This window comes from Phaeovulum sp. W22_SRMD_FR3 (assembly GCF_052113705.1).
In the GTDB taxonomy this organism is placed as follows: Bacteria; Pseudomonadota; Alphaproteobacteria; order Rhodobacterales; family Rhodobacteraceae; genus JBGQOG01.
Window position 1 is genome coordinate 1 of sequence record NZ_JBGQOG010000015.1, and the last position, 56,072, is coordinate 56,072.

Annotated in this window: 54 protein-coding genes; 27 read left to right on the forward strand and 27 right to left on the reverse strand. The window is 64.4% G+C overall.

Translation table 11 applies throughout. The features are described from left to right. Positions 1-73: 73 nt before the first annotated feature. The 6 genes from ACEN2S_RS16600 to ACEN2S_RS16625 form a co-directional block, all read right to left on the reverse strand. Positions 74-205 (reverse strand): hypothetical protein, encoded by a 132-nt coding sequence (locus ACEN2S_RS16600; protein WP_441867929.1) that lies wholly within the window; start codon positions 203-205, stop codon positions 74-76. A 1,486-nt stretch (positions 206-1,691) separates the two neighbouring features. Continuing rightward, positions 1,692-2,417, reverse strand: coding sequence for a hypothetical protein (locus ACEN2S_RS16605; protein ID WP_441867931.1), 726 nt, complete (start codon positions 2,415-2,417; stop codon positions 1,692-1,694). Positions 2,418-2,419: 2 nt separating this feature from the next. After that, positions 2,420-2,992: a hypothetical protein gene (locus tag ACEN2S_RS16610; protein WP_441867933.1), complete on the reverse strand. Its 573-nt coding sequence runs from the start codon at positions 2,990-2,992 to the stop codon at positions 2,420-2,422. Positions 2,993-3,162: 170 nt separating this feature from the next. After that, positions 3,163-3,816 carry a hypothetical protein gene (locus ACEN2S_RS16615; protein WP_441867935.1) on the reverse strand — a complete coding sequence of 218 codons (654 nt, stop codon included), beginning with the start codon at positions 3,814-3,816 and terminating at the stop codon, positions 3,163-3,165. Beyond that, positions 3,813-4,235, reverse strand: coding sequence for a hypothetical protein (locus tag ACEN2S_RS16620; protein WP_441867937.1), 423 nt, complete (start codon positions 4,233-4,235; stop codon positions 3,813-3,815). Before ACEN2S_RS16620 ends, ACEN2S_RS16615 begins: the two co-directional genes overlap by 4 nt. Before the next feature lie 263 nt (positions 4,236-4,498). Beyond that, positions 4,499-4,957 (reverse strand): hypothetical protein, encoded by a 459-nt coding sequence (locus tag ACEN2S_RS16625; RefSeq protein ID WP_441867939.1) that lies wholly within the window; start codon positions 4,955-4,957, stop codon positions 4,499-4,501. Between the two features lie 320 nt (positions 4,958-5,277). Here ACEN2S_RS16625 and ACEN2S_RS16630 point away from each other — a divergent pair, with 320 nt between their 5' ends. The 8 genes from ACEN2S_RS16630 (at position 5,278) to ACEN2S_RS16665 (ending at position 9,882) form a co-directional block, all read left to right on the forward strand. Continuing rightward, positions 5,278-5,991: a S24 family peptidase gene (locus tag ACEN2S_RS16630; RefSeq protein ID WP_441867941.1), complete on the forward strand. Its 714-nt coding sequence runs from the start codon at positions 5,278-5,280 to the stop codon at positions 5,989-5,991. 310 nt (positions 5,992-6,301) lie between these two features. Next, positions 6,302-6,556, forward strand: a complete 255-nt coding sequence (locus ACEN2S_RS16635) for a hypothetical protein (RefSeq protein WP_441867943.1) — start codon at positions 6,302-6,304, stop codon at positions 6,554-6,556. Further along, complete coding sequence (locus tag ACEN2S_RS16640) at positions 6,556-6,744, forward strand: hypothetical protein (protein WP_441867945.1); 189 nt, start codon at positions 6,556-6,558, stop codon at positions 6,742-6,744. The genes ACEN2S_RS16635 and ACEN2S_RS16640 overlap by 1 nt, the downstream gene beginning before the upstream one ends. A gap of 171 nt (positions 6,745-6,915) precedes the next feature. Beyond that, entirely contained in the window at positions 6,916-7,191 is a 276-nt protein-coding gene (locus ACEN2S_RS16645; RefSeq protein ID WP_441868140.1) for a DUF2312 domain-containing protein, read from the forward strand. Further along, a complete protein-coding gene (locus ACEN2S_RS16650) occupies positions 7,191-7,607 on the forward strand; it encodes a hypothetical protein (protein WP_441867947.1) in 417 nt (138 codons plus the stop codon). Before ACEN2S_RS16645 ends, ACEN2S_RS16650 begins: the two co-directional genes overlap by 1 nt. A 101-nt stretch (positions 7,608-7,708) precedes the next feature. After that, positions 7,709-8,932, forward strand: a complete 1,224-nt coding sequence (locus tag ACEN2S_RS16655; RefSeq protein ID WP_441867949.1) for a hypothetical protein — start codon at positions 7,709-7,711, stop codon at positions 8,930-8,932. Position 8,933: 1 nt separating this feature from the next. Further along, complete coding sequence (locus ACEN2S_RS16660; protein ID WP_441867951.1) at positions 8,934-9,614, forward strand: hypothetical protein; 681 nt, start codon at positions 8,934-8,936, stop codon at positions 9,612-9,614. Then, positions 9,607-9,882: a pyocin activator PrtN family protein gene (locus ACEN2S_RS16665; protein ID WP_441867953.1), complete on the forward strand. Its 276-nt coding sequence runs from the start codon at positions 9,607-9,609 to the stop codon at positions 9,880-9,882. Before ACEN2S_RS16660 ends, ACEN2S_RS16665 begins: the two co-directional genes overlap by 8 nt. A 623-nt stretch (positions 9,883-10,505) precedes the next feature. Here ACEN2S_RS16665 and ACEN2S_RS16670 read toward each other — a convergent pair. The 3 genes from ACEN2S_RS16670 to ACEN2S_RS16680 form a co-directional block, all read right to left on the reverse strand. After that, positions 10,506-12,779, reverse strand: a complete 2,274-nt coding sequence (locus ACEN2S_RS16670) for a methyl-accepting chemotaxis protein (protein ID WP_441867954.1) — start codon at positions 12,777-12,779, stop codon at positions 10,506-10,508. 22 nt (positions 12,780-12,801) lie between these two features. Continuing rightward, positions 12,802-13,308, reverse strand: a complete 507-nt coding sequence (locus ACEN2S_RS16675; protein WP_441867955.1) for a hypothetical protein — start codon at positions 13,306-13,308, stop codon at positions 12,802-12,804. 257 nt (positions 13,309-13,565) lie between these two features. After that, positions 13,566-14,279 (reverse strand): TetR/AcrR family transcriptional regulator C-terminal domain-containing protein, encoded by a 714-nt coding sequence (locus ACEN2S_RS16680; protein WP_441867957.1) that lies wholly within the window; start codon positions 14,277-14,279, stop codon positions 13,566-13,568. A gap of 135 nt (positions 14,280-14,414) precedes the next feature. Here ACEN2S_RS16680 and ACEN2S_RS16685 point away from each other — a divergent pair, with 135 nt between their 5' ends. Together ACEN2S_RS16685 and ACEN2S_RS16690 are read left to right on the forward strand one after the other, a co-directional pair. Further along, entirely contained in the window at positions 14,415-15,581 is a 1,167-nt protein-coding gene (locus ACEN2S_RS16685; RefSeq protein WP_441867959.1) for an HlyD family secretion protein, read from the forward strand. A gap of 5 nt (positions 15,582-15,586) precedes the next feature. Continuing rightward, positions 15,587-17,155 (forward strand): DHA2 family efflux MFS transporter permease subunit, encoded by a 1,569-nt coding sequence (locus ACEN2S_RS16690; RefSeq protein ID WP_441867961.1) that lies wholly within the window; start codon positions 15,587-15,589, stop codon positions 17,153-17,155. Here ACEN2S_RS16690 and ACEN2S_RS16695 read toward each other — a convergent pair. Further along, positions 17,152-17,709 carry an NUDIX hydrolase gene (locus ACEN2S_RS16695; RefSeq protein ID WP_441867963.1) on the reverse strand — a complete coding sequence of 186 codons (558 nt, stop codon included), beginning with the start codon at positions 17,707-17,709 and terminating at the stop codon, positions 17,152-17,154. The two genes, ACEN2S_RS16690 and ACEN2S_RS16695, sit on opposite strands and share 4 nt — an antisense overlap. After that, on the reverse strand, positions 17,710-18,117 hold the full coding sequence (locus ACEN2S_RS16700) for a DUF6314 family protein (protein WP_441867965.1): 408 nt from the start codon (positions 18,115-18,117) through the stop codon (positions 17,710-17,712). It abuts the gene before it with no gap. Positions 18,118-18,220: 103 nt separating this feature from the next. Here ACEN2S_RS16700 and purB point away from each other — a divergent pair, with 103 nt between their 5' ends. From purB to ACEN2S_RS16730, 6 genes are all read left to right on the forward strand, one after another. Then, positions 18,221-19,525: an adenylosuccinate lyase gene (purB, locus tag ACEN2S_RS16705; RefSeq protein WP_441867967.1), complete on the forward strand. Its 1,305-nt coding sequence runs from the start codon at positions 18,221-18,223 to the stop codon at positions 19,523-19,525. A gap of 202 nt (positions 19,526-19,727) precedes the next feature. Further along, positions 19,728-20,795, forward strand: a complete 1,068-nt coding sequence (locus tag ACEN2S_RS16710) for a flagellar motor switch protein FliG (RefSeq protein ID WP_441867969.1) — start codon at positions 19,728-19,730, stop codon at positions 20,793-20,795. Between the two features lie 219 nt (positions 20,796-21,014). Further along, a complete protein-coding gene (gene gap / locus ACEN2S_RS16715) occupies positions 21,015-22,019 on the forward strand; it encodes a type I glyceraldehyde-3-phosphate dehydrogenase (protein ID WP_441867971.1) in 1,005 nt (334 codons plus the stop codon). 8 nt (positions 22,020-22,027) lie between these two features. Then, on the forward strand, positions 22,028-22,171 hold the full coding sequence (locus ACEN2S_RS16720; RefSeq protein WP_441867973.1) for a hypothetical protein: 144 nt from the start codon (positions 22,028-22,030) through the stop codon (positions 22,169-22,171). 96 nt (positions 22,172-22,267) lie between these two features. Next, positions 22,268-23,269, forward strand: coding sequence for a type I glyceraldehyde-3-phosphate dehydrogenase (gene gap / locus ACEN2S_RS16725; protein WP_441867975.1), 1,002 nt, complete (start codon positions 22,268-22,270; stop codon positions 23,267-23,269). 201 nt (positions 23,270-23,470) lie between these two features. After that, on the forward strand, positions 23,471-23,632 hold the full coding sequence (locus tag ACEN2S_RS16730; RefSeq protein WP_441867977.1) for a hypothetical protein: 162 nt from the start codon (positions 23,471-23,473) through the stop codon (positions 23,630-23,632). A gap of 47 nt (positions 23,633-23,679) precedes the next feature. Here the strand turns inward: ACEN2S_RS16730 and ACEN2S_RS16735 are convergent, their stop codons facing one another. The 4 genes from ACEN2S_RS16735 to ACEN2S_RS16750 form a co-directional block, all read right to left on the reverse strand. Further along, positions 23,680-23,922, reverse strand: coding sequence for an Imm27 family immunity protein (locus ACEN2S_RS16735; RefSeq protein WP_441867979.1), 243 nt, complete (start codon positions 23,920-23,922; stop codon positions 23,680-23,682). Beyond that, positions 23,919-24,413: a pantetheine-phosphate adenylyltransferase gene (coaD, locus tag ACEN2S_RS16740; RefSeq protein WP_441867981.1), complete on the reverse strand. Its 495-nt coding sequence runs from the start codon at positions 24,411-24,413 to the stop codon at positions 23,919-23,921. Before coaD ends, ACEN2S_RS16735 begins: the two co-directional genes overlap by 4 nt. Before the next feature lie 261 nt (positions 24,414-24,674). Next, positions 24,675-25,109, reverse strand: coding sequence for a CBS domain-containing protein (locus ACEN2S_RS16745; protein WP_441867983.1), 435 nt, complete (start codon positions 25,107-25,109; stop codon positions 24,675-24,677). A gap of 35 nt (positions 25,110-25,144) precedes the next feature. Next, entirely contained in the window at positions 25,145-26,119 is a 975-nt protein-coding gene (locus tag ACEN2S_RS16750; protein WP_441867985.1) for a LysR family transcriptional regulator, read from the reverse strand. A gap of 66 nt (positions 26,120-26,185) precedes the next feature. Here ACEN2S_RS16750 and ACEN2S_RS16755 point away from each other — a divergent pair, with 66 nt between their 5' ends. The 5 genes from ACEN2S_RS16755 (at position 26,186) to ACEN2S_RS16775 (ending at position 30,671) form a co-directional block, all read left to right on the forward strand. Beyond that, complete coding sequence (locus ACEN2S_RS16755; protein WP_441867987.1) at positions 26,186-27,685, forward strand: CoA-acylating methylmalonate-semialdehyde dehydrogenase; 1,500 nt, start codon at positions 26,186-26,188, stop codon at positions 27,683-27,685. A 102-nt stretch (positions 27,686-27,787) separates the two neighbouring features. Beyond that, on the forward strand, positions 27,788-28,822 hold the full coding sequence (locus tag ACEN2S_RS16760) for an enoyl-CoA hydratase/isomerase family protein (RefSeq protein ID WP_441867989.1): 1,035 nt from the start codon (positions 27,788-27,790) through the stop codon (positions 28,820-28,822). 220 nt (positions 28,823-29,042) lie between these two features. Continuing rightward, positions 29,043-29,246: a YgaP family membrane protein gene (locus ACEN2S_RS16765; protein WP_441867991.1), complete on the forward strand. Its 204-nt coding sequence runs from the start codon at positions 29,043-29,045 to the stop codon at positions 29,244-29,246. Between the two features lie 143 nt (positions 29,247-29,389). Beyond that, on the forward strand, positions 29,390-29,818 hold the full coding sequence (locus ACEN2S_RS16770) for an RcnB family protein (protein ID WP_441867993.1): 429 nt from the start codon (positions 29,390-29,392) through the stop codon (positions 29,816-29,818). Between the two features lie 121 nt (positions 29,819-29,939). Further along, positions 29,940-30,671 carry a hypothetical protein gene (locus ACEN2S_RS16775; RefSeq protein ID WP_441867995.1) on the forward strand — a complete coding sequence of 244 codons (732 nt, stop codon included), beginning with the start codon at positions 29,940-29,942 and terminating at the stop codon, positions 30,669-30,671. Positions 30,672-30,820: 149 nt separating this feature from the next. Here ACEN2S_RS16775 and uvrA read toward each other — a convergent pair whose 3' ends face one another. Together uvrA and ACEN2S_RS16785 are read right to left on the reverse strand one after the other, a co-directional pair. After that, a complete protein-coding gene (gene uvrA / locus ACEN2S_RS16780) occupies positions 30,821-33,682 on the reverse strand; it encodes an excinuclease ABC subunit UvrA (RefSeq protein WP_441867997.1) in 2,862 nt (953 codons plus the stop codon). 102 nt (positions 33,683-33,784) lie between these two features. Next, positions 33,785-34,978, reverse strand: coding sequence for an MFS transporter (locus tag ACEN2S_RS16785; RefSeq protein ID WP_441867999.1), 1,194 nt, complete (start codon positions 34,976-34,978; stop codon positions 33,785-33,787). Between the two features lie 268 nt (positions 34,979-35,246). On the opposite strand from ACEN2S_RS16785, the gene ACEN2S_RS16790 reads away from it, so the two are divergent. After that, entirely contained in the window at positions 35,247-35,612 is a 366-nt protein-coding gene (locus ACEN2S_RS16790; RefSeq protein WP_441868001.1) for a rhodanese-like domain-containing protein, read from the forward strand. Between the two features lie 81 nt (positions 35,613-35,693). On the opposite strand, the gene lpdA is transcribed toward ACEN2S_RS16790, so the two are convergent. The 5 genes from lpdA to ACEN2S_RS16815 all read right to left on the reverse strand — a co-directional run bounded on the left by lpdA (position 35,694) and on the right by ACEN2S_RS16815 (position 43,730). Next, positions 35,694-37,088 (reverse strand): dihydrolipoyl dehydrogenase, encoded by a 1,395-nt coding sequence (lpdA, locus tag ACEN2S_RS16795; protein WP_441868003.1) that lies wholly within the window; start codon positions 37,086-37,088, stop codon positions 35,694-35,696. A gap of 32 nt (positions 37,089-37,120) precedes the next feature. Next, a complete protein-coding gene (locus ACEN2S_RS16800; RefSeq protein WP_441868005.1) occupies positions 37,121-37,711 on the reverse strand; it encodes a DUF924 family protein in 591 nt (196 codons plus the stop codon). A 63-nt stretch (positions 37,712-37,774) separates the two neighbouring features. Next, the gene (locus ACEN2S_RS16805) at positions 37,775-39,022 is read right to left on the reverse strand and encodes an MFS transporter (protein WP_441868007.1); all 1,248 of its coding nucleotides are present in this window, start codon (positions 39,020-39,022) and stop codon (positions 37,775-37,777) included. 108 nt (positions 39,023-39,130) lie between these two features. After that, a complete protein-coding gene (queA, locus tag ACEN2S_RS16810) occupies positions 39,131-40,180 on the reverse strand; it encodes a tRNA preQ1(34) S-adenosylmethionine ribosyltransferase-isomerase QueA (RefSeq protein WP_441868009.1) in 1,050 nt (349 codons plus the stop codon). Between the two features lie 49 nt (positions 40,181-40,229). Further along, positions 40,230-43,730 carry an AsmA-like C-terminal region-containing protein gene (locus ACEN2S_RS16815; RefSeq protein ID WP_441868011.1) on the reverse strand — a complete coding sequence of 1,167 codons (3,501 nt, stop codon included), beginning with the start codon at positions 43,728-43,730 and terminating at the stop codon, positions 40,230-40,232. Positions 43,731-43,964: 234 nt separating this feature from the next. Here ACEN2S_RS16815 and ACEN2S_RS16820 point away from each other — a divergent pair, with 234 nt between their 5' ends. The 4 genes from ACEN2S_RS16820 (at position 43,965) to ACEN2S_RS16835 (ending at position 47,421) form a co-directional block, all read left to right on the forward strand. After that, a complete protein-coding gene (locus tag ACEN2S_RS16820; RefSeq protein ID WP_441868013.1) occupies positions 43,965-44,447 on the forward strand; it encodes a peroxiredoxin in 483 nt (160 codons plus the stop codon). Between the two features lie 35 nt (positions 44,448-44,482). Next, a complete protein-coding gene (locus ACEN2S_RS16825; RefSeq protein ID WP_441868142.1) occupies positions 44,483-45,346 on the forward strand; it encodes a ferritin-like domain-containing protein in 864 nt (287 codons plus the stop codon). 268 nt (positions 45,347-45,614) lie between these two features. Then, positions 45,615-46,934, forward strand: a complete 1,320-nt coding sequence (locus tag ACEN2S_RS16830) for a DUF5930 domain-containing protein (protein WP_441868015.1) — start codon at positions 45,615-45,617, stop codon at positions 46,932-46,934. Beyond that, positions 46,924-47,421 carry a bactofilin family protein gene (locus ACEN2S_RS16835; RefSeq protein ID WP_441868017.1) on the forward strand — a complete coding sequence of 166 codons (498 nt, stop codon included), beginning with the start codon at positions 46,924-46,926 and terminating at the stop codon, positions 47,419-47,421. The genes ACEN2S_RS16830 and ACEN2S_RS16835 overlap by 11 nt, the downstream gene beginning before the upstream one ends. 92 nt (positions 47,422-47,513) lie before the next feature. Here the strand turns inward: ACEN2S_RS16835 and ACEN2S_RS16840 are convergent, their stop codons facing one another. Further along, complete coding sequence (locus ACEN2S_RS16840) at positions 47,514-48,290, reverse strand: DUF2189 domain-containing protein (protein ID WP_441868019.1); 777 nt, start codon at positions 48,288-48,290, stop codon at positions 47,514-47,516. A gap of 220 nt (positions 48,291-48,510) precedes the next feature. Between ACEN2S_RS16840 and ACEN2S_RS16845 the strand changes: the two genes are divergently transcribed. Beyond that, a complete protein-coding gene (locus tag ACEN2S_RS16845; protein ID WP_441868021.1) occupies positions 48,511-49,515 on the forward strand; it encodes a Hint domain-containing protein in 1,005 nt (334 codons plus the stop codon). A gap of 98 nt (positions 49,516-49,613) precedes the next feature. On the opposite strand, the gene prfB is transcribed toward ACEN2S_RS16845, so the two are convergent. From prfB to ACEN2S_RS16865, 4 genes are all read right to left on the reverse strand, one after another. Further along, positions 49,614-50,741 (reverse strand): peptide chain release factor 2, encoded by a 1,128-nt coding sequence (gene prfB, locus ACEN2S_RS16850; RefSeq protein ID WP_441868023.1) that lies wholly within the window; start codon positions 50,739-50,741, stop codon positions 49,614-49,616. A gap of 134 nt (positions 50,742-50,875) precedes the next feature. Beyond that, the gene (locus tag ACEN2S_RS16855; protein ID WP_441868025.1) at positions 50,876-53,431 is read right to left on the reverse strand and encodes a penicillin-binding protein 1A; all 2,556 of its coding nucleotides are present in this window, start codon (positions 53,429-53,431) and stop codon (positions 50,876-50,878) included. 361 nt (positions 53,432-53,792) lie between these two features. Further along, the gene (locus ACEN2S_RS16860) at positions 53,793-55,049 is read right to left on the reverse strand and encodes an N-acetylmuramoyl-L-alanine amidase (protein ID WP_441868027.1); all 1,257 of its coding nucleotides are present in this window, start codon (positions 55,047-55,049) and stop codon (positions 53,793-53,795) included. Between the two features lie 220 nt (positions 55,050-55,269). Continuing rightward, complete coding sequence (locus ACEN2S_RS16865; RefSeq protein ID WP_441868029.1) at positions 55,270-55,941, reverse strand: Crp/Fnr family transcriptional regulator; 672 nt, start codon at positions 55,939-55,941, stop codon at positions 55,270-55,272. Between the last annotated feature and the right edge of the window lie 131 nt (positions 55,942-56,072).

Sequence of the window (56,072 nt, forward strand, 5' to 3'; positions counted from 1 at the left end):
CGGATGCTCCTCTCTCCACCTTTGCTCGCCACAATAGCGGCGGTTTGGCGGGAAGGCAGTTCATCCCATTAGCTCACTTGCGTGACTTTCCGGCCTCAGCCTTCAGCCAGCACGCCAACTTCTCGGCAAAGGGATCGAGTTTGCTCGGCCGCTCCGGCGTGGCGAAACGCGGCTCGATCGTGCCCGCGGCCAAATGTTTGGCCACAGTAATTTGCGACAGACCAGTCCGCCGCGCAATCTAGCGGATCGAAAAATTCTGACCCAAATACATCCGACGAATAATGTTCAAAAATCCCATGTGGATCACTCCGTTGCCCCCGCCGCTCATGGCTCAGGGGGAAGGTTAACATGGCTCACTTCTCAGTGGAAATTACGCGCCAACCCGGCTCAGTTCTGGGTGGAAATCAACACCGCAGTTCGGTGTCGCATCCCACAAGTGTAATACCGCTTGACTGGGACGCCTCCATTACCGAAGTCCAAGGCCAAGTTTCGGGCATGACTCTCACAAGTGGGCTTTTTTCTCCAATTCTCCGCGCGCGAAAACAAAGGAGCGGAGGACGGTTACTCTGCAAGCGCCCTCGATTTTCGGCCCCCCCCCGGGGGGTCAGCTGGATAGAAAGACCATTGACTATCTTTCGGCTGCGGCAACTTTTGCAGAGGTTTTGCTGATGATGCTGCATCCTACTCTGGAGCTAGAGCCTCAGGCAATCCCGGCACGGATCGAAGTGCCGCGTGCCCTTCTTCCCCGTAACGGGGCAAGTCGCTGCGCAATTCGCGAAGCTCCTCGTCAGCTCCCGTTGCACAACCCGCCGGAAATGCCAAAACTGTGACTCAGTGTCTCGCTCACGCTGGATAGAGCTTGGAGGCAACGTCATTTGGCCCTACGAACTGGCAATACTCCCCCCGTGCCAACCCAGAGAACCAATAGGAATAATATGAAATTCAACGCTTTCAGCAGCCAAGGTCTCATCGGTTTCGCGGGTGCCGGAGCCACTGCAGTTGTCTTGACGCCACTGTATTCCAGAGGCTTTGAACCGCTGGACCTAGCTTACTTAGTTGCTGCGATGCTTTTCGCAGCCCTCGCGACATTCTCATGGTGTGCGACTGCCTCAACTGCGGGGTTTGCCCGTATTCGAGCTTCGATTATGTTAGGCGCTGCGGCCTTCGCTACGCCAGCTATAGCCGTTTGGCGAGCGGTAAGCTCATTGGGCACGCCCGAAGGGGCAACAAAGTCACTGGCAGAGGGCGCGATCGCAACGCCATTTGGGTCACAGATCTCGTCTCCAGTTGCCTCAGCGCTCTTCTTAATTGGCTTGGTGTCGCTCGTGTTCGCGGCCGCTCAGTTTATCGTGTCATCACGGGATCTTGACGAGAACTATGACTGACCGGCCTCTGCACTTTCGTTCAGCTGCGATCAGAGCCCTTTTGGTTTATGCCCTGTGTAAAAACTTTTGGACCATCTAAATCCCGAGGTTTCGGCCTTGGTCACGGCAATGAGCTGTTGACGCCACCGGCCAACTGCAGCACGCCCTTTTGCCGCGCCCGCGTCGATCGGCTCTACGGCCATCATGCACAGTGCTTGCTCCTTGCTGCGCCAGACACGACCGACGGCATAGGGCGACCGGGACAAGCCAATCGCTGCACGGCTGACGAACGGCAGGAGCGGACCGGCCGCCCCTCCGCCCTGCCCCTCATCGCCGCCCTGCCCCGGCCATCCGGTCCAGCGCCGCGCCCAGTGCCGCCCGCAGTGCCTCGCGGTTCTTCCCGTCCGACACCCAGCCAAACCGCGTGAGCACCGCGCTCAGCGTCAGCTCCTCCAGGCAGACGGCATCCACCAGCGCCATATCGCTGATGATGCCCCGCGCGGCAGCGCCCCGGGCGGAGGGCCGGATCCGGCGGATCTGCATGGCGACGCCGGTTCCGACACGTGTGCGCAGGCGGCGGATGTCATCGCCTTCGGCCACAAAGGCATCCATGAACTCACCGCCCTTGCCCGAGCTGCCGGTGCGCTGCTCGAGGCGGGAGCAGCGGATGCCGCCCGCCGAATGCCGCTCGACCAGCAGGCGGTAGCGGCGCGCCACGGCGACTTGCGCGGAGGTGAACGGCGCGGGCAGGCCTTTGGCGGCCGCCTTGCGCGCCATATCGTCAAAGATATCCAGCGCGGCCACGGCGGTGCGGCCACGGTATCCGGCGGGCTCGGCCTGCCAGCCCTGTTTGCCGCCCGGCACCATCACCACCGGCTGGAACGCCCGGGCGGCGCCGCGCGCCGGGGCGACCGGGATCTCCGGGCCACAGCTTTCCGGCGGCGTTGCATCTGCGAGGATCTTCGCCAGCCGTACCTTCTCTGCCGCAAGGCGCGCTCTGCCCGCTTCCGTTGCCGTGGTGCGCACCGCTGCCGCTTGTTTCTTCTGTGCCATCATCATGCCGCCTGCCCTTCTTCATTGTTTTTTGCCGCCGATTGCAGCGCTTCGACCTCCGCGAGGTCCGCGTGCCACCGTGCCAGCCAGTGTTGTTCTTCCGGGTCTGCCCGCCCGACCCCGATCCGCTCGCGCACCCGCTCACGGCGGCGGCGGTTGGCCTCTGCCTCCTGGCGCAGCTGCGCGATGATGTATTTCCCCGGCGGCGGGCCGAGGCGCCGGGCGACCTGATAAAGCTCAACCGCCCAGCCCTCGTCCCGCGCCTGCCGCCCCATCGCCGACTGGATCAGACTGCGGGGATAATCGCTGAAGGCGGGCGGGGGGCATTGCAGCGCATAGGCCCAGGCGATGATCAGCGCCGCATCCGGCCAGATCCCCTTGCCCGCGTGCCGCAGCACCAGATCATGCAGCCCACGCAGGTTCTGCGCCGTCATATAGGCCAGGCGCTCAGTCAGCTTCACAAGTGCCGCCTCATGCGCCTCGGCGCCCAACCCGCGCTTGCGCCCAAGGCCCGCCAAAGGCGTGATCAACAGCGCCTTCACCCGCGCCCGGTCTTCTGCTTTTGCCTCACGCATCACCGCAGCCCTTTCTCAGCAGATCCCGAGTTATCCACAGGCACGGCCCGCCGGAGTGCCACGGCACGGAAGGTGTTTTTTGATTTCATTTCCTATCCTTTCCTTTAGGCCGGAACTGTTCCCGAACAGTGCTGGAACGTTCCGGAACAGTAATTACTGTTCCGGGAACACTAATTATTGAATGTTTCGAAGCGCTTGCGACCGGAGCCGAACCAGCCCTGTGCGCCCGCATGCGCCAAGGCCCGCTCATAAACCGCACGGGTGCGCCGGTTGCTGCGGCAGGTCTCCAGCAGCCAATCGTCCATGCGGGTGATCAGAACCTCTTCGCCGATCACATCGCGGCTGCAGCCCAACTCGGTCAGCGCCTCGCGCAACCGGCGCTGCCGCTGATAGACCGCCTTATCGGCATTGCTGGCCTCGCGCAGATCGCGCTTCTCAATCGCCGCCATCGCGACTTCCAGCACCACCGGATGCATCAGCCGGATCTCATCGCCGCAGCGGCAGCGCTGCCATTGGTGCAGCGGGCCGATGCTGCGGGCGCGCAGATCCTTCCAGCTCGCCAGATCAATCCGCAGGATTTTGGACAGTCGCAGGTCATCATCCGGCAAGGTGCCGATGGGCGTTTGCTTCTGCGCGTAATCGAACAGCGCCCGCGCCACGCCCTGCACCTCATAGCTGGCGAGCAGATGCAGGTCCGAGGCCAGGAACTGATCGTGCCGCCACATGGTGAAGTAATGAGCGGTCAGCCGGGCGCTCGGATCGATGGGATATTCCGGCAACTCGCTCGTCTCGATCAGATGCGGTCCGGCGCGCGCGGGGATCATGCCGCCACCTTCGCCGCTTTGGCCTTCGGCCCGACCGCCGCGCGGATCGCCTCAAGCCGTGCGGTCATCTTGTCCACCCGGCCCTGCACCTCGGCCAGACCGGCGAGCGCGGTGGTCAGCGCCTGCACCCCGGCCTCGGCTGCTTTCGCGCGGTCCCGCGCCAGCAGCCGCCAGTCGCGCATCTCGGCGAGCAGCGCCGACATCTCGTCATTGCTGCCATCCGGGCCAAACATCGCATCGCGGATCTCGGCCACCCAGCCCGGCATCACGCCACCGCCGAGCGCCTCGGCAATCGTGGCATCGGTATCCGTGCCGCGATAGCGTTCGGCCGCCACATCATAGGCCAGCTCCAGCATCTGCACGATCTCGCGTCGCTGCTCACGGCTAGGCGCGCGCAAAGGGGTCACCTGTTTTGTCATCGCGATTTCCTTTGGTTTGTCGGCGGGCTTTGCAGCTGGCGTTGCCAAACCGGCCCGCCGCTTTGCCTCACAGCTCGGGCAGCAAAGCCGCCCCCTGGTCTCAGCCCAGCCCCTCAGAGCCAGTTTGCGCAGCACCCCTGCCCGGTTCACCGCGCCGCGCGCGCCGCCCCGGCTGGTATTTTCGGCCGCCACCACCTCCTCGCGGCCGCAGCCGTCACAGCCCGCCCGCACCCGCGGCGCGCCGGGGCCGTCGATCTTGCGGATCATGTCAGCGCCTCGATCTCGGCGATCCGCGCGTCGATGCTCTCGACCAGCGCCGCGAAGGCATCCCGCCCTTCCGCCGCCTCGCGCCGGGCATCGGCCAGCGCCTCCAGACTGCGGCAATCCTCGGCCACCATCGCCGCCGAGAGCGCCTCGCCGCTTTCCTTCGAGGCGATCGAGGCCTGCACCAACACGCTCAGCGCCTTGCGGGCCTTGCGCGCCGGGCTGATCAGATAGCGCCCCATCAATTCGTCAAAGATGATCGGCGCCCCGGCGGCGATCTGCACCACCTGCACATCGGCCAAGGTCCATTCGGCATTGCCGTTCATCTTGCGGCTCACCGTGGCGGTGCTGGGCTCGGTGCCCATATAGCCGAGGTAGTTCACGCGAAACGCCTCACCGCCCATGCGCGAGATCATGCTGCGCATCAGGCTGTGGGCGATCTGAAGATCTGCATTCATGGCTTCGCCTTGGAAAAGGGTTTTCCTTTGCTGACCGCGCCAACACGCGCAGACAGAGGGTATGGAAGAGAACCAGCCATCACGCGGCATCCTCAGAGACCGGGGGCGGAGCCGGGTTCGCAGCCATATAGGCCCGGACCCGGTCCGCCACCGCCATGGTCGGGCTGGAGCGCCCCGCGCACCAGCCGTCCCAAGTTCCCCAATTGGCCTTGATCGCGTCACGCAGGATGGCCTGTGGCGACCGCCTCTTTGCGGAGGCATAAGCCTCGATGTCTCGGATGAATTGTTCCATAGCCCAAAAATGGGGATACTTCCCTAAAATGTCAAAGGGATTCTTCCCCATATCCGCCCAAGCTGAAATGGGGCAACTTCCCTATATGCAACAGCGTGACCTAGACGCCTTCGTGCGCGGACTTCAGATTGCAATGGACCAGGAAGGCTGGAGAGCTGCTCCGCTATCGGAAGCAGCTGGTCTTGGCACAACTGCGGTGCGCGACCTGTTCAGAAAGGCGTCTTCACCCAAAGTCTCAACCGCCTATGCACTTGCCTCGGTACTGGGAAGAACCGTCGACGATTTGATCGCTCTGGGCATGAATGATGGTGGCGAAAGCTACGCCGCCCGAGCCATAGCCGTTGCGGGCAAAGTCGGCGCCGGGGCATCTGTCGATCTGGTGGACGCGCATGAAAAGGGCGATGGCCTCTATCTGGTCGCCTGCCCACCTCAACTTTCGCCGCATGGCATGGTCGCAGTTGAGGTAGAGGGCGACAGCATGGCACCCACATATTCTCCCGGAACTGTGCTGTTTTACAGCAGGCAGGCTCTGGGCATTCCGACAGAAGCAATCGGACGGATTTGCGTATGTGAAGATGCCGACGGAAAAGCATGGGTGAAGGTTATCAAACTTGGCGTGACCGAGGGCACCTTCAGCCTGATTTCATTGAACCCCGAAGCTGGCAACCTGCATGGCGTTCAGTTGAAATGGGCCGCTCCAGTGAAGTTTTCCCTGCCCAAAGAGTTCATCAAGAAGCTTTAGGATACAAAGCTCGCACCGCGAATGGCAGCACCGAGCCGCGCGGCAAGAGCGAGTCAGACTCCATCTCGGTTACCCGAAAGCAATCACTCGCGTGATCGCGAATAGTTGGTTCCCTGCCCAAATCTTTCCAAAACGCCCCTGAAGACGCGGTGACGATGCTGATTCACGGCATCTATGGCGAGGTTTTGACGGGAAATCTCACTAAAGGGGAATCAAGAAAAGCACACAAATTGGGGAAACTTCCCTTTTTATTGTTGACGAAGGGAAGCTTCCCCATATTCTAGCTCCATCACAACCGATGGAGCTGCCCATGTCTGCCCCTCACAATGTCATCTCGCTGGACGCGGTCCGCGCGCATAACGACGCTCAAATCGAGCCCTTCACCCTCTACCGCGCGGCCAATGCCCGGAACTGGTATGGCTCGGCGCCGCAGCTGGCGGAGGAGACCGGCATCGCCGTCAGCCGCATCCGCAAGATCCTGCGCAGCCGTCGCTGGTATCTCAAACCCGACGCGCTGACCGAAGAGCGGGACGAGCCGCTGCCGCTCACGCTGGAGTTCCGCTGATGCCGGATCCCGACCGCTCCCCCCGCTTTCTGAACCTGCGCCATCCGCCCGAGCATCGCCCGAGCCGCTGGCCCAGCGTCCTCCTGCTGGCGCTGATCTGCCTCGGTGGGCTGGTCTTCGCCCGCGCCGCCCTCGCCACCGCTGTCTCGCTGCGGATCACGCTGGAGACCGGCGCGCCCCGCCATTGAACAACCGCGCGGGCCAACCGCGCCACCTGCCCCGGCGCCGTTGACGCTCCTCCCCGGCCGCCGGGGCCCTTTCTTCCCGAGGTTCAGATGCCCCAAGATGACACCCCCGCTTTGGCGGCCCAAATCGGCGCGGCCCACGACCGTCTGCGCCAGGAACAGGGCAAGCCGCCGATGAAGGACGATCCGGATTTCCGCAAACACAACCAGACCGCCTTCACCGTCACTGCGGACGAGCTGCGGCAGTTCATCGAGCAATATGAGCAGCTTGAAGCCGAGAAGAAGGACATCACCGATCAGAAGAAGGAGGTCATGGCCGAGGCCAGGGGCCGCGGCCACGACACCAAGGTGATCCGGAAGATCATCGCCGAGCGCAAGCGCGACAAGAACGATTTGGCCGAGGAACAGGCCATCATGGACCTCTACAAAGCCGCTTTGGGGATGGTGTGATGCGTGTAAACCGCCAGCTGACCTGCCAGCACTTCGATCACATCGATCATGCGCTCGGGCGTCCGGTTGACCCGATGGCAGACAGCCACCGGAACCACTTTGCAACCGAAGAGGGCGCGCTGGCCGCAGGTTTCCGGGCCTCGCCGCATTGGCACCATGATGGCGCGATGGGCGGGATGCTCTGCTTCTCGGTCACCACCGAAGGCCGGAAGGCCCTGCGGCAGCATCTGCGGGAGATCGGCGACAGGCACCGGCTCTATACCGTCAGCTGGGGTGGTTTTGACATGGCGCAGATCGCCACCAGCCGCAGCAAGGCGCGCTATGCGAAATACCGCGATGTTTCGGACAGCGCCCCCGATCTGACCTTCAAGGCATTCGCAGCTTCGGCCCGCGTTCGCCTCGCCCCGCGCGTATAGCCCGCAGTCGGCCTGACGCCGCATGCCGGGGACCGCACCTGCGCGCAGCCCCGGCCAACCCCTCCCCGACGCCATAGTGCAACCCCTGACAGGAACCCCCGATGACCCTCCACGCAAAGATCCCCCCGGCACCTCCGACGGCCACCGTGACCCCAAAGATCCTCGCCCGCGCCACCGTCGAGCTGGCCGCCTTCCGCCGCATGGTCCGGCTGGCGCATCAGATCACCCCGCGCGTCTCTGCGGTGCCGATCCTCAACTGCGCGCTGATGACCATTGCCGATGGCACGCTGAACCTGCGCGCCACCGATCTCGACACCCATCTGTCGCAAAGCATCGCGGCGGAAACCGTGGCCGGGATCAGCCTGCCGGTGCGCACGGCCACCCTCGCCGCCTTTGCCAGCGCCGCCAGCGGCCGGGTGACGGTTGAGCTGCAAAGCGATCCGGACGGCCTCGCGCCCGCCCTCCTCAGCCTGCGCGACGGCGATCTGACCCTGCGCCACCGCTGCATGATGTCCGCCGGGGATTTTCCCGCGATCCCCACCGGCACCGGTCCCGTTCTGGCCTGGGAGCAGACCCCGGACAGCCTGTACCGGCTGATCGCCCTTTCCCGGCACTGCATCAGCACCGAGGAGACCCGCTATTGTCTCAACGGCATCTTCCTGACCACAAAGCCCGGCGCCAGCACGCTCCGCGCCATCGCGACCGACGGCCACCGCCTCGCCTGTATCGACAGTGAGGTGCAGGCCGATTTTGCGGCGCTGCAAGCGGCTGACGGCACCCCGCACAGCCAGCAGTTGGGGGTGATCGTGCCCCGCCCGCTCGTCCAAATCCTGCATCAACTCACCCGCAAGGGCGGCAAAGACCGCGTGCAGGTCACGGCGCAGGGCCAGCTGCTGAGCATCGACCTGCCCGGCATCAGCATCATCGCCAAAACCATCGACGGCACCTACCCAGATTACACGCGGGTGATCCCCGAGGCCTCCTCGGCCATCACCGCGCATCTGACCAAGACCCAGCTGACCCGGCTGCACCGCGCTGCCGCCGCCCTCGAGGACCGCTATGAAGCGCGCCCCGCCCGGCTCGACATCGGCGCCCGCCGGATCAGCGTCGCAGGCGGTGACGGCAATTCCGTCAGCCTGCCGCTGCAGGTCACCGCCGCCGAGGGCACCGCGCAGGAGGCCTTCGGCTATGACCTGCGCTACCTCCTCGCGCAGGCCAGCGCGACACCGGCCTTCACCATCCGGGCCGAAAGCCGCGACCACCCCGCTCTTCTGCTCGGGGAAGATCCGCTGGCGATCTTTGTCCTGATGCCGATGCGGGTGTGACATGAAGCGCGCAAACAAACCGATGCGCATCCTGATCGGCTGCGAGACCTCGGGCGTGATGCGCCGGGCCTTTGCCGCGCGCGGACATGACGTGTGGTCCTGCGATCTGCTGGCGGCCGAGGATGGCAGCAACCGCCACATCCGGGGCGACGTGCGGGATCACCTGCACGACGGCTGGGACATGCTTGCGGTGATGCATCCACCCTGCACACGCCTCTGCAATTCGGGCGTCCGCTGGCTCCACGTCCCGCCGCCCGGCCGCACTGGCGCCGAAATGCAGGCCGAGCTGGAAGCGGGCGCCGCGCTCTTCTCAGACTGCTGGCGCGCACCGATCCCGCGCATCGCCATCGAGAACCCGGTGATGCACCGCCACGCCCGGGCCCTGCTGCCCGCCGATCTGCCAAAGCCGCAGATCGTGCAGCCCTGGTGGTTTGGCGAGCCCTTCTTCAAGGCGACCGGCTTCTATCTGCGCCGCCTCGCCCCGCTGACCGCCAGCAACCGCCTTACACCGCCCAAGAAGGCACAGGAGCCAGACCGGCACAAAGCATGGTCCGCGATCCACCGCGCCCCGCCCGGGCCGGATCGCTGGAAATTCAGATCCCGCAGCTTCACCGGCATCGCCGAAGCCTGCGCAAACCAATGGGGCGGATATGCCCAGGAACAGGAGGCCCGACATGGGTAAACAAGGCATCAACACAGTTTGGCTTCTTATGGCGCAGTATGATGGCCGGGCGATGATCCCGGTGGATCAGGTGTGTAAGGATTTTTTTGGAGCGCTCTCGCTGCCTGTATTCCTGCGCAAGGTCTCATCAGGCGAGATCCCGCTTCCACTGGCTCGGATGGAAGGCAGTCAGAAGTCTGCGAAGATGGTGCATATAAACGATCTGGCGATATACATCGACGCGAGGGCCAACGAAGCGCGGCGCGAGGCAGCAAGCTTGGCAAGGTAGCTTGCTAAGCTTTTGCTAAAAGCAGGGACTAGACGGTCAATATCCTGTATTTTATTGAAAAAAATACGATATCGTCCAATCCATCATCGGGGCCACCGAAAGGCGTGCAGCGGCCCGGGCCTTGTTTGACATGCTCATATCCAAGACTCACCCTTGATCCGGCCCTGCCCGGCATCCTTGTTGATCCGCACGATCGCGCCGACCGCCCCCCCCGGAGGGGCATCGGCAAAGAAGAACCCGCCCGCATTTCCGGGAAACCGGCGGCTGGCATCACCTAACCGTTCCACCCGGGAAAAGGAACCCCCGCAGGGGTGAAGCGGGCGGTGACGCGGGGGTGACGCGGGCAGTGACGCGAACGGTGTCCCCCAAGGGGCGCGCGGAGAATGCCCCGGCACCTGTGGCGCCGTCGCGCTGTGCCCGGGTGGATAGGCATGCGAGGGCGGCCACCTGGCGGGGCGGGCGGCACCGGCGGCACCGGCGCGGTGAAGAGCGCCCCATGCTCCCTGAAAAGCGGTGTTCTTGTAAAAAAGCGGCCGGTCGAAAACCTTGTGCAACGGAAACCGGCACGAAAGATGGCCCCGCCGTAGCGAGGCCCCCTGATCCGGTGCGAGAGCGGCCCTGCGTCAGGCCGCGGCGCGGGCGCTGGTCGGTGCGGGACGCGGCGCCGCCTCTTCCCAGCCCTGAAAGCGCCCGATGGTATTGGCCAGGCGTTGCGCCGAATGGGTCAGCGATTGGGTGGCCGCACTGGTTTGTTCAAACATGGCCGCGTTTTGCTGGGTCGATTGATCCAGCTGCCCGACGGCATGATTGATCTCGTCAATCCCGCTGGCCTGTTCGCCCGCCGAGACCGCAATCTCGGCAACCTGCACGGAGATGCTGCCGACGCTTTGGGCAATGGCGGTCAGCACGGCCCCGGCCTGATCGACCATCGCTACCCCCTCTTTCACCTGTTTGCCGCTTTCCGAAATCAGCGCATTGATCTCACGTGCGGCCTCGGACGAGCGTTGGGCCAGGGCGCGGACTTCCGAGGCGACCACTGCAAAGCCACGGCCGGAATCCCCCGCCCGCGCCGCCTCAACCCCGGCATTCAGCGCCAGAAGGTTAGTCTGGAAGGCGATGTCGTCGATCACGGTGATGATCTTGGAAATGGATTCCGACGATTTCTCGATCTTGACCATCGCATCCACCGCCCGGTGCACGATGTCCTGACTATCCACCGCCTTCGACTTGGCATCCTCCACCATGGTGCGCGCCAGATTGGCACCCGCAGCCGCCGATTTCACCGAGGATGTCAGCTCTTCCAGCGCCGAGGCCGTCTCTTCCAGCGCCGCCGCCGATTGCTCGGTCCGGCGCGAGAGGTCGTTGGCCGCGCTGGTGATCTCGCCCGCTTCGGTGCCAATCGCACCGCTGCTTTCATGGATGTCGCGCACCATGCGCTTCAAGGCGGCAACCGCGGAGTTGAAATCCATCCGCAGCCGTTTGTAGCTTTCGTCAAACAGCACCTCGATCGAGGCGTTCAGATCCCCCTCGGCGAGTTTGCGCAGACCATTGGCCAGCTCCTCCACCACCTGTGCCTGCGCCTGAGCCTGCGCTTCACGCTCCCGGTCATTGGCGGCGCGCAATTCGGCCATCCGGGCCTCTTCCGCGCGGCGGGTCTCAGCGTCCTTGCGGGCGGCGTCGAGTTCACGCTGACGCTCGCGCTCAAGCCGGGCGCGCCGTTCGGCTTTCGCCGCCTCGCGCGCGGCCTGATTGGCCGCCTCCAGCGCGATGCGCTCCAACCCGTTCTGCCGGAAGGTTTCCGAGGCCTTGGCGATGTCGCCGATTTCATCGACACGGGTGCTGTGCGGCACCACCACGTCGAAGCGCCCTGCCCCCATCTCACCGATGGTGCCCGCCAACTCGCGCAGCGGGGCGCCGATCCGGCGGGTGGTGCGCAGCGCCAGATAGCCCGCGCCCCCCATCCCCAGCGTGAACACCGCCGCGACGCCGATGATGATCTGCCAGCCCAGCGACACAACTTCCTTCAGGCGCTGCGTGGTGGTGAGCACGGCCGAGGATTTCATCTCCCGCGCGATGCTGGTGAAGGCCTGCATGCTGTCGTGCAATTTGCCCAAGGCCGCGGTCTCGGCGGCTTTGGCGGCCAGCTCCTGCTCTTCGACCAGCGTGGACAGCTGCGCCAGCGAGCGGTCGAGCTTGGTGACCCGGCGCGATTCCATCCGCACGAGCTGCGCCTCTGCATTATCCCCGGCGGGGGCCAGCTCCTCGGCGACATAGGTCACCAGCCCGGCCTCATTGGCCCCGAATTTATCGAGCGCTGCCGCCAGTTCCGCGTTCGGCGCGGTAAAACCGGGCCGCCAGACCGCAAAGCTGGTTTGCGCCGGATCCATCGGCACATGGCCGAATACACCAAACCGGGCCGCCTGAGCGACGATTTTCAGGTAATGCGCATTCTCCACCGTCACCATATTGATGAAATCGGTCAGCAGATATTCGCGCCCCTTGAAGTCAAAGTGATAGGCCGCGGCGGCACTATGCGCGACAAGGCCCGCCCGGACATCGGCCTCAAACACCGCGAAATCGGCGGTCAGCGCGCTGTTGTCGCCCCGCGCGATCATCTCGCTGAGCGTGTCCAGCAGGGACAGGATCTCGGCTTCCTTCGCGGTATCGCTTCTGGTGCCGATGAAATAGCTGACGATGAGCGTTTCCAGCTGGGCCGCGCGCAGGGAAATATCCGTCGAGGTCAACGCCATCGGCAAATCCCGCGCCACCGCCTCATCGGTTTTTCCGGCGATGGAACGGGCCCCCAGAATGCCCATGCCGCCGATCAGAGCGGCGATCACCAGAATGGCGCTGAACGCGGTCACCAACTGGGCAGAGATTGATTTATTCTTGAACATCAATGTTCTCCGGCCGGGCGCATCAGTTGAGGTGCTTGATATGTTCGACGACTTCGGACAATTCATCGACAACCTGATCCAGGTCATCCTCATTGCCGGTCGCCTTGTAATCGCGCAGCGCAATCACCGCTGTCGCAGGGTGCACCATCGTGTCCATATGGCTGAGTTCGGGGCTGAAATGGTCAAAGTCGTGAATGTTCAGCCCGACGCGCTGCAAGGCCGCCCCCTCGTGCCATTGCGCTTCAATCTGGGGCAGCGTGAGGTCGGACATATGCGGGGCCTCGTCGGCGACAAAGGTCAACAGCGGCGCTGATTCCGGATGCTCCTTGGCGTAATCGCGCGCGCCCTGCACCCCCAGTTGCACCAGCGTCTCCTGCTGGGCGATCAGCGCATCGACGTCAATCTTGCCGCTTTGAATGGCGATGATGGTGTCCACCACCACCGCTTTATATTGCTTCACATCAAGCGCAGCGCCGGGGCTGGCCATCAGGCATAGCGAAAGTACACAGAGCGGGCGCGCAATATGCATCGGATCCTCGTGACAGAAAATGCGGGTAAACTTCTGCCACGTGACTAGCGCCTAAATCCTAAAAATACCTTTCACGTCGCGGACCGGTCAGGCGGTGCGACGAACGGTCAGACACAAGGTAAAGTTGTTTTATTCCGGTATTTTACAAGCATGAGTAAATGCTGTCTTCCGCCCTTCGGAGCGTCCCGGATGCCCCTTGCGCACCCCCGGTCTCGCCCCTTCGCGCGGGCAGGTATCACTCCGGTCTCGCCCGGGTCTTATCCGGGGCGGCGGCCGTAATAGCTCATGAACATTTCGACGGCGGAACCGACCACATGCGCGCATTCTTCCGCGGTGGGGGCTTCGCTGCGGGCACCGAACAGGCGGCTTTTGAACAGGCCGGAGTTGCACAGATCAATGAATTGCGCCGCCGCGCGCCGCGTGTCGGCAATCACCAGCGTCCCGGCCGCCACTTCGCGCTCCAGATAGGCCTGCAGCGCCCCGATGCCGCGGTTCGCGCCGCCTTCGTAAAAATTCACGCCCATTTCCGGCATCCGCTCACAAATGCCCAGAACGATGCGATGGGCGCGGATCACCTTGTCGGAACACAGAATGCCCGCCAGACGCTGGCCGTAGCGCAAGAGCTTGTCCGCCACCGCTCCCTCGCCCTTCAGCAAATCGGCCGTGCCGCGCAGCAGGTCTTCGCGCTCTTGCTCAATCAGCGCGGCGAACAGGTCTTCCTTGCCCTGAAAATAGACATAGAGCGTGCCTTTCGACACCCCGGCTTCGCGGCTGATGTCGCTCATGCTGGCACCGTCAAACCCCAGAGTGGTAAAGACTTTTTCGGCGCCGGCCATGATCTGCTGGCGTTTGGTCGGATCCTCGCCGGCCGGACAGCGCCCGGCCGAGGCTTCGGCAGCACCCGCCGTCTTGCCCCGTCCCATGCCCGCCGCATCCGGGCAGGCCGCCATCGTCGCGTCCTTGATCGTCATATCTGCCATCCCTGCCATTTGGCCCCCGAAACAAATCGAACCACCCAGTTCGATTAATACTTGATTTGGACCCTGTACCGCTCTAAGTCAAGCACCGAACCAGCCGGTTCGATCACAATTTCAAGGGCACCTCCCATGACCCAGACACCGAAACAGACCACAGGCGGCACCGAACCGGCGACCACCACCGTGAAACCCTTTCCCGCCCGTCCCGAGGCGGAGCGCGAGGCCCCCGCGGCCGCGGCCCCGGCCACGCCGAAGAAATCGCGCAAGAAGCTGGTCTTTGGCGTGATCGGCCTCTTGGCGCTGAGCGCGGCGGGCTACTACGGCTATAATTACTGGACCACCGGCCGCTTCATGGTCGAGACGGATGACGCCTATCTGCAGGCCGACATCTCGCTCGTCTCCTCGCGCATTCAGGGCTATGTCAGCGCGGTGAATGTCGTTGAAAACCAAAGCGTCAAAGCCGGTGATGTGCTGCTGACGCTGGATGATGGCGACTATACGATCGCGCTGGCCACCGCGCAGAACAAGCTGGTGACGCTGCAAGAAACCCTGAAACGCATCGACGCGCAGGAACATGCGGCAGAGGCGACCGTGGCACAGGCCGTGGCCGCGAAACAGGCCGCCGATGCCACCTTGCGCAATGCCACCACCACGGTGGAGCGGACGCGCGAACTGGCGCAGACGCGCGTGGCCTCGCAGGCCTCGCTCGATGATGCCGAAGCAGCGCTGGACACGGCCAAGGCCAATCAGGCCTCTGCCGAGGCGCAGATTGCCATTGCCGAGGCCAATGTCGCCGTGATCCGCGCCGAGCGGGTCGAGACGGCGGGCAGCCAGCGTGAGATGGAACTGGCGGTGAAACAGGCGCAGCGCGACCTTGATCTGACCAAATTGCGCGCGCCCTTTGACGGGGTGATCACCAATACCGCGATGGAACTGGGCGATCTGGTCAGCGCGGGCACCCGTCTGGCCGCCGTTGTCCCCACGAATGACATCTATATCGAGGCCTATTTCAAAGAGACCCAGCTGAGCGAGATCGGCGTCGGGGCCAAGGCGCATGTCACCATCGACGCCATCGAGGACAAGAGTTTCGAAGGCGAGGTGACCTCGATTGCTCCGGCGACGGGGGGCACTTTCTCGCTGCTGCCCGCCGACAATGCGACCGGCAACTTCACCAAGGTCGTGCAGCGGGTGGCGGTGCGGATCGCCCTGCCCGCCGAAGCGATGGCCGATCATGATCTGCGCGCCGGTCTGAGTGCGGTGGTCGAGATCGACAGCCGCACCAAAGCGGCCGAGTAAGCACGATGGCCGCCCCCGCGATGCAGACCCCGGACGCGCCGATCCCGGCGCGCCGGATGTTCGCCTTTCTGGCGATGGTCTTTGGCATGTTCATGGCCATTCTCGACATTCAGATCGTTTCGGCCTCGCTGAGCGACATCCGGGCGGGCCTCTCGGCCACCCCGGACGAGGTGTCCTGGGTGCAGACCTCCTATCTGATCGCCGAAGTGATCATGATCCCGCTCTCCGGGTTCCTGAGCCGGGTGATGTCGACGCGCTATATCTTTTCGCTCTCGGCGGCGGGTTTCACGCTGGCTTCGCTCCTTTGCGCCACCGCCACCAACATCAACGAGATGATCCTGTACCGCGCCATTCAGGGCTTTGTCGGCGGCGGCATGATCCCGGCGGTGTTTGCGGCGGCCTATACGATCTTTCCGCCCTCGAAACGCGCCATCGTCTCGCCGATCATCGGTCTGGTGGCGACGCTGGCACCGACGGTGGGGCCGACGGTGGGCGGCTATCTCTCGCACACCATGTCCTGGCACTGGCTGTTTCTGGTCAACGTCATTCCGGGCATCTGTGTGGCCATCGCCACCTTCACGCTGATCGACTTTGACAAGCCGGACTGGAAACTGGCCAAGCGCTTTGACTGGTGGGGGCTGGCCGCGATGGCCACCTTCCTCGGCGCGCTGCAATATGTGCTGGAAGAGGGTCCGGGCAACGACTGGCTGCAGGATGAGGCCGTGCTGATCGCCACCATCGCGATGGCGGTGGGCATGGTGTTCTTCTTCTGGCGCGCCCTGACGCGGGACGAGCCGATTGTCGATCTGACGGCGTTTTCCAACGTCAACTTCGCCTTCGGCTCGGTGTTTTCCTTTGTGATGGGGATCGGGCTGTATGGCCTCACCTATCTCTACCCGCTCTATCTGGGGCAGATCCGCGGCTATGACAGTCTGATGATCGGCGAGGCGGTCTTTGTCTCGGGGCTGGCGATGTTCTTCACCGCGCCCCTTGCCGGGGTCCTGTCGCAAAAGATGGACCTGCGGATCATGCTGTTCTTCGGCTTTGTCGGCTTTTCGGCCAGCACCTGGATGTTGACCCGCCTCACCCCGGACTGGGACTTTTGGGAGCTGTTCTTCCCGCAGGTGCTGCGCGGCGTGTCGCTGATGTTCTGCATGGTGCCGGTGAACAATCTGGCGCTTGGCACGCTGTCGCCGGACAAGCTGAAGGGGGCGTCGGGGCTTTACAACCTGACGCGGAACCTTGGGGGCGCGGTCGGGCTGGCCGTGATCAACACCCTGCTGTCGGACCGCAATGACCTGCATTATGCGCGTCTGGCCGAGCGGCTGAACTGGGCCAATTCCGAGGCGATGCGTCAGTTTACCCTGATGAAGCAGAACCTTGCCGCGCATGGGATAGCCGATTCCACCACCGGCGCGTTGGCGCAATTGGCCGGGCGGATCAGCAAACAGGCAACGGTGCTGTCGTTCATCGATGTGTTCACCCTCTTGGGGATCTTGTTTGCCAGCCTTGCTTTCTTTGCCATCCTGATGCGCAAACCCGGCGGGGCGGCACCGGCGGGCGGCGGGCATTAACCCGCCGTCATCTGCCGCAGATACACCGGCAACCGATCGCGCAGCCGCAGAACTGATGCGGCCTCGCTATATGCCCCAAGCGATGCCAGCGGCACCCAGGCCAGCGCCTTTGATTCGGCGCTGGCCCTGAGCATGCCGCCGCCCGCGCGAAACAGATAGCGCAGGTCGTAATGCAGATGCGCAGGCTCGGCCCCGCGCGCCGGAATTTCGTGGACATCAATGTCAAAGATGGCATTACCCAAGGGGTCAATCCGGCTGAGACCGGATTCCTCATAGGCCTCGCGCCAGGCGGTGAAACGGGCGTCATGGATGCCGTCGCAATGCCCGCCCAGCTGCAGCCAGCGGTCCAGCTTGGCGTGATGCGTCATCGCCAGCGCCGTCCCATCCGGCGAGAGTACCACGGCCGAGCCGGTGATATGACCGCCGCGGGCCGGATCGCGGCCGAAAGGATCGGGGCTTTGGGCCAGAAAGCGCAACACCTGCGCCGCCGCCGCATGGTCACGCGCGTCCTGCGCATGGTAGATCCCCTGCCCCGCAATCTGGAGGGCGGACATTCACTCTTCCCGCTTATAATCTGAAATCAAAAGATAATCCTTTCGCGGCCCGGTCACCCGCCACTCTGCCCGCCACCGGGGCCAGCCGCTGAAATCATAACGCACGAGATAGGTGTCGGGGTCGCAGAAATGCCGGGCCTCGGCGGCCTGCGGATCAAAGTCGTGAAAGGCTTTGCCATCGGCATAATCCACCGCGATGCGCCCGCCCTCGGCCCGCCACAGATAGCGCCGCGTGGCCTGCATCGGGGACTGCCCGGCCAGGGTCAGCTGCCCCGCCTCTTCATAGGCCAGCCCCGCTGCCACCGGGGTGAAGCGGGCGCTGCCGGTAAAAACCGCCTCGGCCCCGTCGGCCTGCCGGATCACCCGGTCCAGCCGCCACAAGCCTTGAAAATCCGCCAGTTCCGGCACCTGCCCCGCCCCTTCACACCGCCAAAGTCCTGCGTCGCTTGCGGCAGGCCCCCCTTCAGTCTATTAGCCGCGGCAACCCTCCACAACCGAAAGGCAAAGGCCCATGATCCCGCGCTATTCCCGCCCCGAGATGGTCGCCATCTGGTCGCCCGAGACCAAATTCAAGATCTGGTACGAGATCGAAGCCCATGCCTGTGACGCGCAGGCCGATCTGGGCGTGATCCCGCGCGCCAGCGCCGAGGCGGTCTGGAAAGCCAAGGATGTGGAGTTTGATGTCGCCCGCATCGACGAAATCGAAGCCGTGACCAAACATGACGTCATCGCGTTCCTCACGCATCTGTCCGAACATATCGGCTCGACCGAAGCGCGGTTCGTGCATCAGGGCATGACCTCGTCGGACGTGCTCGACACCACCTTCAACGTGCAGCTGGTCCGCGCCTCCGACATCCTGATCGCCGGGGTGGAGCGGGTTCTGGCCGCGCTGAAGACCCGCGCGCTGGAGCACAAGGACACCGTCCGCATCGGCCGCAGCCATGGCATCCATGCCGAACCCACCACGATGGGCCTGACCTTCGCGCGCTTCTACGCAGAGATGGACCGCAACCTCGCCCGGCTGAAAGCCGCCCGCGCCGAGATTGCCACCGGCGCGATCTCCGGGGCCGTCGGCACCTTCGCCAATATCGATCCCTCGGTGGAAGAGCATGTCTGCGCCAAGCTGGGCCTGACGCCCGAGCCGATCAGCACGCAGGTGATCCCGCGCGACCGTCACGCGATGTTCTTTGCCACGCTCGGCGTCATCGCCTCCTCGATCGAAAACGTCGCCATCGAAATCCGCCACATGCAGCGCACCGAAGTGCTTGAGGCGGAAGAGTTCTTCAGCCCCGGCCAAAAGGGCTCCTCGGCGATGCCGCACAAGCGCAACCCGGTGCTGACCGAGAACCTGACCGGCCTTGCGCGTCTGGTGCGGATGTCGGTGGTGCCGGCGATGGAGAATGTGGCCCTCTGGCATGAGCGCGACATCTCGCATTCCTCGGTGGAGCGGGCGATTGGTCCCGACACCACGATCACCCTTGATTTCGCGCTGCACCGCTTGGCGGGCGTGGTCGAAAAGCTGGTGATCTACCCGGAAAACATGTTGAAAAACATGAACAAGTTCCGTGGCCTGGTGATGAGCCAGCGCGTGCTGCTGGCGCTGACGCAGGCGGGTGTGTCGCGCGAGGACAGCTACAAGCTGGTGCAGCGCAATGCGATGAAGGTCTGGGAACAGGGCGCGGATTTCAAAACCGAGCTGCTGGCCGACCCGGAGGTCACCGCGGCCCTGAGCCCCGCCGAAATCGAAGAGAAATTCGACCTTGGCTATCACACCAAACATGTCGACACGATCTTCGCCCGCGTCTTTGGCGCCTGATATCGTTTAAGATGAACAGATCGGGCCATGTCCTTGCGGCATGGCCCTTTTTCATGCCTGCCCCCAACCCGGCCCCCGACCCGGCCACCAGCCTGCCCCCCGGCCCGGCACGAGATTATTTGCCGCAACTGCACCGTCGCTAACAGCCCCTTAACCGCCCTGCGGCAGGATGGGGGCCAAGAGTGGGAAACAGGAGCCGCAGATGAACGCGATCACGCCGATTTCGAGCAATGGCATGATGGGGGGATTCTCGATGCCGTCTTTCGGCGGCACCCCGGCGCTCAGCCGGAAACAGAAAGCGGCGATCATCACCCATCTGATCCTGACCGAAGGCGCGCAAATCCCGCTCGCCAATATGTCGGACGACACCCAGACCGCGCTGACCGAAGAAATCGCCATGATGCGCAGCATCGACCGCGATACGATGATCTCGGTCGTCGAGGAATTCATTGAAAAACTCGAGCATGTCGGCCTGTCCTTCCCCGGCGGGCTGGATGGCGCGCTGTCGATCCTTGATGGCCATCTCTCGGCCACCGCCGCCAGCCGCCTGCGCCGCAAGGCCAGCGGCAACACCCGCGTCGACCCGTGGGAGCGGATCTCGGGCCTGCCGGTCGAGCAATTGCTGCCGGTTCTGGCCGAGGAAAGCACCGAGATTGGCGCGGTGATGCTGTCGAAACTCTCGGTGCCGAAAGCGGCTGATCTGTTGGGGAAACTGCCGGGCGACAAGGCCCGCCGCGTGGCCTATGCCGTGTCGCTGACCGGCAATGTGGCCCCCGACACCGTGCGCCGCATCGGCATGGCGCTTTTGGCGCAGCTCGACAGCGCACCGCCCAAGGCCTTTGACACCGGCCCGGTCGAGCGGGTGGGCGCCATCCTCAACTATGCCGCCGCCAACACCCGCGATTCGGTGCTGGAGGGTCTTGACGAACAGGATGCCGATTTCGCCGATCAGGTCCGCAAGGCGATCTTCACCTTCACCAATATCGCGACCCGCATCGACGCCCGCGACATCCCGAAAATCCTGCGCAATGTCGATCAGGCGAAGCTGGTCGTGGCGCTGGCCGGGGCAAAGGGGGCGGCCGAGAAATCGGTGGAGTTCATCCTGTCGAACATCTCGCAGCGGATGGCAGGCTCGATCCGCGACGAGATGAAGAACCTCGGCAAGGTCAAGGACAAGGACGCCGAAGAGGCGCAAAGCGCCGTGGTCACCGCGATCCGCGAGATGGAATCGGCGGGCGAAATCTTCCTGGTGGCGGGCGAAGTCGAGTAAAATCACGCGCCGCAGCCCGGCCCGCAGAGGCCATTTCGGGCGCCCGCACGGCAAAAGATTGTGCAGATGCAGCAAAACAAGCATTCCCGTTATCGCAAACATGGGATGTTTCCGCTAACACATTGATCTTGCGTGTTTTCTGCAATGAAGACCCATGCTATCTCCCTGCCAGCAAATTGAGCGGATGGCCCCCGCACTGGCATTGAGGAGAGCGCGAGAATGACCGTCACCATCGGGATCAATGGCTTCGGCCGTATCGGACGCTGCACGCTGGCCCATATCGCCGAGGCGGCCCGCAATGACGTTCAGGTGGTGCGGATCAACGCCACCGGCCCGATCGAGACCAATGCGCATCTGCTGAAATATGACAGCGTGCATGGCCGTTTCCCCGGCAAGATCCGGGTCGAGGGCAACACGATGGATCTGGGCCGTGGCCCGATCGAAGTGATGTCGACCTACAACCCGGAAGAGCTGGACTGGGAGGGTTGCGATGTCGTCCTCGAATGCACCGGCAAATTCAATGACCGCAACAAGGCGGCGGTCCACCTGACGCGCGGCGCGAAACGCGTGCTGATCTCGGCCCCTGCCACCGGCGTCGACAAAACCGTGGTTTACGGCGTGAACCACCGCGGCCTGACCGCCGAGCATCTGGTGGTCTCGAACGGCTCCTGCACCACCAACTGTCTGGCACCTTTGGCAAAAGTGCTGAATGACAGCATCGGGATCGAGTCGGGCATCATGACCACGATCCATTCCTATACCGGTGACCAGCCGACGCTCGACCGCCGCCACTCTGACCTCTACCGCGCCCGTGCCGCCGCCATGGCGATGATCCCGACCTCGACCGGCGCCGCCAAAGCGCTTGGCGAAGTGCTGCCGGAGCTGGCCGGTCGTCTGGATGGCACCGCGCTGCGGGTGCCCACCCCGAATGTCTCGGCGGTGGATCTGACCTTTGTCGCGGGCAAATCGGTGACCGTGGCCGAAGTGAACGAGATCGTGCGCGAAGCGGCACAGGGCTATATGGGCATGGTGATGTCCTACGACCCGGAACCGAAGGTTTCTATCGACTTCAACCACACGCCCTATTCGTCTATCTTCGCGCCTGACCAGACCAAAGTGGTTGGCGGCCGCACCGTCCGTGTGCTGGCATGGTATGACAATGAATGGGGCTTTTCCTGCCGCATGGCCGATGTGGCCGGCACGATGGGGCGGCTCCTCAACTAAGAGGCCGCATGACCGACCGCATCGCTTTCGTCCTCGCCGGGATCATCCTGGTGCTGATCTGTGCCGATGTCCTCATCTTCGGATGGGGACATTTGCTGTTTTTGGCAAAAAAATTCGCAGACCTCATAGAATGGGTGGCCTTCTGGCGCTGAAATGCGCAACCTTTCGGTTGACGTTTCTTGTGAATTTTACATGTTAGCGCTAAACGTGCCGCGATAACCCGCGACGCGGAGCCAGAGGAGGCAAGTATGACGGTCAAAGTGGCAATCAACGGCTTTGGACGGATCGGACGCAACGTGCTGCGCGCGATCATCGAATCGGGCCGCACCGATATCGAAGTGATCGCGATCAACGATCTGGGTCCGGTGGAAACCAACGCGCATCTGTTGCGCTTCGATTCGGTGCACGGCCGGTTCCCCGCCACCGTGACCACCACCGCCGACACGATCGACGTGGGCCGCGGCCCGATCCGGGTGACCGCGGTGCGCAATCCGGCGGAACTGCCTTGGGGCGACGTGGATATCGCGCTGGAATGCACCGGCATCTTCACTGACAAGGAAAAAGCCAAGATCCATCTGGAGAACGGCTCGAAACGCGTTCTGGTCTCGGCCCCCTCGGGCGGCGCTGACAAGACCATCGTCTTCGGCGTCAACCATGACACGCTGACCGCCGAGGATCTGGTGGTGTCGAACGCCTCCTGCACCACCAACTGCCTGTCGCCGGTGGCCTATGTGTTGAACGAGGCCATCGGCATCACCAAGGGCTTCATGACCACCATCCACAGCTACACCGGCGACCAGCCGACGCTGGACACGATGCACAAGGATCTCTACCGCGCCCGCGCCGCCGCGCTGTCGATGATCCCGACCTCGACCGGGGCTGCCAAGGCCGTCGGCCTCGTGCTGCCGGAACTCAAAGGCAAACTCGACGGCGTCGCCATCCGCGTGCCGACCCCGAACGTCTCGGTCGTCGATCTGGTGTTTGAAGCCGCCCGCGATACCACGGTGGAAGAGATCAACGCCGCCATCCGCGCCGCCGCCGATGGCAAGCTGAAGGGCATTCTGGGCTATACCGATCAGCCCAACGTCAGCTCGGACTTCAACCACGACCCGCATTCCTCGGTCTTCCACATGGATCAGACCAAGGTGATGGAGGGCCGCATGGTCCGCATTCTCAGCTGGTACGACAATGAATGGGGCTTCTCCAACCGCATGGCCGACACGGCTGTGGCGATGGGCAAGCTGATCTGATCTTGACGGCTTCGCCGTTGGAAAAGCCGCCTTTCGGGGCGGCTTTTTCATGACTCATGCCGCGCGCGTATGGCGGCATGACCTTCACGTCAACCATTGCAAAGGCTGCATGACGGACCCCGAAAACCAGGGGCTACTCGGGGAGGCGCGGCGGGACTATCTCAGGCTCACAAGCAACGGCCAGCATGAAAGGAACTTCCCATGACCGTCGTCTCGACCCTGATTGCCGCCCTGCGCAACCACGCCGCTTACCTGCGCACCAAACGCGAAATCGAAGCCATGCCGCTGAACATCGCGCTGGACCTGAACATTTTCCGCAGTGACGCCGCCCGGATTGCCGCGCGCGCGGTCTACGGCGCCTGAAGCGCCGCACAGATCCTGATGCCCGAGCCGCCCTTTGGGGCGGCTTTTTATTTGGAGCGATCCGAAATCACTTGCTCGGTGAAGGGCCTTAACCGGGGCGAACCGCCCCCGTGGCATTCGCTTTCGGGGTAATCCAGCAGCCAACGCGCGCCCGTGACCTCATCGACATAGTACGATTGCCAGCCTGACGCGTCGTGGCCTGTACGGCGCAACTGTGCAACTTTTTCATATGCCGCCTTCCCGCGGAGCACGACGGGCGTATCCCCTGCGTCCCGCACCACACCAGTCATTTGCGCAGCTTATCCTCCAGCGCGGCCTTCACCGACGCCGGAACGAATTTGCTGACATCCCCCCCGAGGCGACAGATCTCTTTCACCAGTTTCGAGGCAATCGCCTGGTTTTTCGCATCCGCCATCAGGAAGGCCGTCTCGATCGAGGCATCCAGCGAGCGGTTCATGCCGACCATCTGGAATTCATATTCAAAATCCGCCACCGCGCGCAGGCCGCGGATGATCACCCCTGCCCCCACATCGCGGGCGCAGTCGATCAGCAGGTTTTCAAACGGATGCACGACGATCTCGCCACCGGTTTTCGCAATGATCCCCGCACATTCCGCCTCGATCATCGCCACCCGTTCTTCCAGGCTGAACAAGGGGCCCTTGTCGCGGTTGATCGCCACGCCAATCACCAGCCGGTCGACGAGCACCATCGCGCGGCGGATGATGTCCAGATGGCCCTGCGTCACCGGATCAAAAGTTCCGGGATAAAGTCCGATGCGCATGTTTCCTCCTGAACCGGCACGCCGTTTCCATCACGCAACATTATTGTGCAACTGAATGCAAGGCCGCGACGCTGCATTGCGGCGAATTGCCGGTCCGAATGCTAGGATCGGGGTAAAAAAGCCAATGTTTGTCGGTGGCCCGTGCCTGTGTCCCCAGATCAGCCGGGCCCGAGTCGCAGCCGCTTCCGGCGCCATCCGCAGGGGATCAGAACGCGTCCCATCCGCGCTTGGGGGGCCGCAGAAACGGCCCCCTCCCGGGCCTCAGGCCCCCATGATCATCCCGGTCAGGGCTTCGCGCTCCATCGCCAGTTCCGACAGCCGCGCCTTGACCACATCGCCGATGGAGATCAGGCCGATCATCTCATCGCCCTCAACCACCGGCATGTGGCGGAAACGCCCTTCGGTCATCCGCGACATCACCTCATCCGCCGTGTCGCCGCGCGCGCAGCAGACCAGCGTCCGGGTCATGATCGTCTCCACCGCATCCACGAGGCAACCGGCACCGCGCTTGCCAAGTTCGCGCACGATGTCACGCTCCGAGATGATCCCCAGCGCATGCACACCATCGGTCGAAACGACCACCGCACCGAAACGGCGGGCTGACAGCAGTTCCGCCACCGACTGAATGGTCACCTCCGGTGCCACGGTCACCACACCATCGTCGGATTTCATTTTGAGAATCTGTTGAACCTGCATCGCAACCCCTCCTTTGCTTCGCTGTCCCCCCAGCGTCACGCCGGAGGGGTGCCCGTGTCAAGCACAACAATGGGTTGTGCCGCCAGCGCCTCCAGCCGCGCCACCTCGCGACGGATGCCCTGCGCCAGCGCATCGCCCAGCCGGGTCAGACGTTCGGAGCGGCGGTCATCGGCATGGCGGATCAGCCAGAAGGCGCGGGTCAGGCTCAGTGCCTCAGGCAAAACCCGCACCAGCCCCGGCACAATCGGCAGCGCGAAATCATGCACGATGCCAAGGCCGCCGCCCGCCCGCACCGCCTGCATCTGCACCGAGACGGAGTTTGAGGCGAGGCCCACCGTCTCCACCCCGGTTTCCGCCAGATAATCCAATTCCTTATCGAAAATCATATCGGCGATATAGCCGATCATCCGATGGCCTTTCAGATCGGCCAGCCCGGTGATCGGCGGATGCCGCGCGAGGTAATCGGCAGAGGCCGCCAGATGCAGGTGATACTCGGTCAGCTTTTGCACCATCAGCCGCCCCGTCGCGGGCGGCGACACCGCCACCGCCATATCCGCCTCGCGTTTCGAGAGGTTGAACACCCGGGGCAGCGCGACGATCTGAATCTCCAGCCCCGGATGCGCATCACAAAGCGCGGCGCAGACCTGCGGCAGCAGGTAATTGGCGCAGCCATCCGGCGCGCCGATCCGGAGTTGCCCGCTCAACTGCCCCGCCGTCCCCGAGACCGCCTCGCTCGCGCCGGTCATTGCTTGCTCTGCCTGCTCGGCATGCGGCAAGAGCCGCGCCCCCGCTTCGGTCAGCGCATAGCCCTGCGGTGATTTCACGAACAGCTTGGCGGCCAAAGCCTCCTCCAGCCGCGCCACCCGCCGCCCCACCGTCGCCGCATCCAGCCGCAAGCTGCGCCCCGCGCCCGAGAGGCTCTCGGCCCGTGCCACCGCCAGAAACACCCGCAGATCATCCCAGTCCGCCATCGCCCCACCTTTGCAGAATTGCAAAACAACTTTGTACATCTGCCGCTTTTCAGCGCAATTTTGCAAGCCTATGGTGGCAGCAGAATTTTACTCCGGGAGGATGCGATGAAAGAGATTGGTCACTGGATCAACGGCAAGATGGTTGCGGGCACGTCGGGCCGCTTTGCCGATGTCTTCAACCCGGCCACGGGCGAAGTGCAGGCGAAACTGGCGCTGGCCAGCGTGGAAGAGCTGGAATACGCGATCAACGAAGCTGCCAAGGCGCAGGTGAAATGGGCCGCGACCAATCCCCAGCGCCGCGCGCGGGTGATGATGAAATTCGCCAGCCTGATCAACGAAAACATGGACAAGCTGGCCGAGCTGGTCTCGATCGAGCACGGCAAGACCCTGCCCGACGCCCGCGGCGATGTGCAGCGCGGTCTGGAAGTGGTCGAGGTCTGTCAGGGCGCGCCCGCCATGCTGAAGGGCGAATATACCGACAACGCCGGTCCGGGCATCGACCTCTACGCGATGCGCCAGCCCCTGGGCGTGGTGGCGGGGATCACCCCGTTCAACTTCCCGGCAATGATTCCCCTGTGGAAAATGGCCCCCGCCCTCTCCTGCGGCAATGCGATGATCCTGAAACCGTCGGAGCGCTGCCCCTCGACCTCTCTCCTTCTGGCGGAACTGCTGCAACAGGCGGGCCTGCCGGATGGCGTGCTGCAGGTGATCAACGGTGACAAGCTGGCCGTGGACACGCTGATCGACAATGAGACGATTCAGGGCATCGGCTTTGTCGGCTCGACCCCGATTGCGCAATATATCTATGGCCGTGCCGCCACCAACGGCAAGCGCGCGCAATGCTTTGGCGGTGCCAAGAACCACATGATCATCATGCCGGATGCCAATCTGGACATGGCCGCCGATGCGCTGATCGGTGCCGGTTATGGCGCCGCAGGCGAACGCTGCATGGCGATTTCGGTTGCCGTGCCGGTGGGCAAGGAAACCGCCGACCGTCTGATCGCCAAACTGGTGCCGAAAATCGAAAAGCTGAAAGTCGGCCCCTATACCGCGGGCGACGACGTGGATTACGGCCCGGTCATCACGCAACAGGCGAAAGACCGCATTCTGGGCCTGATCAACTCGGGCGTGGACGAGGGCGCGAAACTGGTCTGCGACGGCCGCGACTTCAAACTGCAGGGTTATGAAAACGGCTACTTCGTCGGCCCGAGCCTGTTTGACGAGGTGACCCCGGAGATGGAGATCTACAAACAAGAGATCTTCGGCCCGGTCCTCTCCGTCGTGCGTCAGGACAGCTATGAAGATGCTTTGCAGCTGATCATGGACAATGACTATGGCAACGGCACGGCGATCTACACCGCCGATGGCGACACCGCGCGCGATTTCGCCAGCCGGGTCAATGTGGGCATGGTGGGGATCAACTTCCCGATCCCGGTGCCGCTGAGCTACTACTCCTTTGGCGGCTGGAAGAAATCGGCCTTCGGCGACCTCAACCAATACGGTCCCGATGCGTTCAAATTCTACACCAAGACCAAGACCGTCACCGCGCGCTGGTTCTCGGGCATCAAGGATGGTGCGGCGCTGAACTTCAAGGCGATGGACTAAGACCATCGGGCCGCCCCTCGGGGCGGCCCTTTGCGATCCGCGGCGCGGGGCCTGCGGGGGAACCGCCCCCCCGGGCCGCGACACCCCAGAACGGAGGGCACCATGGACGTTTCAATCCGCACCGAAGGTCAGGCAGGCCGCATCACCCTGACCCGTCCTGCGGCGCTCAATGCGCTCAGCTATGGCATGGTGCAGGCGATTGACGCGGCGTTGGTCGCATGGGCCGATGATCCGGCCGTGCGGCTGGTGATCATTGACGCCGAGGGGCCGCGCGCCTTTTGCGCCGGGGGCGATGTGGCCGCCGTCTATCACATGGGGCGGGCGGGCGATGTCGACGGCCCGCGGCATTTCTGGCGCGACGAATACCGGATGAACGCGCGGATTGCCGAATATCCCAAACCGATTGTCGCCTTCATGCAGGGATTTGTCATGGGGGGCGGTGTCGGGCTGGGGTGTCATGCACAGCACCGCATCATCGGTGAGAGCACCCAAATGGCCATGCCCGAAACCCTGATCGGGCTGATCCCCGATGTGGGCGGCACGCATCTTCTGGCCCGCGCGCCGGGGCGACTGGGCGAATATCTGGGGCTGACCGGGGCGCGGATGGGGCCGGGCGATGCGCTCGCCGCCGGGTTTGCCGACCATTTTCTGCCGGAGGCGAGTTGGCCTGCGCTGAAGGAGGCGCTGATCCACGGCGGCGATCCTGATGCCCTGAAAGATGAACATACCGCGGATGCGCCTTTGGCAACCCCGCTGGCGGATGCGCGCGATCAGATTGACGCGCTGTTCTGCGGGGCCGATCTCTCCGGCATTCTCACTGCGGTATCCGCCGCAACAAGCGATTTTGCCACCGCCACGGCGGCCAGCCTGCGCCGGATGTCCCCGCTGTCGATGGCGGCGACTCTGGCCCTCGTGCGCGGCGCCCGCGTCGCGGGCACGATCCGCGCAGCGCTGACGCAAGAGTTCAACTTTACCGCCCGCGCCACCCGCAGCAGCGATTTTCTGGAGGGCGTGCGCGCGCAGCTGATCGACAAGGACCGCCAGCCGAGGTGGCAGCACGCAAGCGGTGCCGAGGTGACCGAAGAGGAGGTTGCAGCGCTGCTGGCGCCCTTGGGACCCGAATGGGCGATCTGGTGACCCCGCCCCCCGCAGACAAGGCCGCCTGACCCGCCTGCCCCGCCCCCCCTGCCGCAAGCCCTCCCCCCCTGCCGCAAGCCCCGCGCCCCTTCGCCCTTGGCCCCGGCATGGGAATCGCCCGCTTCCCATCGCGCAGGCGGGTGAGCCGTTAACGAATGCATGACAGCGCCCGGAATACGGGTTAATATTCAATTTCAGGAATGTAACTGGAGTGACTGCCATGCTGAAAACCAATGTCGGCGGCATCGACCGCATTTTGCGCATCGTGATCGGGATCGCGCTGATCGCCGCTTTCTTTCTGACGACCGGAGGCGCGTTCCACTGGCTCTTGCTGCTCGGGATCATCCCGTTGGTCACCGGATTGATGCGCAGCTGCCCGCTGTATTCGGTACTGGGGTTGAGCTCTTGCCCGATCCGGCGCTGACGCCCCGCGCTCGGCAAAAAGGCGCGCAGCATCGGCGGATTTTCTCTGCCCGCTGCGCCGGACGTCTGCCCGCACTCGGAACCCCCGGCGTTTGGCGGTAGTTACCCCTCTGACCATTGCTTCAATGGAAGAGGAGAGGCCCGATGACGCTGACTTGCACATATCCCCTGCGCACCGCCCTGCTGGTGATTGGTTTGGCAGCCCTGCCGCTGACCGCCGCTGCCGATGGCCACAAACACAAAAAGGGCGGTCGTGACAGCCATCACGCTGCCGCCGGGTATTGGGGCTGCCCCCCGGGGTTGGCCAAGAAATCCCCGTCCTGTGTGCCGCCGGGCCTTGCCCGCAAGGCAGACCGCAGAGAGCGCCACCGCGATGACCATCACCGCGCCTATTACATCGGCGAGAGGGTGGAGGATGGCTATTATGTGATCCGCGACCCGCGCCGGTACGGTCTGGGGTACCCGGCAGACGGCAGCCGCTATGTCATCAGCAACGGCCAGCTGTTGCAGGTGAATTCAGATACGATGAAGGTGATCAATCTGGTGCGGGCGGTCGATGCGATCCTTGATTGACAACATCGCCAGATAAAATCGCCAGGCGGTAAAAATCTCGGGAACCATTTCCCATCCGGGGCGTTGCATGGCTGTTCCCTATGCTCAACCGCCGCGCCCCGGCCCCAGCCTCAGGCAGATCATGTCCCCATTCTGGCACCCACCGATCTGGCACCCACCGACCGATGCACCGCAGGCTGTCTGGCCAGTAGCGGTGCGGCGGCTGGGGATTGGCTTGGGCTGCGCCGCGCTGGTGGCTCTCGCAGGGCCCGCCACGGCGGAAATCGCCTTTGCCCGGATGGACAAACTGGTTCCCGCCCCGGCGACGCAGTCCCCCGGAGAGGTTTTCGGCAGCGCGCCACCGGTAAGCCCGGCGGTCCCGCAGCCCGCTGGAAATGCGACGATGGCGTCAAAAGCCGCCGCCGCCGCCGCCGCGGTCACCGCCGCCGTCAACGGCCCGCGGCCAGAGACAGCCGAGGGGGCAGCCGGACCGGATGACGGACCGCTCGGTGTTTCCGCGGGCGAGATACAGGTCGGGCTGCCGGACGGTGCCTTGACCGCATCCACAGCCCCGCTTGCCGCGCCCGCCGCTGCCGCGCCGGAATGCCGTGATACCGCCAGTGGCGCGCGCTTTTGCGCGGTGCCTATGGACCGCCTTGAGGGCCGCGCCGCCGGGTGGCAACGCGTGGCGCCGCCCCCTCCGGCCTATGCCGTTGGCGCGGCTTTCCCCATCTATGACCACAACATGCTGATCGACCCGACGCGCTATGGCCTGCCCCCGGTCACCGGCCCGTGGCGGTATTACAAAACCGACACCGGCACCTACCGCGTCAGTGCCAGCGATGGCACGGTGCTGGAAGTCATGCCGCGCTGAGGGTGCCGCGATCTGGCGCAGGGCATTGCCCCGCCCTGCCGCATCCCTGTTCCGGCACACGCCCAGTCGAGCAAGTGCACCTGACACTAAATGCCACCGCCCAAGAGGTGACACGGTGGGGCGATGGCCTTGCCCCTACCGCCTTCGTGCTACTCTGCCGCCAGCCGGTTGGCCTTCAGCATCGGCCCGAGATAGCGCCCGGTATGGCTGCGCGGCTCTTTCGCCACATCCTCGGGCGTGCCCACGGCCACCACCTCACCGCCGCCATCACCGCCCTCGGGCCCGATGTCGATGATCCAGTCGGCGGTCTTGATAACGTCGAGGTTATGCTCGATCACCACCACCGTATTGCCCTGATCGACCAGCGAATGCAGCACTTCCAGAAGCTTCTTCACATCCTCGAAATGCAGCCCCGTCGTCGGCTCATCAAGGATATAGAGCGTGCGGCCCGTGGCCCGGCGGCTGAGTTCCTTTGAGAGCTTCACCCGCTGCGCCTCGCCGCCCGAAAGCGTGGTGGCCTGCTGACCCACCTTTATATAGCCCAGCCCAACCTCGACCAAAGCATCCATCTTTTCGCGGATCGAGGGCACGGCCTGGAAGAATCCTTGGGCATCTTCCACAGTCATATCAAGCACATCAGCGATGCTCTTGTTCTTGAACTTCACCTCCAGCGTCTCACGGTTATAGCGGTGCCCCTTGCAGGTTTCGCAGGTCACATAGACATCGGGCAGAAAGTGCATCTCGATCTTGATGACGCCATCGCCCTGACAGGCCTCACAGCGCCCGCCCTTGACGTTGAAGCTGAACCGCCCCGGCTTATAGCCGCGCGCCTTGGCCTCGGGCAGGCCCGAGAACCAGTCGCGGATCGGCCCGAAGGCGCCGGTATAGGTGGCGGGGTTCGAGCGCGGCGTGCGGCCAATCGCCCGTTGGTCGATGTCGATCACCTTGTCCAGATGCTCCAGCCCCTTGATCGTCTCACAGGGCGCGGGCGTCTGATGCGCGCCGTTCAGCCGCATCGAGGCGGTCTTGAACAGGGTCTCAATCGTCAGCGTCGACTTGCCGCCGCCCGACACGCCGGTGACACAGACGAATTTCCCCAGCGGGAAATCCACCGTCACATTTTTGAGGTTATTGCCGAAAGCCTTTGTCACCGTGACCTTTTTCCCGTTCCCCGCTCGCCGCTCGGCGCGGATCGGAATCTCGCGCTTGCCGCTGAGATATTGGCCGGTCAGGCTGGCCGGATCCGCCGCGATCTGATCCGGCGTCCCATGCGAGACCACCTGTCCGCCATGTACCCCGGCCCCCGGGCCGATGTCGAAAACGTAATCGGCATGGCGGATCGCATCCTCGTCATGCTCGACCACCAGCACGGTATTGCCCGCATCTCGCAGGTTTTTCAGCGTGGTCAACAGCCGGTCATTGTCGCGCTGATGCAGACCGATCGAGGGCTCATCCAGCACATAAAGCACGCCCGTGAGGCCCGAGCCGATCTGGCTCGCCAGCCGGATCCTTTGGCTCTCGCCGCCCGACAATGTGCCCGCCGCCCGGCTCATCGAGAGATAGTTCAGCCCGACATTCACAAGAAAACCAAGGCGTTCGCGGATTTCCTTGATGATCGCCTTCGCGATCTCATTCTTCTGCTTGGTCAGGCTTTCGGGTGCCGCCTCGATCCAGTCGAGCGCCTCCTGGATCGACAGCTGCACCACCTGCCCGATATGGGTTCCGGCGATTTTCACCGCCAAAGCCTCGGGCTTCAGCCGGTAGCCGCCGCAGGCGCCGCAGGCGCGGTTGTTCTGATAGCGCTCCATATCCTCGCGCGACCAGGCAGAATCGGTCTCGCGGTAGCGGCGCTCCATATTCGGGATCACGCCCTCATAGCTGCGGCTGACCTGATAGATCCGGCCGCCCTCATCAAAGCGGAAGTTGATCTCCTCCTCGCCCGAGCCATAAAGGAACAGCTTCTGGGCGCTGGCAGGCAGGTCTTTCCACGCGGCCTTGGGGTCGAATTTGTAATGTTTCGCAAGGGCTTCGATGGTTTGCGTGAAGTAAGGGCTTTTCGATTTCGCCCAGGGCGCAATCGCCCCTTTCGCCACCGAAAGCGTCACATCCGGCACCACCAGCCGCTCGTCAAAGAACAGCTCCACCCCAAGCCCGTCACAGACCGGGCAGGCGCCGAAAGGCGCGTTGAACGAAAACAGCCGCGGCTCGATCTCGGGGATGGTGAAACCCGAGACCGGGCAGGCGAATTTCTCGGAGAAGGTGAAACGCTCAGGTTCCTCGCCCTCCGGCACCACGGTTTCCAACAGCGCAATGCCATCGGCGAGGTCGAGCGCCGTGCGGAAACTGTCGGCCAGCCGCGTCTCCAGCCCTTCGCGCACCACGATGCGGTCGACCACAACATCGATGTTATGGCGGAATTTCTTGTCCAGAACCGGCGGCTCGTCCAGCTCGTAATAGGCGCCGTTGACCTTGACGCGCTGAAAGCCGCTCTTGCGCAACTCAATGAATTCTTTCTTATATTCACCCTTGCGGTCGCGGATGATCGGGGCGAGCAGATAGGCGCGGCTGCCCTCGGGCATCGCCATCACCCGGTCGACCATGTCCTGCACCTGCTGCGCCTCAATCGGCAGGCCGGTGGCCGGGCTGAACGGCGTGCCGGCGCGGGCAAAGAGCAGCCGCAGATAGTCATAAATCTCGGTGACCGTCCCCACGGTCGAGCGCGGGTTCTTCGAGGTGGTCTTTTGCTCGATGGAAATCGCGGGCGAGAGGCCCGAGATGTGATCGACATCGGGCTTGCCCATCTGATCGAGGAATTGCCGCGCATAGGCCGAGAGGCTCTCGACATAGCGACGCTGGCCCTCGGCATAGATCGTGTCAAAGGCGAGGCTGGATTTTCCCGAGCCCGACAGCCCGGTGATCACCACGAACTGATCGCGCGGAATGTCGACATCCACGTTCTTCAGATTGTGTTCGCGCGCGCCGCGCACCTCGATGAATTTTTGCTCTGCCATGCCGACCCCCGGAACCGTGATGCCATAGATAGGGTAGTGTCCGGGTTTCGCCAACCCAAATCTGGAACAAAACGGGAAAATCCTACCGCATTGCCGCGAAAATCAGCAGGCTTGTGCCAGAGCTGCTCCGCGCTGACGCCGCCGGAGCATCCATTGGTGCATCAGAATGCCTGCCGCACAGAAGGGCAGCACGAAAGCCAGCACCCCCCGCATGCCGCCAAGGCTGATCAGCAGCGCCAGAATCGGGGTGCCAAGCACATTGCCGAGATTGCCCATCTGCGCCACCGCCCCCGCCGCACGTGCCCGGTCCGACGCCTCGGCATTCAGCTGCGGGATCGCGGCATAAGAGCCACCCTGCACCAGCCCCATGCCCCCCGAAAGCCCCAGCGACAGCAGGAAGAACGCCAGCACCTGCCCCTGCACCAGCCAAAGGCCAAGCGCCGCGACAATCCCCAGCGCCAGCCCGATCTGCACCACCCGCACCGCCGGGATCCAGCGCAGCAGTTGCACCCCCAGCACCAGCGACACCGCCATGCTCGCCAGCGGCATCAGCGCGCGAAACAGCGCCCGCTGCCCCTCGGGCACGAAATCCGGCAAGAGCGTCAGCAGCGCCACGAACATCAGCGTATAAAACACGAATCCCGCCGCCGGGGCGGCCACACGGGGCGAGCGGTAGACCTCAAGATGCGCCGAGAGCAGCGCGGGCAGGCTCAGCGGCACTTTCGGCGCGGGCGGATCCCTGGGCAGCATCAGCGCGAGGACCCCCGCCATCAGCGCCATCACCCCGGCATGCACCGCGAACAACGCCCCCGGCCCCCGCGCCTCGGCCAGCGGCAGGCCCAGCCATGCCGTGAGCGCGAAGGACACCCCGAAAATCCCCGCCCAGAGCGTCATGGTGAACCCTTGGTGCCGCGGCGCCGAGATCTGCGCGATCAGCACCGGGGCCGAGACCACCAGCCCCACCTGCGACAGCCCCTCGAGCACGCGGCTGGCCAGAAACCAGCCCAAGGGCGGCAGCGTCGCCTGCCAGGCCGAGAGCACCGCCCCCAGCAGCAGCGCCGCGAGCAGAACCCGCCGCAGCCCCAGCCGCGCCGCCAACAGCCCCGCCACCACGCCCAAGAGCATCCCCACCATCGCCACCAGCGACACAAGGAACCCCAGCGCGGGTCCCGCCGCCGGATAGGCCTGACGCAAAAGGTCAAAGGTGATGCTGATCTTGCCAAATTGCGCTGCGGCTCCAAGGCCGGCGATCCAGAGGGCAAAGACAAGGGCGAAGGGGGTGTTTGTGCGGTTCATGTGCCTGATTAGCGCAGCCCCGACGGCCTTGCCAGTGCGCAAGGGTTTGCCAGCGCACAGCCTCTTGTGGAAGCGCGGGCCGGGGTGGTGGTCCGCAATGCCCGACCGCATCTGCCCCCACCCCTGGTCTCCGGCGCCGTCTGCCGCGCCATCCTCTCGCCCTGCCCACCGCCCTGCCCACCACGCGGCATTTCGCGCTGAACCCCGTGCAGCGGCTTGAAACATTCATCTTGCGGAATATAATAAGCGAAACAGCAAAGGATCTGCCATGTTCGGATTTTCCCGCCCCTCGGGCCCTCAGGTGACCCGTCTTGCCCCCGGCGAGGCGATTGCGCAGGCGGCCGATGGCGCGCTTGTGGTGATTGACGTGCGCGAAGCGGCAGAACTGGCCGCCTCGGGCAAGGCCGCGGGCGCGCATCATGTGCCGCTCGGCATTGTGGCGGTGCGTTGCCACCCCAGCGCCCCCGACCTGCCCGCGGGCCTGTCGCTCGATCAGCCCGTCGCGGTCTATTGCGCCGCGGGCGGCCGCAGCCAGAAGGCCGCCGAAATGCTGCTGCAGATGGGCTATGAGACCGTCTACAACATCGGCGGCTTTGGCGACTGGACAGGCGCGGGCGGCCCCGTCGAGCGCTGAGCGCGCCCTTTAACGCCCCCCGAAACGTAAAACGCCCGGCGCGCAAGCACCGGGCGTTTTCAATGGCTTGGAACGCAAAGCTTACATGTGCAGCGCGCGGCCATAGGCGTCGAGCACCGCCTCATGCATCATCTCCGACAGGGTCGGATGCGGGAAGACAGTGTTCATCAGATCTTCCTCGGTGGTCTCGAGGCTGCGGCCGACGACATAGCCCTGGATCAGCTCGGTCACTTCCGCGCCGACCATATGCGCGCCCAGCAATTCGCCGGTTTTCGCGTCGAACACGGTCTTGATCAGCCCCTCGGCCTCGCCCAGAGCAATCGCCTTGCCGTTGCCGATGAAGGGGAAACGACCGACTTTGATCGTATAGCCCGCATCTTTCGCCTTTTGCTCGGTCAGACCGACGCTGGCGATCTGCGGGTGGCAATAGGTGCAGCCGGCAATCGAATTCGGCTTGATCGGATGCGGATGCCCGCCGCCGATCAGCTCGGCCACCATCACGCCCTCGTGGCTGGCCTTATGCGCGAGCCAAGGCGCGCCCGCGATATCGCCAATGGCAAACAGGCCCTCAACACCGGTGCGGCAGAACTCATCGGTCACCACATGGGTGCGGTCAATCTTGACGCCGAGCGCCTCAAGCCCCAGCCCCTCGACATTGCCGATGATGCCCACGGCCGAAATCACCGTGTCAAATTCCTGCGTCGTGGTGCCTTTGGCATCCTGCAGATGCGCCACAACCTTGCCGTTGCCGCGGTCGAGTTTGGTCACCGTGGTCTTTTCGAGGATCTTCATCCCCTGTTTGACGAATTGCTTCTTCGCAAAGCCCGCGATTTCCGCATCTTCCACCGGCAGCACGCGGTCCATCACTTCGACAACCGTCGTGTCCGCGCCCAGGGTGTTGTAGAAGCTGGCGAATTCGATGCCGATCGCGCCCGAACCAATCACCAGCAGCTTTTTCGGCATCCGTTTCGGCTGCAGCGCATGCTTGTAGGTCCAGACCAAATCGCCATCTGCCTCAAGCCCCGGCAGTTCGCGCGCCCGCGCGCCGGTGGCCAGCACGATGTTCTTCGCCTCCAGCTCTTCGGTACCCTTGTCGGTTTTCACCGTGACCTTGCCCTTGGCCGGGATGGTCGCGGCGCCCATGAAGACGGTGATCTTGTTCTTCTTCATCAGATGGCCAATGCCACCTGAGAGCTGTTTGGCCACGCCGCGCGAACGGGCAACGACCGCATCCAGATCATAGCCGATATTGTCGGCCTTCAGGCCAAATTCCTTGGCGCGGTGCATCAGGTGGAACACCTCGGCCGAGCGCAGCAGCGCCTTGGTCGGGATACAGCCCCAGTTCAGGCAGATGCCGCCCAGATGCTCGCGCTCTACGATTGCGACATTCAACCCCAGCTGAGCGCCGCGGATCGCAGCGACATAGCCGCCCGGTCCCGCGCCGATCACCACCATGTCAAAGCTCTTCGCCGCCATGCCATTCCCTCCGGATCAGATATAGTTTGCCATTAAACTATTTTTGAAGATGGTTCAATGGCGGGTATTTCCTGCAGCGCGAATGCATAGCCCCCGGCCTCCAGAAAGGCCGCTTCTTCCGGCGTGGTCACGCGTCCCAGTTCGGGGTTGCGCCAGGGAAAGCGGCCAAAGCGCGCGATCACCGCGCGGTGGGCGCGGGCGTGGCGGCTGTTGTCACCGGGCATCCGGCTGTCAAAAAGATCAACGCCGCGGTCCTGTGCCGCCAGATCCTCGGCATGCATGAAGGGCAGATAAAAGAACTGCCGCGCGGGCACCGCGATTTCAAGGTCATAGCCCGCGACCAGCGCCGCCTTGGCCGCAGCGAGCGCCGCCGCATCACTGGCATAGGCGCGCGCCGACCCGCGGAACATGTTGCGCGAGAACTGATCGAGCAACAGGATCCGCGCCAGGGCGCCATCCGGGGTCTCGGGCCAGTCGTTCAGCCCCGCCTCCCCCATCTGCTCTTGCGCCCAGAGCGGGGCGAACCTTGTGCGGATATCAGCGTCCAGCTGCGGCGTTGCGGCATACCAGCCGTTTGGCCCGACGTCCTCGAGCCAGTAAGTCAGGATGGTGTTTACAATCATGACGTGCCTCCCGGGGACAGGCTGGCACGCCAAAGGCGCGAGCGCAAAGGTTTTTGTGGCGCCTCAGGCCACGTCCTGCGCGTCCTCTTGCGCCGCTTCCAGAGCGGTTTCCACCGCCAGCACCCCGGCGGTGGGCGAGAGCACGGCAAAGGCGCCGGTCTGCTCAACCGTCGGCGCCGGGCGCCGGGTCATCCGCCAGCTTGCATAAACTGCCAGCGCCGCCATCAGCACCCCGATATAGAGGAAGAAGCCGCCGTCGCCGGTGACATCCATCAGCCAGCCGGTGACAATCGGTCCCGAAATCGCGCCGAGCCCGTTGATGAACAGCAGCCCCGCCGAGGCGGCGGCCATGTCGGAATTGTCCAGAAAGTCATTGGTATAGGCCAAGAGCAGCGAATAGATCGGATTGGCGATGCCGCCGATGATCACCGCCGCCGCCAACAGCCAGGCATAGGAGGGATTGCCCAAAACCACCGCCGCCATGGCGACCGCGCCCGCCGCCGAGAGCGCCAGGATCAGCACCCGCCGGTCCATCCGGTCGGAAACCCAGCCGATCGGATATTGGAACAACAGCCCGCCCACATAGATCGCCGCGACAAAGGCCGAGATCTCAGAGACCGACAGCCCCGCCCGCGTCCCCCAGACCGAGGCCATGCCAAACAGCGCCGAATAGACACCGCCCATCAGGAAAATGCCCACACATCCCAGCGGCGAGGCATCGAACAACTGCCGAAAGCTCATCCGCTGCGTCGTCTCGAATTTTGGCGCGGGCGTCGCCGCCAGCAGGATCGGGGTGAAGGCGAGGCTGACGAGCACCGAGGGGATGACAAACAGCAGATAGCCCGCCGGATCGCCCACGTTCATCAAGAGTTGCGCCGCGATGATGCCGATCATCTGCATGATCATATAGGCCGACATCGCCTGCCCGCGCGTCTCATTGCTGGAGGCGGCGTTCAGCCAGCTTTCGGCGGTGATGTAGACACCACAGAAGGAAAAGCCGATCACCACCCGCATCATCGCCCAGATGATCCAATGCGGCGCGGCGGCATAGAGGATCAACACCGCCGAAATCAGGCTGCCAAGCGCGGCAAAGACCCGCACATGGCCCACGCTGCGGATCAGCTCCGGCGCGATCCGGCTGCCCAGCAGGAAGCCGCCGAAATAGGCCGACATCACCACCGACATGTGGAAGGTGTTGATCTCTTCGATATTGCCCCGGATGCCGAGCAGGGTGCCCTGCATGCCGTTGCCCACCATCAGCAGCATGATGCCCAAAAGCAGCGGCCAGGAATTACGCAGAACCGTCAGCATGGGTCACCTTTCAGTCAGGGGCAGTACAGGGGGCCGCACAGGGCACGGCATCGCGCCGGATTGACCGGGATAGCAGATCACGCGTCAGGGCCCGGCCCAGATCCGACCTTAAGGGATCAGAAGCGACGCATCGCCATAAGAAAAGAACCGGTAGCCGTTTGCAACCGCATGAGCGTAGATCTTTTCAACCCGCGCTTTCCCCATCAGCGCCGAGACCAGCATCAGGAGGGTGGATTTCGGCAGGTGAAAATTCGTCATCAGCGCATCGGTCACCCGGAAACGGTAGCCCGGATAGATGAAAATATCGGTGGCGGCGGCAAAGGGCATGAGCTTGCCCTCCGGGGTGGCGGCGCTTTCGATCAGCCGCAGCGCGGTGGTGCCCACCGGGATCACCCGGCCCCCTGCCGCTTTGGTGGCATTGATCTCGGCGGCGGCCTCCGGGCTGACCTCGCCCCATTCCGAGTGCATCTTATGCGTGGTCACATCCTCGACCTTCACCGGCAGGAAGGTGCCCGCCCCCACATGCAACGTCACTTCGGTGAACTGCACGCCCTTGGCGGCCAGCGCCGCCAGCAGCTCGGCATCGAAATGCAGGCTGGCGGTGGGCGCGGCCACGGCGCCGGAATGCCGGGCAAAAACGGTCTGGTAGTCCTCTTTGTCCTGCGCATCGGGGGCGCGCAGGGCCGCGATATAGGGCGGCAAGGGCATCGCCCCCGCCTCGGCCAGCGCGGTGTCAAAATCACTGCCGGTGAGGTTGAAGGCCAGATAGAGCTGCCCCCCCTCGATCCGTGTCACCCGCGCCGAGAGGGCGGGCGAAAAGACGATCTCTTCCCCCTCCTTCACCTTGCGCAGGGGCTTGGCCAGCGCCATCCAGTCGCCGCCCGGCTGCGGCTCCAGCAAGGTGATCTCGACCTTGGCCACCACCTCGCCCTGCCCCGATTGCCGCGTGCGGCTGCCGGACAGACGCGCCGGAATAACCTTGGTGTTGTTCAGCACCAGCCGGTCGCCGGGCCGGAACAGATCCACCAGATCGCGCACATAGAGATCGCGGATCGTCTCGCCCTCGGCCAGCAACAGCCGGGCCGAAACGCGTGGCCGCGCGGGGCGCGTGGCAATCAACCCCTCGGGGAGGTGAAAGTCGAAATCCGAGAGTTGCATGGGTCAGGTCTCCGGCTTTGGTATCGCAGGCCGCGGTGTCACCCGCGCCTTATTCTGTCGTGGCGGCATCGCTGCCGATCTTGGGCGGCTCGCGGCGGAAGATGTCGCGCAGCATGCCCGGCGTCAGCAGGGACAGCGGGTTGACCGAAATCTCGGGCCGTGCCGCCGTCCCGGTCAGCCGGTAGGTAAAGCCAAATACCCCTTCACCGCGCCGGGTCAACAGCTGACCGATGCCATTGATCAGATAGAGCGGTGAAACCACGCCCTGCATGTCCAGCCTGCCGCTGCCCGGCTCCGCCCCCGGCTGATACAGCCCCGTCAGCGTCACCCCGAGCGAAGCCCCGGTGGCCGAGCCGCGCGAAATGCTCACCGCCTCGGGGGTCAGCCGGAACGCGCCCTCGACATCGTTGAAGACCAGCCCCTCGCCGCTCAGCTGCTCCAACAGGCCAATGCCCGAGGCCGCGCCCAGCATGGCCGCCAGCACCGGCGCATCCTTGACCCGGATGTCGTTGATTTTCGCGGTGCCATCATATTGCCCGGCGCCGCCCGTCGGGCGCAGCACCAGATCAAGCGCCCCCCCCCGCGCGCGCGAAAAGATCCCGGCGGCATCCAGCACCGCCCCGGCATCCGGCGCCAGAATGCGCACCGCCGCGCGGCCATTCGGATCGGGGGCCACGGTGCCCTCGACCGGCGCCTGCCCGTTCACCTTGCCGGTGAAGCGGCCCGAGAATCCGCCCCGCGTGCTGAAACTGCCCTGCACGCCGCCCAGCATCAGATCATTCGCCACCGTCACCCGCGAGAGCCGGGCGGTGATGCTGGAACCGCCGCCCGCGCGGCCGCCGCCCGCGGCGCCGCCGCTGTCCATCCCGGCGGGCAGATTGCGCAGATCCAGCGTTCCGGCGTCAATCGCCACATTCAGCGGCCGCCCCGCACCCTGCCCGATCAGCGCGCCGCTGCCCTTGAACCAGCGTCCGACGGTCGCCGTGTCAAACACCGCGCGCTCCAGCCCGCCCTCGGGCGTCAGCTGCAATTTCCCTGCCGTGTCCAGCCCCGGTGCCGACAGGCTCACCCGCTCGATGGTCGCCGGTTTGCCAAAGGCCCCGGCCAGTTCCAGCTTGCCCGGGGTCGCCGCGGCCTTGGACCAGCCGATCTCCGGCACCCGCAGCCCCAACCCGACGAGATCGGACTGCAGGGTAAAACGCACCGGCTTGTCCTTGTCGAGGGTCAGCGCGATCTGCCCCAGCCCTTTGCCGGTGACACTGCCCTTGGGCAGGCCAATGGCGAAAGCATCAAGCGTCGCTGGCGAAATCTCGACCGTGCCCGCCAGCGTCGAATGCCCCTGTCCGGCGGGACCAAAATCCTGTTGCCAGCGCCCCGAGACCGGCACGCCCGACAGCAGCCCCGGCCCCTCGATCACGATCCCTTTCGGGGTGACCGTCGCCTGCAGCCGCGCCGCCGTCACCTCGCGCCCCGGGACCACCTTGTCGGAGGTGACATCGGTCAGCACCGCATTCACCCGGTAATCCACATCGGCGACCTGCAAACGGTCCACCAGCGGCAGGAACAGATCGGTGCGTGTCTCCGCCTGACCTTGCGCAATATCAACAGGTTGTCCGGCCTTGCTGAGAAAACGGAACGGCGGCTCATCCAGGAGCGACAGCACGGCGGGGATCGAGGATCGGGTGCGCAGGCGCACCTCGGCCTGCGCGGGTTTCTGGCGGATGTCGGGCACGATCATCACCGTATCGGCCACGTCAATGCTGCCGCCCTGCGGCGCCGTCACATGCCCCCGCTCCACCACCAGCGTCTGGGTGTTGCCCTCGATCGTGGCAAAGCCCTCGCCCGCTTCCACCGGCGGCAGGGTCTTGATCACCCGCACCTCCGCCCCGCTGAAATCATAGCCCAGGGCCAACCGTGGCTCTTCGCCCGGCGCCAGCCGCAGGGCGGCCTTCACATCGCGCAACTCGCCCGTCATCACATTCTGCGCGATCCAGTCGCGCGTTTTCGGCACCAGGGCGGGCGGCCAGAGCGCCAGCAGCCGGGTGCGGGTGATCGCGTCCACCCCCGCATCCAGCGACACCCGCCAGCCCTTGGCATCCGCCGCGATCTGCCCCTGCGCCGAAATGCGCCGCCCGCCCTCGACCAGCTGCACCTGTCCGATGTCCAGCGTGAACGGGTTCAGCTGCAGGCGCAGATCCACCGCCCCCTGGCTGAAGCGCGCGGGCGTCACGAACAATCCCGCCGGATCGACCTGCAGATCCTTGATGCTCACCTGCCCCAGCAGGGCCTCCGGCATGCCATTCGCCAATCCCTTGAGCGTGGCGCTGCCCTCGGCCTGCACCCGCAATGCCCGGCTGTCGAGCGCGAGATTGGTGAAAGCCACCCGCCCCGCCGCCGTGTCATAAGAGAGCGACACCCGGCCCGAGTTGAACGGCACCGGCGGCACGCCCGGCACCGGGCTGATGACGCCCGCGTCGATCTCCAGCGCCGCGTCAAGGCGTTTGATCTTGCCCTCTGCATCCATGCCCGACCGCAACGTGCCCGAGATTGGCGCGTCCAGCACCGAAAGCCAGGCCAGCGCCGGAGATTGCAGCGCCAGATCGCCCGAGGCGACCGAGCTGACGGCGGCGTTGAAGCTGGTCTCGAGGCTGTCCTTGCGGATCGTGCTGGTCAGCGCCACCGAGGCGGGCACCTTGTCCGCCGCCCCGATATCGAGACCGAGCGAAATCGCAATGCGATCCGCCTCTTGCGTCAGTTTGAAATTGCCGTTCGAGATGCGCCAGACGCGGCCCAGACGGGCATCATCCACCCGCAGCTCCAGCGCATCGGCCTCGATCGTCTGCACCTTGCGCAGGGCGGGCGTGGCAAAGGCCGCCTGAAACGCCTTGACCGCCTGGGCCGCATTTTCCGGCCCCGCCCCCGACAGCGCCAGCGCACCGCCGAGTTCCAGATCCAGCCTGCCATCGGGATTGCGCCGCAGCGCCACCCCGGCCCCGCGGATGCGGAAACTGCGCGGCTCGATCTTGCCACGCAGCAGCGGTTGCGCGTGCAGCGTCATCCGCAGTTCCGGGAAAACCGCCACCGGCAGGCCATTGGGCCGCGCGATTTCAACCACATGCAGGCGGATGCGCGGGGTGATCCCCTCATCCACCACCAGATCGGCACCGCCGCGCAGATGCACCGTCAGCGCCCCCTGCAGCGCGACATTCGCCCGCGCCTCCATCCGCGCGACCAGCCATTGCGGCGCCACCAAAGGCTGATGGCTGACCAGCAGCAGCAAAAACGCAAAGGCCACCAGCACCAGTGGCAGGGACAAGATCATCCAGAGCCCGACACGCCCCCGCCTGGCGCGGGGCCCCGCCGCCACCGGCGCGGTCGGCGCGCCATCGGCCACGGCATCCGTCGGTGCAGGCGTGATCTGAGCGGGGGTATCCGCCGCGCCGCCGGTGACCGGGTCCGCCCCGGATCCCGCCGCGCTTTTCACGTCGGCTTCCGCCTCGGGTTCCGCGTCGGCTTTGGTGTCGGACAGGGGCGAAAGCGGTCGCGTCATCCGCCGAACACCCGGTTCCGGCGCAGATTCGACACAAACCGGCGCGCAGCCCGCTGGCCGCGACAAGATGAAACCCGCCACGCAACCCGTTGGAATCGCACGTCTGTTTTCGTCAACGCCTGTGTCCTTGCGACGCCGCCCCGGTGGGGGGCGCATTCTTGTTGTCATCTACGCCTTTATCTTCGCGCAGTCTGACATAAAACGTAAGGCCAGATCATCCGACAGGAGCTTCACATGATTGCCATCGGCGAGACCGCGCCCGACTTCACCCTGCCCCGCAGCCCCGCCGCCCCCGGCGAAACGCTGACCCTCGCGGCGCTGCGGCCCGGCATTGTGGTGCTGTATTTCTACCCCAAGGATGACACGCCGGGCTGCACCACGGAGGCGCTCGACTTCACCCGGCTGGCCGCGGATTTCGCCGCCGAAGGGGCGACGGTGGTGGGCATCTCCAAGGACAGCGCGCAAAAGCATGAGAAGTTCTGCGCCAAACATGCGCTGAATGTGGTCCTCGTCTCGGATGCCGAGAGCGACACCTGCGAGCGCTATGGCACCTGGGCCGAAAAATCCATGTATGGCAAAACCTACATGGGGATCACCCGCGCGACCGTGCTGATTGATGGCGCGGGTCAGGTGGCGCAGGTCTGGCCCAAGGTCAGCGTCAAAGGCCATGCGGAAGAGGTTCTGGCCGCCGTGCGCGCCTTGAAAGCCGGGGCGTGAGCCTGCCCGCGGATCCGGCTGCCGGGGCGGAGGGCATTGACCCCGGCCAAGACCCCACCCCGGGGGCCAGCCTCGCCGAACGCGCGGTGCAGGTGCTGACCTGCGCCGACGGCCGGGCGAAATGCGCACTCTCCGAGGCGCATGCCCGCGTCTGGTTCGCGGCGCGTGCGGCGGGGAAGCCGCTGCCGCTGGGGCACGCGACCCCACCCCTGCAACCCGCCCGCCCCGCAGCGCCCGAATTGCGCGCCCCGCGTGATATGCCCAAACGCAGAACCGGATCGCAGGCCGGGCGGATCGAGCTGTTGCATTCGCTGGCGCATATCGAGCTGAACGCGGTGGATCTGCACTGGGACATCATCGCGCGCTTCACTGACGTGCCGTTTCCGCCCGGTTTCTACGATGACTGGGTGAAATGCGCGCGTGAAGAAGCCAAACATTTCAACCTGATCTGCGATTGTCTTGAGGCGATGGGCAGCCATTACGGCGCGCTGCCCGCCCATGCCGGCATGTGGCAATCGGCCGAGGAAACCGCGACTGACATTCTCGGCCGCCTCGCCGTGGTGCCGATGGTGCTCGAGGCGCGCGGCCTGGATGTCTGCCCGGCAATGATCACGCTGTTTGAAAAAAGCGGCGAAACGCAGGCGCTGGCGGCGCTGGAGGTGATCTATGCGGAAGAGGTCGCGCATGTCGCCTATGGCTCGAAATGGTTCCACTTCCTCTGCGGGCGCGGCAACCACGACCCGAAGGAGCTGTTTCACGCGCTGGTGCGGCAGTATTTCCACGGGCTTCTGAAGCCGCCCTTCAATGAGGAAAAACGCGCCGAGGCCGGATTGCCGCCGGATTTCTACTGGCCCCTGACCGAGCGCGACGAGGATGTGGACCGCCCCGCCGGGGCCTGATCACGGCGCCGCAGAATCGCGGCGGGCAGCGGAAGGCCGCCCGCCGCCAGCTGTTTCAACCGGGGGCTGTGCCGATTCCGCTTCGGCAGGAAACCGCGCAGAATCAGGCGGCAGCCTGCCTTTGCGTCGCAAAAATTGCTTAAATTGGTTGCACAAAGGCAACAGAGGTTGCTACTCCCTTGCCAGCCCGGCCGAGTCTCGCCGGGAGGGGAAAAGCTGTGCGGGATCCCTCATCCCGCGACAGAACAACTGAAGAGAGGCTGCCTGCGTGCATAGACGCATCCTGCACCGCGTGAATCACGCGCTTGAACGCTGGTTTCCGGAACAACGCCTGTTCCTGAAATCCGACACGTCCACGCGGTTCGTGCGGCTGACGCCGCTGACCCAGACACTGACGCTGGGCGCCGCCTCGCTGGTGTTTGGCTGGTCGGTGATCGCCAGCTCCATCCTGTTGATCGACCATCTGTCCTCGGGCAATGTCCGCACGCAGACCACCCGCGCCGAAACCGCCTTTGAGGCGCGCCTCGACGCGCTGTCGCATGAACGCGACGCCCGCGCCGAAGAAGCCTCGGCGGCGCAGAACCGTTTCCAGACCGCTCTGCAGCAGGTCAGCCAGATGCAATCCACCCTGCTCGCCTCGGAAGAGCGGCGGCGCGAGCTGGAGACCGGCATTTCGGTCATTCAGGCGACACTGCGCCGGGCGATGACCGAACGCGACGCCGCGCGGGCCGATCTCTTGAAGGCCTCCGGCGCGGGCCCGGTGGCGCCCGGCGCCAGCGAGGCCGACAAGGCCAAGGATCTGGCCGCAACCTTGCAGGTGATCACTTCGGCGCTCGGCGACACGGCCGCGGAACGCGATGCGAAAATGGCCGATGCCGATGCGGCCCGGCAAGAGGCCAGCCAGGTCTCGCTGGAGATGAAACTCCTTGAGCAGCGCAACGATGAGATCTTCACCACCCTTGAGGGCGCGGTGAACATCTCGATGGCGCCGCTCGACAAAGTATTCAAATCGGCGGGCGTTGATCCCGACCGGATCATCGCAGAGGTGCGCCGCGGCTATTCCGGCCAGGGCGGCCCGCTGACCCCGATTTCCTTCTCGGCGATGGGTGTACCCGCGATCGACAGTGCCGAGGCGCGCGCCTCGGGCATTCTGGAACAGCTCGACCGGATGAACATGTACCGCATCGCCACCGAACGTCTGCCGCTGCACATGCCGTTGCACACCGCCTTCCGCTTCTCCTCGCCCTTCGGCTATCGCTGGGGCCGGCTGCATGCGGGGGTCGATCTGGCCGGTGCCATGGGCTCTCCCGTGGAAGTGACCGCCGATGGTGTGGTCAGCTTTGCAGGGCAGCAGTCCGGATATGGCAATGTTGTCAAGGTGAAGCACGACTTTGGCCTTGAAACGGTCTATGGTCACCTGTCCAAAATCCGCGCCACAGTCGGCCAAAAAGTCTCGCGTGGGGATCGGATCGGTGATATGGGCAACACCGGACGTTCTACCGGGACGCATCTGCACTATGAGGTGCATGTCGACGGCAAACCTGTAAATCCGATGACTTTCATCAAGGCGGCAAAAGATGTTTTCTAAAAGCAGGATCAACGAACCTGGCCCCAAGGCACAAACCGAAACTGACAAGGCAAAATCCACCGAGATGACGGCGATGAGCAAACCTGCCGGGGATTACGCCCCGAACCCGACCCGCGCGAAACCCGCAGCTTCGGTGCTGTCGTCGGATCTCACGATCACCGGCAACATCAAGACCACCGGCGACATTCAGGTCGAAGGCGTGGTTGAGGGTGACATCCGCGCGCATCTCTTGACCGTGGGCGAAACCGCGACGATCAAGGGCGAGATCACTGCCGATGACGTCGTGGTGAACGGCCGTGTTGTGGGCCGTGTGCGGGGCCTGAAAGTGCGCCTGACCTCGACCGCCCGCGTCGAAGGCGACATCATCCACAAGACCATCGCCATCGAGAGCGGTGCGCATTTTGAAGGTTCGGTGCAACGCGCCGAAGACCCACTGGCCAATGGCGGCATGGCGAAACTCGCGCCGCCGCTGCCGAACGGCGAATAAGCACCAGGGCCCCCGGGGCCGGTGCAGACCCAGAATGTCAGAAAGGCAGGCATCCGCCTGCCTTTTTGCATGTGCAGGGGCCGGATGCGCCCTCAGAGCGTCAGGCGGCGGTACATGTGCCAGCTTGCATGGCCGAGCACCGGCAGCGCCACGAACAGCCCCAGAAACAGCGGCACCATCGCCGCAAACAGCAGCAGGCCGATCAGCGCCCCCCACATCAGCATCACCCCCGGGTTCAGCATGACACAGCGCACCGACAAGATGATCGCGCTGATGAAATCCACATCCCGCTCCAGCAGCAGCGGCAGCCCCGCCACGGTAAAGCTGAACAGCGCCAGCGCAAATCCCGCCCCGATCAGCGAGCCCACGGCCAGCATGGCCGGCCCATTGCCATGGAACAAGATCGCGGGAGAGCTGGTCACCAGCGTCATCGCCTGCATGCCCATGAACAGCGCGAAAATCGTATGGGCAACAAAGACCCAGAACATAAACATCAAGAGGATCACCACCGCCATCGAGGGGATCTGCCGGTCCTTTTGCGCGAAGACCACGCCGATCACCTCGCGCCAGATCAGCGGGCGCCCGGCCTCGATGCGGCGGCTGACCTCGTAAAGACCGACGGCGGCAAAGGGCGCCAGCAGCGGAAACCCCAGAATGAACGGCATCAGCCACCATTCCTTGCCCGCCGCCGTCAGCACCAGCCAGAGCACAATCCCGCCGCAGACATAAAACCCTGCGAACAGCAGCCCAAAGGCCGGTGCCCGCAGGAAATCGCGCAGCCCCGCCCGCAGGCAGCGCGAAATATCGGCGGGCGACAGCTGCTGCACCTCTGGCAAAGGCGATGGGGTCGACATGATTTGCTGAGTCACGGGCTGTCCTCCTCTGTTCCGGCAGGCTAGCCCCCGGCGGGCAGGCCGGGCAATAAAATTCCGCAAAGGCCGCGCTTTGGGTATTTTCACCGCAGGAAGAACCGCTTGCGGGATGCGCTTAATGCTTCGTTGACATTGTTTCTCCTATGCTCCGGCTGCGAAGCGATGTCCGTCAAAGCACCAGCACGGGCGCATTCAGGTTTTTCGGGGAGCTGCCGGCATGGCAACCTATGACATGACCTTCCTGTCCGTTTCGGACATGACAACGAGCGCGGGGTATTTTGACTCAAACAACGGGTCGCAGTTTGGCCCCGGTTCCACCATCACCCTCGGCTCCAACGCGCAGTTCAGCACGCTCAGCGTCACCGATGACGATGCCTATTTCGACGATGACGACGCCAGCCAGACCCTCACCACGGCGCAAACGCTGAACGGGACCAGCTTCGCCGCCGGAACCATGGTCGAGGCCGAATATGTGCTGGTGGTCCGCGACAGCAATGGCACCGAATACCGGATGCAGGCGGTGTCAATGACGGACAATGCCTGGACAACCTACGGCTTTACCTTCCTTGGTCCGGTGCCGCCAACCGGGGTGCCGCTGACCTGGGTGTCGAGCACGGATATGGTGACGGATACCGACGCTTATCCGACGCCCGGTCTGTCGCCCACACCAAGCTGCTTTACCCCCGGCGTTCTGATCCGCACCCCGCGCGGCGAGCGCGCCATCGAGGATCTGCAACCGGGTGATCTGGTCCTGACGCTGGACCACGGGCCTCAGCCGCTGCTGCGGCTTTTGCGGCGGCGCCTGCGCTTTGACGCGGCCCCGCACCGGCACAAACCGATCGCCGTTGCGGCAGGGGCGCTGGGGTCCGGCCTGCCCGCCCAGCGGCTGGTGGTGTCGCCCCAGCACCGCCTGCTCCTGAACGGGGCTGAGGGCACGGTTCTGGTGGCGGCAAAGGCGCTTCTGGGGCGGCCGGGGGTGCGGATGCTGCAGGGGCGGCGGCAGGTGGACTATCTGCACCTTCTGTTCGACCGGCATCAGGTGATCTGGTCGAACGGCATGCTGAGCGAGAGTTTTCTGCCCGGCCGGATGGCTCTGACCGGGCTGGATGCCGAGACGCGGCGCGAGGTGCTGGAAATTTTCCCCGAGGCACTGGGGCAACCGCAACCGGCGCGCCCCATCATCGGCCTGCGGGCCGCACGGGCGCAATGCCTGGCGGCCTGAAGAACGCGGCTTGAAGATGCCAGTCCTCTCCCCGCCCCGCACGATATGAAAAGGCCCCCGAAAACGGGGGCCTCTGTCATCCGTCAACCAAACTCGGATCAGTCGTCGCCCTGCGCCTCGGCGCGGGATTTGCCCGAAACATCCTGCGCCAGCGTGGCGGCCATGAACGCGTCCAGATCGCCGTCGAGCACGCCCGAAGTGTCCGAGGTCTCGTGCCCGGTGCGCAGATCCTTCACCATCTGATAGGGCTGCAGGACATAGGAGCGGATCTGGTTGCCCCAGCCCGCATCGCCCTTGTTCTCATGCGCGGCGTTGATCGCGGCATTCCGCTTGTCCAGCTCCATCTGATAAAGGCGCGATTTCAGCGCCGCCATACAGTTGGCCCGGTTCTGGTGCTGCGATTTTTCGGAGGAGGTCACCACGATACCGGTGGGCAAGTGGGTGATCCGCACCGCCGAGTCGGTGGTGTTGACGTGCTGACCGCCCGCCCCAGACGAGCGATAGGTGTCGATGCGGATATCGCGGTCGGGAATGTCGATCTCGATGTTGTCATCCACCACCGGATAGACCCAGACCGAGCTGAACGAGGTGTGCCGCCGCGCCGCCGAGTCAAAGGGCGAAATCCGCACCAGACGGTGCACGCCGGATTCCGATTTCAGCCAGCCATAGGCATTATGCCCGCTGATCTTGTAGCCCGCCGAACGGATCCCCGCCTCATCGCCGCCGGTCTCGGACAAGAGCTCAACCTTATAGCCCTTTTTCTCGGCCCAACGGACATACATCCGCGCGAGGATGCTGGCCCAGTCGCAGCTTTCGGTGCCGCCCGCGCCCGCGTTGATCTCAAGGAAAGTGTCATTGCCATCGGCCTCGCCATCCAAGAGCGCCTCCAGCTCCTTGGCGGCGGCAACCTCGCGCAGAGCCTTCAGGCTTTTCTCGGCCTCTTCGATGATCTCAGGGTCGCTTTCCATCTCGCCAAGTTCGATCAGCTCGACATTGTCGGTCAGATCGCGGTCGATGCTGCGGTAGCTCTCGACCGCATCCATCAGCGCCTGCCGCTCGCGCATCAGCTTTTGCGCGCGCTCGGGGTCAGACCACAGATCGCCATCCTCGATCATCGCGTTGAATTCCTCCAACCGATGCGGGGCGGTTTCCCAATCCATACGCTGCCCCAGAAGTTTCAGGGACTTGCGGATCGCTTCGACGGTGTTCTGGGTTTCAGCGCGCATCTTTGGTCTTTCCTCGCGGGTCTGTATGGGGCCGCTACGGGCGGGGTGATACAAGTTTGGCGCCGCCACGGCAAGACCGCGGCGGCGCCCGATGAGAGGTTCAGGCCCGGAGGGGCCCGAAGAGCTGTTGCGCGCTAATAGAGACCGCCCGAGCTGACGGTGCCGAAATCGGCCTTTTTCGGGATGACCGCCGTACCGCCGGTTGAGGTGGTGACCGAGGTGGACCCCTCGTCGCTTTCCCCCGCGGCAAACAGCGGCAGGTTCGAACCCATCGCAAAGCCGCCATCCACCAGCATGCCAAAGCTCGAGGCATATTCGGTACCGTCGCGCAGATACTCGGCCTGCACTTCCGGCCCCGAGGCATCCGGCCCCAGTTGCTGGCCGGTGAAGCGGTTGAAATTGGTGAAATGCCCGCCCGGCGGCACTTTGAAGCTGGCACCGCCGTATTTCTTGATCGCCTGCTCCATGAACTCCTGGAACACCGGCACACAGAGCGTGCCGCCAAAAGCCCCCGGCCCCAGAGTGCGCGGCTGGTCAAAGCCCATGTAGCACCCGGCGACGATGTTCGAGGTGAAACCGATGAACCACACGTCTTTCGCGTCATTCGTCGTCCCGGTCTTGCCCGCCACCGGCACTGGCAGATGCACACCATGGCCCGAGCCGCGCTGCACCACGCCCTGCATCATCGAGGTCAGCTGATAGGCGGTGATCGCATCCATCACCCGCTCGCGGTCCGAGGTGATCGTGGGCGCCTGCCCGGCAGGCAGGGTCGGCACGGTACAATCGGGGCAGAGCCGCTGATCGTGGCGGTAAATGGTGCGGCCCCAGCGGTCCTGCACCCGGTCGACCAGCGTCGGCTCCACCCGCTCTCCGCCGTTGGCGAACATGGCATAGGCGGCAACCATCTGAAACAACGTGGTTTCCTGCGCGCCAAGCGAATTGGCAAGGAAGGTCTTCATCGGGTTATAGACCCCGAAGCGCTCGGCATAGCCCGCGACCACATCCATGCCGATTTCCTGCGCGATCCGCACGGTCATCAGGTTCCGCGACTGTTCGATCCCGGTCCGCATCGGCGTCGGGCCGTAATATTTGTTGGTCGAGTTCTTCGGCCGCCAGAGGCCCTGCGGCGTGTTCACCTCGATCGGCGCGTCGATGATGATCGTCGCGGGCGAGAGGCCGGAATCCAGCGCCGCCGCATAGACGAAGGGCTTGAAGCTCGAGCCCGGCTGCCGCTCGGCCTGCGTCGCGCGGTTGAAGACCGAGGCTTGATAGGAGAAGCCACCCTGCATCGCCAGCACCCGGCCAGTATTCACGTCCATGGCCATAAAGCCGCCCTGCACTTCCGGCACCTGCCGCAGCGTCCAGCGGATGAAGGAGCCGTCGTCGTCCTTGGTCATCGCGCGGACCATGACGACATCGCCGACATCGACCAGATCGCCCGCGACCTTGGCCTTGCCCGACAATTTCCGTGCCGCCAGCCGCTTGCGCGCCCAGGTGACATCCTCGGCGGGAATCCAATGCCCGTCCTCGTCCTCTTCAATGCCCTCGATGCCGATGCGGGCATCCTTCTCGCCCACCTTCAGCACCACCGCCGCATGCCAGCCCGTCACGTCGCGCGGCAGATCGGGCACCGCAGCCAAAGCGGCGCGCCAGGACCGCTCATCGCCCAGCTGATCCTCCGGAATGGTCTTGCCGGTGCCGCGCCAGACGCCCTGAGAGCGGTCGTATTTCTCCAGCGCCTCCTGCAGCGCCCGCGCGGCCAGATCCTGCATCTCCGGGTCGACCGTGGCGCGCACCGACAGGCCGCCGCCAAAGAATTCCTCCTGCCCGAAGCTTTTCGACAGCTGGCGGCGGATCTCATCGGTGAAATAATCGCGCGGCGGCAGCTGATCGCGGAAGGGCGGGAAATCGCCGTTCTGCACCGATTTGATGGTCGTCGCGCGCTCGGTATTATAGGTGGCCTCGTCGATATAGCCGTTCTGCCACATCTCGCGCAGCACATAGTTGCGGCGGCCCAAGAGCCGGTCATAATTGCGCACCGGATGGAATTGCGACGGGGCCGCGGGCATCGCCGCCAGGGTCGCCGCCTCCGCCGGGCTCAGCTGGCTCAGCGTCTTGTTGAAATAGGTCTGCGCCGCCGCCGCCACCCCGAACGAATTCTGCCCGAGGAAAATCTCGTTCAGATAAAGCTCCAAAATCCGGTCCTTCGACAAGGACTGCTCCAGCCGTGTCGCGAGAATGAGCTCCTTGATCTTGCGCTCAACCGAGCGGTCCGAGGACAACAGGAAGTTCTTCATCACCTGCTGGGTGATGGTCGAGGCGCCGCGCAAATTCTCGCCGCCCGATTGCGCCGCCTGCACCACCGCCTTGATCATGCCCATCGCATCATACCCTTTATGGGTATAGAAATGCTTGTCCTCGGCTGAAATGAACGCTTCTTTCACCAGATCCGGGATCTCGTCGATCGGCTGGAACAGACGGCGCTCTTCGGCGAATTCATCGATCAGCTTGCCCTCACCCGAGTAGATCCGGCTGATGGTCTTCGGCGCATATTGCGCGAGCTGCTCATGGCTGGGCAGATTGCGGGAATACATCCAGAAGATGGCTCCCAAGGCCAGCGCGCCGATAACGATCGCAGTCACCACCCAGGAGAAGATGGCGCCGAAGAAGGAAAGAATAAAGCGGATCAATGGATACTCCTGTCGGGCCGATCCGGACGTCTCCGGACCCATTGGCCCCGCCTATACCCTGACCGGATCGCAGGGTCAAAACAACTTGGTGTCAGGCCCGCCGCATCGGCAAAACCCGGCAGCGCGCCCGCCCTGCCGCCTCGCGAACCGCGCCCAAGCCTCCCGCACGGACCCGGCACGCCCCCCGGCGCCGCCACCAGCCCCTCCGACAGACCAGCGCCCGGCGCCAACCAGCTCCGGCAGGGCCCCCAGCCACCGCCGCCCTCACTTCAGCCGCTTCAAACCGCCACCGCTCCCTTTCTTCTTGGCCCAAATACCTCGGGGGAGTCGCCGCCCCGGCGACGGGGGCAGCGCCCCCGCTTCATTGCCGCAACTTGCGCCCTTCGACAGCATCCGCCCCGGCCCAGCTGATCACCCCCTTGACGATGGCCGCCGACATCGCGCCGCGCCAGACCGGATCATTCAGCCGCGCCTGATCGGCGGGCGAGGACAAAAAGCCCAGTTCCAGCAGGATAGACGGAATATCTGCGGATTTCAGCACCGAGAACGCCGCCCCCTGCACCGGATGTTTGTGCATCGAGAGCCCCGCCCCCTTGATCGCATCGCGCAGAGAACCCGCGAGCCGGGTGCTGCGCGGCTGCGTCTCGGTCCGCGCCAGATCCATCAACACGCCCGCCACCTCGTCGTCGTGCCCTTCCAGATCCACCCCGGCCAAAAGATCCGCGCGGTCATGCCGCTCGGCCAGCTTCTCGCTGGCGGCATCCGAAGCCTTGTCATCCAGCAGATAGATCGTCGCCCCCGTCGCCTCACCCTCCGCCAAAGCATCGGCATGCAGCGACAGGAACAGATCCGCCCCCACCGCCCGCGCCACCGACATCCGGGTTTCCAGCGGCACGAACACATCCTCTTCCCGTGTCATGATCACCTTGATCCCGGCGCGGGTCATCTGCTCCTTGAGGTCGCGGGCAAAGGTCATCACCAGCACCGCCTCGCGCAGCACCCCCGCCTCCGCCCCCGGATCAATGCCGCCATGCCCGGGATCAAGCACGACAATCAGCGGCCGCGTGCCGTCCTGACGCGGATGCGTGCGCGCGACATCTGCCGGTTGCGGCAAATCCCACAGCGCCGATTGCGGTGTGCCCGCGCGGGTGGCGAAATCCACCGCATCCACGGGTTTCAGCGAAATCTCCAGCGCGGCGGGATCGGTGGTGCGTTCGGCCGCCCGGGTGATCGCATAGGGACCATCGAGTTCCGCCACCAGCCGTGACCAGCCGGGCCGGAATTTGCCCCAGCGCAATGCGGTGACGCCTTTCATCCCGGCGGCATTCACCAAAGCCTCGGGTGCTGCGGCGCCGAAATCCACCTCGCGGAAATCAACGACCAGACGGGGGGGCGAATCCAGCATGAACACCCGATAGGGTACCGGCTGCGACAGACCTAGGCTGAGAGTGAGTGCGCCCTCCGACAGGTGGATCGCGCTGCGTCCCGGCTCGTATTGGGCCAGTGCCGACAGGGGTTCGGCGCGCAGCGCGCCGGCACCAAAGGCCAGCCCCAGCCCCACCCCGCCTGCAAGCAGCCAAACAACCGCCGCGGCGCGGAACCTTGCGAATGCGTTCATACCATTTCCCCTTGTCCTGTGCCGCCGCTTCTAGCGCAGATGACCGGTGCTGGGAATGCCGCCGCCAATCGCAAAGCCCGCCTTAAATGCACCCCGTCTACACAACCTGTCTGCACGGCCCGTCACCGCCCCCCGTCGGCGAGGCCTGTCAGCGGGCCCCTGAACCCCGCCCGCCCAATCCGAACCGATGCTTCCCCCGAACCGATGCTTTCCCCGCGCGTCAGGAGAAATCCGACCGCCCCCGGGCCTCGAGCGCCTGCGGGTTCAGCACCCGGATCACGCCCTTGTTCACCTCAACGATGCCCGCATCGCGCAAGACCCCCAAGGTCCGGTTGACCGTTTGCCGCGAACAGCCCACCACGCCCGCCAGATAGGTCTGGCTTTGCTCAATCACCGGGCTGCGCTGTGACAGCTTGCGCAGATAACTGCAGATCCGCTGCTCCACGGGCTGCAACTGATCCACCGATTTATAGACATTCTCCCGCTGCATCCGCTCGCAAAACGCGGCCGTAAAATTGCTGATGAACTGCGGGATCAGCAGAAACTCAAAAATCTGCGCCGTCGGGCAAAACAGCAGCGTGGTGCCGGTCTTGGCGACACAATTGGCCACACAGCGCGTCCCCGCCACCGCCTCGGGTTCGCCGACAGTTTCCCCCGGCCCCGCGTGATGGATGATGGATTGCTGGCCCGTATCGGTCAGATAGCCAACCTCGATCAGGCCATGCGCCACCAGAAACAGCCCCGGCGAATGGTCCCCCTGCGTCAGAACCTGCTGGTCACGGTCGTAGACCCGGATGATGCTCCGATCGAGAAAGTCGTTTTTGGCGGCGTCGGTCAGCCCGTGCAACAGCCGACACTTCATCAATTGCGGATAACGGGTGGCGTTTTTCATCTAAGGGCACAGCGTCCTTTGGACCGTCTTGCCCTTCAACCTGAACGATCCGCGGATCAAACACAACTCCCCGCCGCATGGACAGTGCAAACCAAAAAACCCCGCATGCCCGGTTGGGGCAGCGGGGTGAA

Coding starts and splice junctions, on each gene's coding strand:
- ACEN2S_RS16605 (WP_441867931.1), bottom strand. CDS start 2,417: ATGGCACAGAAGAAACAAGCGGCAGCGGTGCGCACCACGGCAACGGAA.
- ACEN2S_RS16610 (WP_441867933.1), bottom strand. CDS start 2,992: ATGCGTGAGGCAAAAGCAGAAGACCGGGCGCGGGTGAAGGCGCTGTTG.
- ACEN2S_RS16615 (WP_441867935.1), bottom strand. CDS start 3,816: ATGATCCCCGCGCGCGCCGGACCGCATCTGATCGAGACGAGCGAGTTG.
- ACEN2S_RS16620 (WP_441867937.1), bottom strand. CDS start 4,235: ATGACAAAACAGGTGACCCCTTTGCGCGCGCCTAGCCGTGAGCAGCGA.
- ACEN2S_RS16625 (WP_441867939.1), bottom strand. CDS start 4,957: ATGAATGCAGATCTTCAGATCGCCCACAGCCTGATGCGCAGCATGATC.
- ACEN2S_RS16630 (WP_441867941.1), top strand. CDS start 5,278: ATGTCAAAGGGATTCTTCCCCATATCCGCCCAAGCTGAAATGGGGCAA.
- ACEN2S_RS16635 (WP_441867943.1), top strand. CDS start 6,302: ATGTCTGCCCCTCACAATGTCATCTCGCTGGACGCGGTCCGCGCGCAT.
- ACEN2S_RS16640 (WP_441867945.1), top strand. CDS start 6,556: ATGCCGGATCCCGACCGCTCCCCCCGCTTTCTGAACCTGCGCCATCCG.
- ACEN2S_RS16645 (WP_441868140.1), top strand. CDS start 6,916: ATGAAGGACGATCCGGATTTCCGCAAACACAACCAGACCGCCTTCACC.
- ACEN2S_RS16650 (WP_441867947.1), top strand. CDS start 7,191: ATGCGTGTAAACCGCCAGCTGACCTGCCAGCACTTCGATCACATCGAT.
- ACEN2S_RS16655 (WP_441867949.1), top strand. CDS start 7,709: ATGACCCTCCACGCAAAGATCCCCCCGGCACCTCCGACGGCCACCGTG.
- ACEN2S_RS16660 (WP_441867951.1), top strand. CDS start 8,934: ATGAAGCGCGCAAACAAACCGATGCGCATCCTGATCGGCTGCGAGACC.
- ACEN2S_RS16665 (WP_441867953.1), top strand. CDS start 9,607: ATGGGTAAACAAGGCATCAACACAGTTTGGCTTCTTATGGCGCAGTAT.
- ACEN2S_RS16670 (WP_441867954.1), bottom strand. CDS start 12,779: ATGTTCAAGAATAAATCAATCTCTGCCCAGTTGGTGACCGCGTTCAGC.
- ACEN2S_RS16675 (WP_441867955.1), bottom strand. CDS start 13,308: ATGCATATTGCGCGCCCGCTCTGTGTACTTTCGCTATGCCTGATGGCC.
- ACEN2S_RS16680 (WP_441867957.1), bottom strand. CDS start 14,279: ATGACGATCAAGGACGCGACGATGGCGGCCTGCCCGGATGCGGCGGGC.
- ACEN2S_RS16685 (WP_441867959.1), top strand. CDS start 14,415: ATGACCCAGACACCGAAACAGACCACAGGCGGCACCGAACCGGCGACC.
- ACEN2S_RS16690 (WP_441867961.1), top strand. CDS start 15,587: ATGGCCGCCCCCGCGATGCAGACCCCGGACGCGCCGATCCCGGCGCGC.
- ACEN2S_RS16695 (WP_441867963.1), bottom strand. CDS start 17,709: ATGTCCGCCCTCCAGATTGCGGGGCAGGGGATCTACCATGCGCAGGAC.
- purB (WP_441867967.1), top strand. CDS start 18,221: ATGATCCCGCGCTATTCCCGCCCCGAGATGGTCGCCATCTGGTCGCCC.
- ACEN2S_RS16710 (WP_441867969.1), top strand. CDS start 19,728: ATGAACGCGATCACGCCGATTTCGAGCAATGGCATGATGGGGGGATTC.
- gap (WP_441867971.1), top strand. CDS start 21,015: ATGACCGTCACCATCGGGATCAATGGCTTCGGCCGTATCGGACGCTGC.
- ACEN2S_RS16720 (WP_441867973.1), top strand. CDS start 22,028: ATGACCGACCGCATCGCTTTCGTCCTCGCCGGGATCATCCTGGTGCTG.
- gap (WP_441867975.1), top strand. CDS start 22,268: ATGACGGTCAAAGTGGCAATCAACGGCTTTGGACGGATCGGACGCAAC.
- ACEN2S_RS16730 (WP_441867977.1), top strand. CDS start 23,471: ATGACCGTCGTCTCGACCCTGATTGCCGCCCTGCGCAACCACGCCGCT.
- ACEN2S_RS16735 (WP_441867979.1), bottom strand. CDS start 23,922: ATGACTGGTGTGGTGCGGGACGCAGGGGATACGCCCGTCGTGCTCCGC.
- coaD (WP_441867981.1), bottom strand. CDS start 24,413: ATGCGCATCGGACTTTATCCCGGAACTTTTGATCCGGTGACGCAGGGC.
- ACEN2S_RS16745 (WP_441867983.1), bottom strand. CDS start 25,109: ATGCAGGTTCAACAGATTCTCAAAATGAAATCCGACGATGGTGTGGTG.
- ACEN2S_RS16750 (WP_441867985.1), bottom strand. CDS start 26,119: ATGTACAAAGTTGTTTTGCAATTCTGCAAAGGTGGGGCGATGGCGGAC.
- ACEN2S_RS16755 (WP_441867987.1), top strand. CDS start 26,186: ATGAAAGAGATTGGTCACTGGATCAACGGCAAGATGGTTGCGGGCACG.
- ACEN2S_RS16760 (WP_441867989.1), top strand. CDS start 27,788: ATGGACGTTTCAATCCGCACCGAAGGTCAGGCAGGCCGCATCACCCTG.
- ACEN2S_RS16765 (WP_441867991.1), top strand. CDS start 29,043: ATGCTGAAAACCAATGTCGGCGGCATCGACCGCATTTTGCGCATCGTG.
- ACEN2S_RS16770 (WP_441867993.1), top strand. CDS start 29,390: ATGACGCTGACTTGCACATATCCCCTGCGCACCGCCCTGCTGGTGATT.
- ACEN2S_RS16775 (WP_441867995.1), top strand. CDS start 29,940: ATGTCCCCATTCTGGCACCCACCGATCTGGCACCCACCGACCGATGCA.
- uvrA (WP_441867997.1), bottom strand. CDS start 33,682: ATGGCAGAGCAAAAATTCATCGAGGTGCGCGGCGCGCGCGAACACAAT.
- ACEN2S_RS16785 (WP_441867999.1), bottom strand. CDS start 34,978: ATGAACCGCACAAACACCCCCTTCGCCCTTGTCTTTGCCCTCTGGATC.
- ACEN2S_RS16790 (WP_441868001.1), top strand. CDS start 35,247: ATGTTCGGATTTTCCCGCCCCTCGGGCCCTCAGGTGACCCGTCTTGCC.
- lpdA (WP_441868003.1), bottom strand. CDS start 37,088: ATGGCGGCGAAGAGCTTTGACATGGTGGTGATCGGCGCGGGACCGGGC.
- ACEN2S_RS16800 (WP_441868005.1), bottom strand. CDS start 37,711: ATGATTGTAAACACCATCCTGACTTACTGGCTCGAGGACGTCGGGCCA.
- ACEN2S_RS16805 (WP_441868007.1), bottom strand. CDS start 39,022: ATGCTGACGGTTCTGCGTAATTCCTGGCCGCTGCTTTTGGGCATCATG.
- queA (WP_441868009.1), bottom strand. CDS start 40,180: ATGCAACTCTCGGATTTCGACTTTCACCTCCCCGAGGGGTTGATTGCC.
- ACEN2S_RS16815 (WP_441868011.1), bottom strand. CDS start 43,730: ATGACGCGACCGCTTTCGCCCCTGTCCGACACCAAAGCCGACGCGGAA.
- ACEN2S_RS16820 (WP_441868013.1), top strand. CDS start 43,965: ATGATTGCCATCGGCGAGACCGCGCCCGACTTCACCCTGCCCCGCAGC.
- ACEN2S_RS16835 (WP_441868017.1), top strand. CDS start 46,924: ATGTTTTCTAAAAGCAGGATCAACGAACCTGGCCCCAAGGCACAAACC.
- ACEN2S_RS16845 (WP_441868021.1), top strand. CDS start 48,511: ATGGCAACCTATGACATGACCTTCCTGTCCGTTTCGGACATGACAACG.
- prfB (WP_441868023.1), bottom strand. CDS start 50,741: ATGCGCGCTGAAACCCAGAACACCGTCGAAGCGATCCGCAAGTCCCTG.
- ACEN2S_RS16860 (WP_441868027.1), bottom strand. CDS start 55,049: ATGAACGCATTCGCAAGGTTCCGCGCCGCGGCGGTTGTTTGGCTGCTT.
- ACEN2S_RS16865 (WP_441868029.1), bottom strand. CDS start 55,941: ATGAAAAACGCCACCCGTTATCCGCAATTGATGAAGTGTCGGCTGTTG.